This is a genomic window from Streptomyces sp. NPDC058619, assembly GCF_042717785.1.
In the GTDB taxonomy this organism is placed as follows: domain Bacteria; phylum Actinomycetota; class Actinomycetes; order Streptomycetales; family Streptomycetaceae; genus Streptomyces.
The window spans coordinates 1-56,613 of the sequence record NZ_JBHXQN010000040.1 but is presented as its reverse complement, the minus strand read 5'-3'; the positions used below and the strand labels follow the sequence as shown (position 1 = coordinate 56,613).

Below are 56,613 nucleotides of genomic sequence, written 5' to 3'. Positions count from 1 at the left end.
TCCACGGCCGAGTACTCACACCACCACGAACGGCCGAATCGTCACACCGGTCACGGCTGACCACAACATCTCATCAAGATCCTGTTACGAGCTCTTAGAGAACCACTCCGGCCGTGACCTGGCTCTGCTTTGCCTCGATGTAGTCCCTTCTCAGGATCACGCGACCGCACGAGGCTGGATCATCGGTGTGTGGCCGGAAGTTCCGGAGGTCCTGACATACGCCCGCCAGGCGCTGAACGGGCGCGAGCCTGAGGTCGTCGGAGTGCTATACGGCTACGGCCCACAGCGTGGACCGACGGCCGCCCAGATCGTCGCTGATGCTGCGGCCCTGTTGTCCCCCCTTGAACCAGCGCTGAGGGTAGTGGCAGCCCAGCAACTTGCACGTCGCGGTACCGACGCCGACGTGGTCATCGACCTCTTGGAGGACTGGAGGTCCGATGTCGATCCCGCGGTACGCCGAGCCGCCGTCACGACACTGGCTCGAACACTCGCATCGGCCAGGAGCGGCACGACTCAGAGGGTGGTCCAGCCAAGCCGTCGCCGGGATGCACTGGAGCGACTACGGCAGGAGTGCCGGGCGGACTTGCGTTCCTATGCAGTGGACCTGGATGCCGAACGCCGTACAGCCTGGGTGATCATGCTGCTTCTGGGCGATGTCACTCTCCTGGACGGCGTTCTCGAGAGGCACAACGGTAGTCCTGTCAGCGTCGATCTCGAGTACCTGAGCGATTCCTCTGACGCCCAGCTAGTCGAGCTCATCGTGGCAAATTGGGCCCCGCTCCAACAGCAGTGCGCCAACCAGCTCGTTGAGCGCCTTGCCGGCAGATTGGGCCAGCGAGACTCTAAACAGGCCCAGGTGTGGTCCGCTCTCGCCCCTGCCGCCCACCGCAAGCCGGAGGTTGGTCGTGCGCTGCAGGATGCCATCCTCCGTGACCCCGAACTGCTACGCGATCGGCAGGTCCTGACCTGGTACTGCGAGTCCAATCCATCGGATCCTCAGCTCATGGACCTTGCCGTCCAGGCTGCCGAGGCCGGGTACCCCGGCGGTGATCCACGCTCTGTCCTTGACCTGGTGGGATCTGCCCCGGTAAGCCCTGTATCCAGGCAGGCACTCCTCAATCGCCTGATCCAGCGGCCTGGTCGTGTGCAGGCGCCTGCCTTGATCACCGACGAGGTGATCGACATGTACGTCACCGGCTGGCGGCGCGTTGCTCTTGCGCGCCTGCTCCCCGAAGATCCACATGCTCAGAGCCTCTACCGCAATCTCGGCGCCATGCTGGGATCGAAAGGCCGTTCGGACTGGACCTGGGAACAGGCATGCGAGGTCACCATCGGCCTCGCGCCACCTACGCATGTGCCCATCCTCCTCCTCCGGCTCAGCGAGCGACTGCACCGGCTCGGCGAGGACTACGCGGCAGCTCACCTGGTTGATGCTGCCGTTCACAGGCTGCGTCGTGACCCGGAAGCGGAAGAAGCGGTCCTTGCCGCGGTCCTTCAACCGGACAGTATCGACATGAGCACGCCGCTGTGGCGGTCCTCCGATGTTCCCCGTGGCACCGATATCGCCCATCAGCAGGTTCTACTCGCCTCGGTCCTCGCAGCAGCGACTGGCCTCCCGCCTGCAGGCGCCAAGGCTCTCACTCCGCTCACCGGTATGCAGAGCGCCCTGGGCGACAACCCCCTAATGACACCGCGCCCGATCGCCCTCGTCGTCCTTGACCTCCTCGACGCAGCCAGTTGACGATCCTCGAAGACTGTCAGGGAACACCGGGGCCCCGTCTCATGCGCAAGCGGTTCTCGCGGATGAGTGCTCGCCGGATCAGCCTCCGGGGAACGGTACTGGTTTCCGAGTGCCGGTGGCCGGGCCGACTGGTCGCGAGGGGCGTAAGGTCGCCAGTTGCTGCTCGAACAGCACGACCTCTAAGCGCCGCCGCGTTCGCGAAGGCGATGGCCCCTGCGTAGTGCGCTCACGACTCTGGGCAGTGTGGCCGCACGTCGAAACTGACCCTGATCCTGTTCACTGCACTGACCCTGATCGTGTTTGCTGGACGGGCCGCAGCGGCTGCCGGCTACCTAGCTCGTCGAGACAGCGCGATGTACCCAGCTGCACTCGCCCGCTTGGCAACGGCCCTTGCTGCGGCTGTAATCGCAGGGGCATCTTGTGGTCGCAGCTGAATCCCTGGCGCGCCGATAGTCATCGTGGCCGTCTGGGCGCAGTTGGAGGTGCCATGTTCGCGATGGCCGGAGACCGTGTTCAGCGCATCGAGTACCGTCCGTGCTCTGGGCAGGGCAGGATGACCTACGCACGGTAGAGGCCCGGGGGAGGCTCATAGTGGTGACGGCGCATCCGCAACTCTTGTTCGTTCACGGAATTGGTGGCCTCCGCGACCCGGAGGCGGAACGACGTGAATGGCTAGCGGCGTTGGCCACCGGTGTGCGCGCGGCCGGAAAGCCGGAACTTGTCTCGGCACTCACCCAAGGCTGGCTGGCGGATGTCCGTTTCGCCGACTACAGCATTCTGTTCACTGCCAGAGGCGCCCAGGGAGGTTTGGCGGAAGCGGAGTTGGATCCGCTCGAGGAACAGATCGTTGCCGCCCTCTTGGAGGCGATGGTGGATGAGCTCGCCGAGCAGTTTCCACCGGACACCGGGACGCCCGATGCCCGGCTCATCGAGCAGGCGCGGCACCACCTCGACGGACTGTCATCCGGCAGTCAGGGACCGGGGGCATTCGCACGGCGGCTGGTCTGGGCGACCACGACGTTGGTACAGCTGCCCGGTCTTCGCCAGAGTGGGCAATGGGCGAACGGTCAGGCGTTCGCCCTGCATCTCTCCCAGGTCGCGCGGTACTTGAATCGGCGGGGCGACAAAGCCGCTCTTGGCGCGGCCGTTCGCTCCCGGGTATTGGAGGGGCTGGATCCCGCCCGTCCACTCGTCCTGGTCTCGCATTCCCTGGGTACGGTCGTAGCCTACGAGGCCCTGCACGAATACGAGGGCCCGGTCGCACTGTGGGTGACGCTCGGTTCCCCCCTTGCACTCGGCGGTGTCGTCCTGCAGCGTCTGGTACCCCGGCCGCCGTCCTGCCCGGAAGGCGTGGGGGCATGGCTCAATTTCTGGGACCGGAACGACATCGTGGTCGGGCGTCCCCGGCTGGCGGACTGGATCGCGCCGAGCAGCACAGGGGTAAAGGCGCAGACCGCGCCCGTGAAGTCCGCTGGACTATGGACCCATACGGCGACCAAGTACCTGGAGCACGCGGACGTGTCCAGGCCGATCGTCGAGGCTCTCGTGCCGTGACGGGCGCTGTCACTTCTCCGGTGGCTCGCCATGTGCTGGTGGTGGGAGCCCAGTGCCGGGGTGCGGAGAGACTGCCGGGTCTGGAAGACGCGGCGCGCCGCCTGCACCGGGCTCTGGTGGACCAGGATCTCGGTGCCTGCCTCGACCGCGGTGAGGGTGAAACGGGGTCCCTGCTCGTGGGCACCTCGCTCGGCAAATCAGCTGTCGAGAAGGCTCTCTCCGCCGCAGTTGAGCGGGCCAGAGAGGACCGCGGCGCGCTGATCCTGGCGCTGCTTGGCCACGGAACGGGGGGCTGCGGCGGCCCGTTGTACTTCGTGACATCGGGCAGCGCCCAGGACGGAGCGCTCCACCAGCTGCACGTTCCCTCCCTGATCGGCACGATGACGAACGAAACCGGACCCAATGGTCTGATCGCCGTCATCGACACCTGCCACGCGGCCGCCGCGCTTCTGGACCCGCAGTCCGCGACGGCCGGGCTGCAGCAGGGCGGCCTGCGTCTGGCGATGCTGTTCGCCGCCTCCGCCCATCTGCCGGCCTGGCACATGAACCTGAGTGTCCAGCTCGCCGAGCTGCTGGAGAGCGGGGTCCCCGGTGCCGGAGAGTTCCTGGCCGTCGACGAGCCGCTGCTCAAGGAACTTCGCGGCCGTATCCACACCCAGGAACCCGGCGGCTTCGTCTTCGACGGCGCCCCCGCGCCCGGTGAATCGCTGTGGCTGGCCCGCAACGTCAGATCAGCGAGCCGGCGCGCCGCCGGCGCTCTCGGTCTGCCAGCGTACGAGCGACTGCACAAGCTGCTGGGCCCACTGGAGGGCACGGGCGACATCAGCAGCCGGGAACAGCTGAAGGACTGGATCGCCGGGCTGGGGCCGGAGCGCCTTGCCCACCCTGCGGTCCGACGGGTGGTCGAGTTCGAGCGTGATCTGAGTGTGTGCACTGCGGCCGTTGCCGTCCTCCAGGAGACCTTCGGGGACGCTCTTACCGACAACTTGCTCCGCAAGGCGGCGGTACGCGCCGGGTTCCCGCTGGAGGTGGCGGTCCGGCTGCCCTGCCCCTCCCTGCGCGACACGGTGGAGTACGCAGTCCTGTGCCAGTCGACGGTGGCCCCTGCGGGACAGAGCCGGTCCCTGGTGCATTTCATCGCCGCCCTCGCCCATCTGATCGGTCCCTCGGATGCCCTCCCGCAGCCGCTCGTCGTCTGGGCAGCCGGATCGGGTGCGGGCACCGCGCTGAACAGCCGATTGAACGAACTACGCGGGGCCACACCCCGCCTGGTCCTGGTAGCCGCCGACGACGGCGGTGAGGACGTCGTCCGAGTGGAGGCCTCGCTGCTGTTCGGCTCGGCCGTGGTGCACTCCGAGGAGTTCCCGTGCGAGCCGGGGCCGGTGCCGGGTGCCCCGGTGGCCGCGCTGGACAAGGCCCGCCTGTGGGCCTTGTCCTGGCTGGCGGCCGCGGGCGAGCCACTGGTGGCGGTCGATGTGTCGGTCCCGACCTCTCTGCTTCTGGATTCCCCTCCGGAGGAGTGGAAGGTGGTGCGCGGCAGACGCATGCTGGGTGTCGACTACGACGTCACGACCCGCTGGTCGGGGCTGCTGACACCGCCGTCTGGTGTGCCCCTCGACGAGATGCTCCACACGGGCAGGCGCTTGGTGTCCTTCTTGGAGAGCAGCGCCAAATGCGGCCCCTCGTGGCTCGGCTCGGATGACCTCGACAGTGTCGAGGCGCTGCAGGAACTGCTCGGCCGCCGTCGTGAGGGCAGTTGTGTATGGGGCGTGGACGCCCTGCCGGAGAAGGACTTCGACATCATGCTGGAGGAACTCCTCATCCACACGCCCGCCTTGATCTGGCCTCGGGGTGAGAGTGTCCGCGGCAGGCCGTCGCTGCAGGACGCGGTCGCGGAGCATTGGGACACGCTGCCTGCGAAACTCATCAGTGCCTTCCAGGAGCAGCTGAACGGCATTCCCGATGATCTGGCCGACATCCGTACGACGTGGCACGACGCGCACTGGCAGGAGTTCTGTCAACGGCGTGCCGGCCGGGCGGTCGTCGCCCCGCAAGACGTGACGCCGAAGGAGCAGGCATGAACTGGACTCCGTACTACTCGGGTACGGGAAGCGCGACGGAGCAGCTTCGAAGGCTCCCTCCCCCTCCTCCGTGGCACGCGCCGACGGGCACGGCCGACCCCATGCAGGCGCTGTCTCCGGCGAGCACCTACCGCGCGGATCCCGAACTGGTCGACGCGGTCAACGCCGCGCTCCACCTGCGTCGGCCTCTGCTGCTGACCGGACCAGCCGGCTCCGGGAAGTCCTCCGTCATCGAGCAGATCGCCACCGAACTCGGGCTCGGGAGTGTGCTGCGCTGGCACATCACCTCCCGCAGCACACTCGCCGATGCGCTGTACCGATATGACGCCCTGGGCCGCATCCACGCCTACAACCTTCGTGCGATCGGCCGTCCCGCCACGTCCAAGCACGGACGGGCCCTGCGCCGCGCCAGCCGACTCGTGCGCGAGGACCTCGGAGAGTTCGTCCAACTCGGCCCGCTCGGCACCGCCTTGCTGCCGGGACCACTCCCTCGCGCGCTGCTGATCGACGAGATCGACAAGAGCGATCTGGATCTGCCCAGCGACCTCCTCGATGTCCTGGAACGGGGGCGCTACGAGATCCCCGAACTCGCCAGGCATTCGAGGAGTCACGTCACGGTCCGCACCACCGACCCGGGTGTCCGACAGGACATCAAGGACGGCCTGGTGGAGTGCTCGGAATTTCCCGTCATCATCCTCACCAGCAACGGCGAGCGTGACTTCCCCGCCCCCTTTCTACGGCGCTGCGTACGCTTCAGGATGCCCGCGCTCACGGCCAAGGCCCTCACCGGCATCGTCGAAGCCCACCTGGAGAAGATGGAGGAAGACACCACCGAGGACCTCGTGAACGCCTTCGTCGACCGGCTGAACCGCGGTGAGAACCTCGCCGTCGATCAGCTGCTGAGCGCCGTCCACCTCCTGCGCGGCGCACGCGTCCAGGACGACGAGCAGCGGAAGCGGCTGCAGGAGCTGCTCTTCCAAGGGCTCGGGCGTGGCTGAGAACAAGGCCGCTCGATTGCTGGCCGTCCTGGCCGGCGTCAACCTGGATGACATCGGCACCGACGCGGAGGGGGACATCCGGGAGGCTCTCGACGCTCTTGTTCTCGCAGCCGCCAGATCCGGCGCCGGCAGGGCGGACGGTATCCCCGCCGATCCGGCCTCGGCCCCTGACGAACCGGCCGCCGACGCGGCCGTGCCGCCCGACGCGGACACCGATGGTTCCGATGACGCGCCGGCCATCGGAACCACTTCGGACGCGGGCACTTCGGGGGCTGCCTCGGTCTGGCTGAAGGACGAAAGCAGCAGCCACTCGATCCCTGGCAGTCCCCTGAGCATCGGCCGGGCCCCGGCGCTGCCGAACGCGCTCGACATCGGCCGTGCCCTACGCCCGCTGCGGCGCTTCCGGCCGTCCAGGGTCCATCAGCGTCTCGATCTGGACGCCACCGTCGACCACTACACACGTACCGGTCTGCTTGTCCCCCAGCTCGCGCCCGCCGCAGAGCCCTGGCTGGAGGCCGTCGTGGCTGTGGACCGAGGCACCTCCATGGCCGTCTGGGACGAGACCTCACTCGCCCTCACCCGGATGCTGTGGGCCCTGTCCGCCTTCCGCAGAGTCCACGTGTGGCACCTCGAACACCCACCGCAGGGCGAACCGGTACTGCGCGACCACCATGGCCGGCTTCTGCCCATGGACCCGTCAGATCCCCGCCACACCCAGCCCGCCGACCGGCTCCTGCTCGTTGTCTCCGACTGCGCGACTCCCGCCTGGCGCCGAAGCGAGCTGTGGCAGACGCTCCACAAGTGGGGGCGGACGGCACCTGTGGCCCTGATCAACCCGCTTCCCAAACGCCTGTGGCAGCGCACCGGCCTCGACTTGCCCCGGACCGTCGCCACCGCCTCGGTGCCGGCATCCCCCGGAGGGCTCCTCGCCTACCGCCGTCCCCGCTTGTTCCGCGAAGACGCCCCTCGCACGCAGCCTTGGCAGGCGCTGCCCGTACTGCAGATGGATGCCCACCAGGTCCTCGCCTGGGCGCACGCCCTGATGCGCACCGACCCCAGTGGCTGCGAAGCGGTCCTCGTGCCGGCCTCGGGGCGAGTACCCTCCAGGACCCGCAGTCCACGAGCAAGCTCCGCACCACCTGATGTGCCGGCAACCGGCCCACACATCACGGCCGCGGCCCGGGCCTTCACGGACAACCGGCAATCACCCGCCGTCCGGCTGGCGATCGCCGCCTCGTCACTCGACGCATTCACCCTCGCCGTCCTCGACGTCCTCCGTGAGCGCATCGTGCCTGACGCGTCCCTGGCCGACACCGCGGAATTCCTTACCGCCGGACTCCTCGCAGCAACACGGCACGAGGGGGCCGACATGGTGTACCGGTTCCTCCCGGATGCGGCGACGCATCTGCGCGGGCTGCTGAGCCGCGACCAGGCGTGGGACGCCCACTTCGCCCTCACCGACCATCTCCGGGCTCACCCACAGGCCCCGCACGGCATCGGCGCCGCCGTTCACTCACCCACGAGCCAGGAGATGCTACCGACCGGGCTGCGGCCGGTGGCCCAAGCTGCTGCCGCAACGGCACGCCTTCTGGGCGTCGAACTCACCGAGTCCCCATCAGGCCTCGACGCCCTGGACCGGCCCGGCGCCGGCGAGGGGGATGGCGCCCTGGCAGTGCCGGACGATCTCCCCGAGCCTGCACCGGACGTGGGAGTCGCCGCCGACGACCCCAGGGGCGGCGGTGCGGTGATGTTGCGTGCCCATCAGCTCCAGATGCTTGACCGTCTGAACACCGAGCGCGACCTGCACGACCGGCACCGCAATCTCCTCATCGCTCCCCCCGGCACCGGCAGAACCGTGACCACCGCCTTCGACTATCAGCACCTTTGCCGGCAGCACGACCAGGACTTGCGTCTGCTCTTCGTCGCGGGCTCGGTGGAAGCGGTGCACCAGGCGCGCGAGACCTACGAATCGGTCCTCGGATCCCGGTGGTTCGGAGAGTCCCTGCCTGGCACGGGATCCCTCGAACGCGGCCATCACGTCTTTGCCACGTGGCAATCCCTCGACCGTGTTCTGGAAACGCTGGCACCTGATCACTTCGATGTCATCGTCATCGACGAATTCCACACCATGGGAATTCGGATGCTCACCAACATCATGGAGCACTTCGCACCGAGGGAGCTACTCGTCCTCTCGGTGGTCCCCGAACGGACGAACGGCGCCGCAATCCACGAGGAGTTCTTCGAGGGTCGTATCGCTGCGGAGATGCGCCTTCCCGACGCCTTGGCGATGGGCCTCCTGACGCCCCTCCACTATTTCGGCTTCGCGAACGGCGCCGACTACCAAGGGCTGGGTCGGCAGCAGGGAGAGCACGGCCGGTCTTCGCGGAACGAGCTGCAGACCGCAGCTGAGGCGCGGGCACGACTGGTCATCCGCGCCTTGCAGGACACGGTTCCCGATGTGAGGACCATGCGGGCCGTAGGCATGTGCGAGTCCGCTGCACAGGCCGAAATGATGACCCGATGCTTCCGCGACGCCGGCTTCCGAGCCGCCACTCTCATTGCGAGGGACCACCCTGAGATGCGCCAGGAGACGCTTTCCTCTCTCAGGAACGGCGACCTACAGGCCGTCTTCTCTGTCGACGCCCTTGGCGGAAACGTCCACCTTCCCGAAGTGGACACGCTTCTCCTGCTGCGGCCACTGTCCAGCGCCTTTCATTTCCTTCGGCAACTGAGTGTCGGCCTTGGGCTCTTCCCGGGCAAACTCGTGCTCAACGTGCTCGACTTCATCGGGTATCACCGCAGGGAAGTCCGTCTCGACTACCAGTTCAGGGTCCTGACCAACCTGTCGGGCAGGCAGCTCCTCGACCACATCGAGCACGATGCCCCGCCGCTCGGCAGCGGTTGCACGATCACCTTCGACGAGACAGCCAAGCGTCTGGTCACCGCCGGCCTCAGGGCACAGATTCAGGGCCGGGCCACCGGCCTGGCAGACGGCACGGGCGAGGAACTCCCTTCCGCAGAGCAGCAGGCGCCGCCGACCCTGGCCCCGACACGGGCGTTCCACCAGTCGCCGCGGGCCGTCAGGGTGAGAGGAGGACACGGAGCGGCTGTAACCGTCGCGGCCGGCATCTTGCTGACTCCCCGTCTCGTACTGACGTGTGCCCACACGGTGGACGCCACGGGGCTGCGCATCGTGCGCACCGACGGCACCGAGATCCCTTGCCGAACCGTGTGGAAGGGCACAGGGTCCGTGGACGCCGCCCTGGTAGAAACGGAGCAGAACGTTCTCGACAGCGGGGAATGGGAGCGGCTCCTGCCCTCCCGTCTGAGGTGGGGGCGCATGCCGGAAGGAGCCCCCTCACCGGTACTCATCACCGGATTCGGGTCGTCGGACGAAGCAACTGAGCTGCAGGGCACAGCTCGGACTGCCGCCGTGGAACAAGTGCTTACCATCGACGTCGTACAGCCCGCCTCGGCAGCCGCACTGAAGTTCTCGTCGGGTGCGCTGGTGACCTGGGACGGCTTCTTCGTGGGAATGGTGACCCGGCGGCACCTGCAGCGCCCTCTGCTTCGGGCGCTTCCCGCCGAACTCCTCCTTCAGGACGAGGGCTTCCGCCGGATGCTGACGTCGCACATGACCCTCCCGTATGAGCTGGAGGACGTGGGAAGCGAACCGTCCGACGGTTCCCCGGAGGTGGCACAAGCCGTGTGCCTTGCGGTCGAGGCCCGCAGAATCAGAGGCCTGAGCGGCACGGCCGCTTCTCGCCCGGAGAGAGCGGCGATCAATGCCATCAGGGATTCCCTGACCGCGATCCTGCGCCGTGCAGGTATCGACGGGGTGGTCGCCGAGGAGCCGTTGGCGGGTACTCGGCGAACGGACCTGCTGGTCATGATGGACGGTCCGACGGCCGTGCGGGACATGGGCCGGCTGCTGGCCGACCTGCCGACCGCGGTCGCGGTCGCGGTCCAGCATGATGTGACGATTTGCGTCGGGGCCTCCATGGGTGAGGTGGCGGACACCCGAAGGGGGCTTTCCGGGGCAGCCGTGTCGCAGGCCGGCCGAGTCGTAGCCAACGCGTTCGTCGGGGAGCACCTGCGCGAGGCGGAGTACCCCGTCAGCTTCGCCGCCTCCAAGACCTTGTACGTCTTGATGGCGGAGATGCTGAAACCGGCCCTGAAGGACCGGTTCGTGCCGATCGAGCCCGTCGTCGGAACGGACCCCGAAGTCGACTGGCTGTACGAGGGATCCCTCGAGGACCTGGGATGGGCGCTCGCAGCCGCTTCAGGCAAGAGCACCCTTACGCCGGCCGGATCGGACAGGAGTCGACCCGACACCGAGCGCCGGTCCTTCGGCGACGCCGAAGAGGAGGTCAGCGCACTCCGAACGGAGGCGGCCGAGCAGAGCCCAGAGGACTGGGCACCGATTCCGAACCCGTATTCCCCATCCAGGCCTGTGGTCGACCAGAGCATGTTCCTGGGCCGGGACGTACTGATCCGGCAGCTGACGCGCACGCTCCAGCAGGGCGGTCACGTAGTGCTCCATGGCCAACGAAGGGTCGGTAAGTCATCGATCCTATTCCAGCTGCAGCGCAGACTTCCGCCCGGTATGCTCACCGCGAGGTTCAGCCTGGCCGAACTCGCTTCCGATTTGACTCATGCCGTGATTCCGTACCGTATCGCCGTCGCATTCTTCAATGAGCTTGACGGCCTGGAGAGCGAGGGGTTTCCGGACCTGGGAATCCCTCGGCCGGTATTCGCCGATTTCCGCGACAGTGGTTCCCCACAAGCCCTCTTCGAGGGATACCTGGGCGAGATCATCCGGTGCATGAGGGCGAATGAGGTATACCGGGAATTTCGGCTGGTTCTACTGCTGGACGAGTTCACCGCATTGTATGCAGCCATCGAGGACGGAACTCTGCCCGGAAGCTACATGGAGTCCTGGCGTGCCATTACGGAGAGCGCGTTGTTTGGGAGTGTGATGGTGGGCGACGAAAGGATGGCGAGATTTCTCGCGGAGTTCCCCGAGGCGTTCCACTCGACCCGCCAGCAACGCCTCGCATACTTGGACGAAATGTCCGCGGAAAGGTTGATCGTCGACCCTATAGCGTTCGGCGACGGAACCAGCCGCTACCGGGGGGATTCCGTAGCGCGGATCCTTCACCTCACGGGGGGGAGCCCATACTACATTCAAATGTTTTGCCGTCTTCTTGTCGATCACGTGAATTCCCGGCGACAGTCGCTGATCGGTCCAGCAGACGTGGATGAAGTCGCGGCGCTGCTCGTCGAAGGACCCAACTCGCTTCGCTCGGAAGCCTTCGACAACCTTCTCCACACGGGCGACGCCACCGTCGGCGGTCTGCCGGCCGAGGTCGTCCGGGAGGTGCTGACCGCCGGACTGACCGGCGGCCCGGGGAACCTGCGCCTGGGCGGCCAGCTGGCCGGGCAATCGCCGATGGGCAGCCGCGTCATCGATGCGTTGTTGGAACAAGAGGTCATCGTCCAGACGGCCAGGGGTGACTATCAGATCGTGGTGGGGCTGTTCGCCGAATGGCTGTGGCACCACCGTTGACCGACTCTGCCTTCGGCACCGCCGTCACGGCAGTGCCGAAGTGGGCGGCCGGAGGGCGACGACGGGCAGTACAGGGGTGCGGATCCACGTCGATCCCCGAACTCTCCGGCCAGAGAGGGGCGGAGTACGGCATTCTGCGGCGATGAATACCACGCTGAACCTCTGGCAACTGGCCGGGGTAATTGTCGCCTTGATGACCTTGGCCAAGTCGGTCCTGGTGGGGTGGCGTCTCACCCTCGGACGCCGCCGGTATCTCATAATTCAGCTCCGCAAGATCGCCCCGGGCGTCCGGCAGGACTACGTAGAGGCTCTGCTCGGCGAACCGACGTGGCAGTCGACGATGGCCTGCACGCGAGTCGTCGACCCCGACTCGGAGGAGGCCAAGAGCGCCGAGAAGAAGGATCAGGAGGTCGAGATCACTGTACGGACCTGGCCCCTGTCACGGCTCGGTTACTTGGTCACCTGGTCCGAGAACGACGCTGTGGTCATGTACGGGATCACCACCACCAGCTGGTGGTTCCGCCCCCGGCTGTCAATCCCCTTGGGCCGTGGAGATGTCTCAAGCGGCCAGCTCCACGATGGGGTCGGCCTGATGGTCTCGTTCGTAGTCGGTCGGGCTCCGGTATCCGCACACGCTGTGTAGGCGACGGGTGTTGTAGAAGCCGGTGATCCAGGTGGCGATCTTCAGCCGGGCCTCGGTGCGGGTGGTGAAGGTGTGCCGGTGGACGTACTCGACCTTGAGCACGCTGTTGAACGCCTCGCTGACGGCGTTGTCGAAACACGACCCGACGCGGCCCATGGACTGGGTCACGCCCAGGCGGCGACAGGCCCGGCGAAAGCGCCGGGACCCGTATTCGCTGCCTCGGTCGCTGTGGAAGATCACGCCTTTCACATCACCGCCGCGGGTGGCCGCGGCCATGTGCGAGGACGCCACGACCAGCTCCGCGTCGTGACGGGCGCCCATCGAGTAGCCGAGCAGCCGGCGTGAGAACAGGTCGATGACGGTGGCCAGGTAGAGCTTGCCCTCGCCGGTGGTGATCTCGGTCATGTCGCCGCACCACACCTGGTCCGGAGCGTCCGCGGTGAAATCCCGCCGCACGAAGTCAGGGGCCGCCGGCCGCTTCCCGGGCCGGGTCAGCCCCCGCCGGTGGCGGACCTTCCGTCCGGCCAACCCGAGCTCGGCCATCAGGCGGGCCACGGTGTTCACCGAAACCCGCCAGCCCGCGCGGACGAGCAGGACCCAGACCTTCGGGGAACCGTAGGTGCCGCCGGAGGCCTCGAAGATCCCCGTGATCGCGTCGGCCAACCGTCCCCGCCGGACCTCACGCGCGGTGGCGGGCTTGTCACGCCACTTGTAGAACCAGGACTCCGACACCCCCAAAATACGGCAGGCCAGACGGTGCGGGACACGGTGCTCGGTCCTCTGGTTACCGATGAACACGGCCAGGACAGCCGGGTCCGTCCCGGTCACTTCACCCAAAGGACCATGCATCGCTTGAGGACATCACGCTCCATCTCCAGCTCGCGTATCCGCTTGTTCTTCTCCGACATCTCCCGCCGCAACCGCTCCAGCTCGGCACGCTCGGCCTCGCGCAGACGGCCGCCCTGCGCGGGCTCGGCCAGCCGGTCGGACGACGCCGACCCGTTGCGCCGCCACCGCGACACCCAGCTGTGCAGCGTGCCGGAATGCACACCGAGCTCCCCGGCGACCTCCGGGATCGGCCTGCCCGTCTCGATCACGATCCGTACAGCACCCTCACGAAACTCAGGCGTGTACGTCCGTTGCTTGGACCCCATGGATCCCAACCTCCCCTGCAATCACGGACTCCACGCTACGAGGGGAGGGACAGACCGCCACCGTCAATCCCGGCGACGTACGGTTCGTGCACCTGATGCACCACGTCTCCACTCACGCCGGGTCGCGACGGATCGCGTTCTTCTTCGAGGTCGACCGCTGGTACGGCCAGATCGGTAACCCGGAGCCGGACAAGTGCCAGGGCTGGGAGTGGCACAAGGCCATCAACCTCCCGGAGCCTATGCCCCCATACCTCGGCATCGCCCTGCAGCACATCGCCGACGGTGTCACGTACAGCGAGTACGCCTGGCCCCCCGGCGCCCAGGCCGGTGCGTCCGCGACTGCCTCCACAGGCACGACCCATGGGTGAGCATGTCACCCGCGGGCGCACCGTGCGGGTCGGCTGGTTCGGGACCAGCATCATGGAACACCTGCAGGCCCACGTGGCTGCGATGTCGGACCAGACCCGGCTCCCGCCGGTCGGCGCGACGGTGGCCGTGGAAGGGTGGCAACGGCGCGGCTACCCGTACCTCGTCGCGCTGGCGCTCCAGGCCGACCATCCAGGCACGCTCTTCGAGCACGACAACCGGGCTCAGGGCGGAGCAACCATCCGCGACGTGCGCCGAATCGTGCACGACACCGTGAAGGCCGGCGGGGCCCCGTACGACGTCGCGGTCATCGGCTGCGGCATCAACGACGTGTGGCGCGCCCATCAGGCCGGCAGGGAAGCGGAGGGCGTCGGGCCGGAGGAGTTTGCCGACCTGTATGCGCGGACGCTCGATGTGCTCGTCTCCGCCAGCAAGGAGGTGCTCTGCATCGGTGAGACGGCGGTGGGGGCCGGAGCCGTCGATCAGGGCGCAGTGGCCGAGATGAACAACACGCTGGCCGCGTACAACACGATCGCCGCGGCCGCGGCCGCAACCGCCGGGGCCCGCTACGTGGACGTGCAACAGGCGTTCCAGAACGCGGCCGAGAACCTCCTGCCCGGCCTCTCGCTGTGGACGGACGGCGTCCATCTCACCGAGCTCGGCGCCACCCTCCTCGCCCGACAAGTTCACCCCCAACTCGCGCGCCTCGTCGGACATTCACAGCCGACACAGCCAGTGCCGGCAAGGAGAATCGACGGATGACCGCGCGTCACTGGAATGACCTGCCCGCCTCCCTGAGGGACCGCCTTACGCACGACCTCGCGATTACCGGCGTGCCGGTCCCCGTGGCTGGCGGCTACACCTCCGGGGTCCGCGTCCGGATCGACACCGCCCGCGGCCCGGTGTTCGTCAAGGCGATCCCCGCCAATGACCCCGCCGCCGGGATGTACCGCACCGAGATGGCAGCCGCCCGGACCCTGCCCGCCGATATCGGCCCGGCGCTGCTCACAGCGCCCGAGTCGAACGGCTGGATCGCGCTCGCTTTCGACTACGTCACAGGCCGACACCCCGACCTCGCCCCCGGATCACCGGACCTGCACACCCTGACAGAGACCCTGAGTCACGCACACGCAGCACTCACCCCATGTCCCCTTCCCTCTGCCCCGCCGCTCGCGGACAGCCCGATCTTCAGCGGCCGCCCCCTCCCCGTGGAATACGGGCATGGCGACACCCTGCTGCACTGCGACCTCCGCGCCGACAACCTCCTCGTCACCCCTGACGACACCATCACCCTCCTCGACTGGGCATGGCCCTACCGCGGCCCCGCGTGGGCAGACATCGCACTCCTCGTCCCGCAGCTCATCCTCACCGGTCACACCGCCGCCGACGCCGAGCGATGGGCCGCTCAGGCCCCCGCCTACTGGAGCGCACCCCCTGCCGGGATCGACGCCATCGCCGAAGCCCTCACCGACTACTGGACCAGCCGCACCCAGCAGGGAACACCGGAGCTCCGCGCCTACAGGACCCGAGCCGCTGAGGCAGGCCGGGCATGGGTTCAGCACCGACAGGCGAACTCGACACCGTGTGACGGGGCGGCAGCGTGACGGGCGGAGCCCGCTGCAGTTGGTGCCCGCCTGGCGGACGTCCGGCAGCGGATCACTCTCGTCGTGCGCGTCGGGAGCCGACGCCCCGTCCTGGAGGTCGGATGCCGCCCGACCCGTGACCGCCGTCCCGGCCCGACCGAACGGGCCGGGACATTGCCCGTATATGCTCAGAGAATGCGCCACGCGACGGCGTAGGGCTGGGCGAACCGCGTGATCCGGTGAGCCCTGACGACGACCTCGGCCTCCCCGGCGGGGATGTCCAGCCAGTGGACCTGCTCGACGTTGTTGACGCGGTCGAAGCCGGAACCCGTGCCCATGTTGCCGTGGCGTTCCTGACCGCCCGCGCGGACGACCAGGTCGAGGTCGTTCTGCAGGGCCGACCCGGGGGGGTCCGTCCAGACGAGGGTCACCTTCAGAGTGCGGTCCGCTCCCTCCGGAACGCTGATGAGGAAGGCACGCTCCTCCCCCTGGTCCAGTTCCCCGGCGTCGGTGAAGCCCGCCCGGCCGGCGTCGGTCGGCAGGACGACGGCACGCTGGAGGTTGACGAGGCCGAAGCCGGAGCTGTTGTTCGGCGAGGCGCCCGCCTCGCTGGGGACGTACTGACCGGCCAGTTCGTCGGCGCCGTTGATCAGCATGGCCTTGATGAGCGCGGCGCTGGGCTTCGGGGTGCCGTTCTTCACGAGCGTCTCGCGCAGCACCGCCACACATCCGGCCACCAGTGGGGTGGCCATGCTGGTACCGCTGACGAACATGAACGCGGGGTCCGTGGAGACACCGAAGTCCGTGACCTCCGGCGCCAGCCGCGAGCGGGCGGACAGGATCGCCGTACCGGGGGCGACGACATCGGGCTTGAAGCGTCCCTCCTGGGACGGGCCCCGGCTGCTGAAGGCCGCCATCCCGGCGGGGTTGTCCGCCATCTTGTCATCGCGGATCGGCGGGACCGGCCACCGGACCGTTCCGCCCCTCAGCTGACCGTACGTCTTGGAGATCCCGGGCCGGTCGCCCTCGCTGGCTCCCACGGTGATGACGTTCTTGGCCGCGGTCTCACCGCTGACGGACCTCATGTTGATGCGTCCGTCCCCGTCCCGGTCCGTGCCGTCGTTGCCCGCGGCGAAGAGGATGACGAAGTCCTTGTTGTCCCAGACCATCTGATCGGCCTCATTCGCGGCCCGGTTGTAGGGCAGCCCCGGGGTGACCGGGCCCCACGAATTGGTGTGGATCCGCGCCCCGTCCTCCAGGAAGGGCGGTTCGAACAGCTTACGGAGGTTGCGCGGGATGCCGGAGAGAAAGCCGTCCTCGTCCATCACGGACTGCAGGACCAGTCTCGCCTCCGGAGCCGTTCCGGTGACGGGTTCGCCCATCGACGCCGACGTACCGTCGCCGAGGACCGAGCCCGCCACATGGGTGCCGTGCCCGTCGGGGTCGTCCATCCGCTCGGGGCTCGTACGACCCAGGGCGACCAGCCGCTTGACCCGGCCGGTGAATGCGGGGTGCACATTGGTGGTCGAGCCCTTGTCGAAGCCGGTGTCGGCGACGCACACGATCTGGCCCTCGCCCCGGAACTTCGTGCCGTTGAGCGACACGTGGGCGTTCAGCAGGGTGCCCGAGACGGTGTTGTACAGGACCCGCTCGGGGACCTCCTCGATCTCCTTCACCTCGTCGAGCGAGGCAAGGGCGGGCAGGTCCTCATCACGGACCGTGATGCGGACCTTGTCGCCGTCGGGCTGTACATCGCCGTGGCTGACTCCGGCCGCCGCCGCGATCCGGTCCCGCAGTCCGTCCTCGCTCATGTCGACGTCCTCGTGCAGGACGATGTCGACGAGGCGGGGTCGCGGACCCGCACCGTTGAGAGGCTCGGCCAGTTCGGCGACGCCCGTGCGCAGCCGGGCCGACCGGAGCGACTGGCCGATCTTGAAGCCGTTGAGGTACACGTCTGCCCAAGCCACGAAGGGCAGTGCGCGCACGGCGTCCAGATCGCTCGGCCGGTAGCCGCACAGATAGGTGTCGTCCGGAACGTATTCCTGGATCACCACGCCGAGTTCCGAGAGTTGTTCCTTCTCCTCGGCAGTGGGTGGGTGTGTGGTCTGCACGAGCAGATAGTTGGACGAGGAAGCGTCCTCGGACACCAGCGATGCGGCGACCAGCTCCTCGGACTGGAGCAGTGGGTCCACCGTCACGCCGTTGATGGTGATACGGGCCATGCCGAACTCCCGGAGGGTGTGGGGGATGCTGAAGGGCGCGCACCGGTCAGCCGTGGCGCGCCCGGCACTGCCCGCGCCGACGCCCACATGGCCGAAGCCCTTCTGGACCGGTGGCACGCCGGGCTGCGTGGTTCTTCCGTTCGGTGATCACGCTAGGCGGGCGACCGTCCCCCTGCACTCCGAGCCCGGCCGGAGGCCCCCATCCGGGCTCGGCATTGCTCCGGGAGGGCGCTCGACAGCAGCGTCGGCCTGGGCTCCACGCCTGCGCGGCACGCGTGGAGGCGTGGTCTGGGGTGTCTTAGGGCCGGCAGGCAGGACGCCCCTCGCCCACAAGCGGGCCGCACTCAATGCTCCGTAGTCAGCACCAAAGCGGCACGAGAACCGGCACCGCACATCCAAATCGGGCGTAATTCTGCAATTCCGGCAGGGCCCTGTCGCCGCTCCGCCAAGGGCGCTGGGAGGCTTCGCCTCCGGCGGTGTGGTCGCCCAGCACATGAGGGGTTGCCTGATTGTGATGGTCGGCCACATATGCCGCTGACCAGCGGACTTCTACGTTCTGCCAACACAGAACGTCCCCCGCGACCACCTGGAAGTGGTGCACATGGTTTCCCCCGCATCGGCTGCGCCGGCCCAGTCGGGCATCGCGCGAATCATCAGCGCGAGCCTGATCGCCACCACCATCGAGTGGTACGACAACTCATCCGATCAGGGCTAGGACCTGCGGTTTCCTCGTCATCGGAGGGTGAGGGTCAGCACCGAACCAGCACCGGAAACGGAAGCTGCGGATCCGAAGGGGAGGCGGCCGCTGGAGTGGCGCCGCCATGGGCGCCTGCGAGTCGGCAGCGCGGTCACCAAAGGTAGTCGACGCGCTCGTGAGCTCGACCCCACACCCGGACGCGATGCTGGCTAGACACCCCGAGAAGCGCCCAACTGCTCGCCCCACGCGGTGTCAGGTGCAAGGACCAGGAGCCAGTACACGGGACATTCCGGGGCATGACTGGCGAATCGCCTAGGCGGTTGCTCTGGGGAATCCCGTACAAGAGGCCGCTGGAGGGACATCAGGGGCCGGTGAACTGGGGGCGTGGGAGCGGGTCGACGGCCGGGCGGTGCTCGCGACCGGCGGTGCGGACGGGCGGGTGCTGCTGTGGGATGGGGCGGCGGGCGAGCCGTACCGGCCCCTTGGGGGCGGCGCACCCGCACGACATGCAGACTCTGTGACCTGGGGTGCCTGGGGGCGCTTCGGCAGCACTCCGGCTCTCGCCACCGGCGGCCGAGACGGCGCGGTGTGGCTGTGGACGGCGGGCGGGCCCGAGCCGAGGGAGCCGGTGCTGCAGGACGGCCGTGCTTCCGTGTGGGGAGGCTGGGTCCAGCTGGCCAGCCACCTGTCCTCCCTCGCCGTCATCGACGCTGGCACGAACCTTCACCTGTGGGACCTGGAAGCCGCCACGGACCCGGCAATGTCCTCAGGCGCCACGAGCGCCGCGCCGAAACCCCGTCTGATGCTCCGCGGCACCGGTGCCCGCGCCTGGGGTGCATGGGGACCGAACCCCCTGCAACAGATACTGATCACCGGAGCCAACGGCGGCGGTGCACTCCTCTGGTCTCTCACCGCGAACAGCGACGGCAGTCATGTGTCACAGCAGCTGTTCCAAGGTCAGGAGTCACCTGAGTCCGGTTCCGAAGTGCGGTGGGGTGTCTGGGGGGAGGCCGACGGCCGGCCTGTCCTCGCCACTGGCGGGACCGATGGCTCGGTACGGACTTGGGGCCCCTTCGGGAGTGCTGACGAAAGATACCCATCCGGCCATGAGGGTGGGGTGCGCTGGGGCTCCTGGGGGCAGGTGGGCGACCGGCCCCTCCTGGCCACCGGGGACCGCAGCGACGCGGTGCGGCTGTGGGACATGGAACGGGGCGAACCCTTCTCCGAGCCGCTGACCGGTCATGAAGGTGGGGCCTTGTGGGGCGCTTGGGCCAGGATCGGTGGCACGGCCGTACTGGCCGTGGGCGCCGGTGACGGGAGCGTACGGCTTTGGGATCCGGAACGGGGTGAGATGCTCGGGGAGCCGCTGGCCGGGCGCGGCGGCGCGCGCTGGGGCGCCTGGGCCGAGGTGGAAGGCCACCCGGTGCTGGCCACGGGGGGCGGGGCGGGCACCGTACACCTGTGGGAGGTCATCGAGGACCGGCCTGCACCCCGAGTGCCGGCGTACGGTTCGGACGTTACCAATTCGGCTGACGCCCTCGCCCGTACGGGGGACGCGCTCGCCGTGGCCGAGCTGATCACCGCGCCGAGCGCAAGACCGCCGTTGGCGGTCGGTTTGTTCGGCGACTGGGGCGAGGGTGAGGGCCACTTCCTGGACTTGCTGAACAAGCAGGTGGAGAACACAGTGCAGGCCGCGAACCTGCGGGGGCGCCACGCGGTGCGACAGGTCCGGTTCAATGCCTGGCACTACGCCGAGACCGATCTCTGGGCGAGCGTGGTGTCCGAACTCTTCACCCAGCTCGCCGCGTCCGCCGAGAACGACCCCGGCGCAGAACAACGGCGCCAATCCCGGCTGACGGCCGAGGTGGTCGCCAAGCGGGGGCTGCGGGCCCGGCTGGGGGCAGCCCGCGAGCGCCATGCGCAGCTGGAGCAGGCTCTGGTCAGGCCGGATGAACTGTGGCGCGCACTGTCAGCCGAACAGCGCCGGAGCCTCGAAGGTCTCAGTCCCGGAGCCGAGGGCCTGTACAAGGACGCGGTCTTCTCACTCATGACGCCCCGCGGCAAGGCCAGCGCACTGGGGCGGCTGATCCGAGCTCATCCCCTGTGGACCGCCCCCCCGTGGGGGCACTTCGGCCAGTAGGAGGACGCGTGCCCGCAGTCCTTGAAAATGGTGCCCATGCCGTGGGCGGTTGTCGTGGCTGCCACGTCCGCGCGACTCCTCGGATCACAATGCTGACGGTTTGCTGACCGGCAGCTATCCGAGACCCGTCTGACCTGGTCAGATGCCCCTGAGCATCGCGTTGTTCTGGAACTGGATCGGACGGAGCAACGAGGAGATCGCACAAGCCCGCAAGGACTGGATGGAAGGCACCCGCTACGGCGAAGTGAAGGGCTACGACGGCCCCTCGATCCCCGCTCCCGAGCTCCCGCCGGTGCCGCTGAAGGCGCGTGGACGGATGCGCTGACCTGCGTGTTTCCGGATCAGGCCGATCGGTCGAGATCAGCCAACGAGAGGCCGAAGGTCCGGCGGAGATCGTTCCGCCGGAGAGGGCGGCGAGGTCTCCCGGAGGCCCTCGTCGGCGTCCCGCCGTTTCCCATGTGTGACCAGCTGGGGTCAGCTTTGCCAAGACCAATGCTGACTTTGGTGATGGTTCGTCAGCTCGTGTCACGGCTTCCGGCGGTCGCGAAGGAGCGGGGGAAGGGGCCCTCGGGCTCGGCGTGACGGGTTGTACGGAACGTAACCGTCAGAGGTTTCGCCGCATGGCTTGGATACAGAGGTTGCGTGCGGCATTCGACCGGTCACGCGGGTAGGCCGCGCCGAGGTTCATGCCGCTGTCGGTGTCGATCGGGAGCTGCTGCCACGCCTCACTCATGTGGACGCCGGCCTCCGAGCGCGCGGCCGCGACGAGTGCGGCGTAGGGTTCGGCGACCGTCGAGGCTTCGATCTGGGTCATGTCCCCTGTGGTGGTGTAACTGATCTTTCGGTGGTGTCGGGCAGGCGGGTTCCGGTATCTGGATAGAGGCTGTCCATGCTTTCGATGGAGAGGTAGCGGCGGGGGAAAGCGATCCACTCGTCGTGGAGTTCGGTGAGGACGGCGGTGGCCAGGCGGCTGACGGCGGCGGTGTTCGGGAAGACCTGGACGACGTCGGAGCGTCGTTTGATCTCCCGGTTCAAACGCTCGAGCGGGTTGGTCGACTGGATCTTCTTCCAGTGCTGGTGGGGGAAGTCCGCGAAAGCGGTCAGGTCCTCCTTCGCCTCGAGGAGCATGGCCTTGACCTTGGGGAACTGCCCGCCAAGCATGTCCGCGACGGTGTCGAGGTGGGTCCGGACGGCTTCGGCGGTGGGCTGGGCGAAGAGGGTGCGGATGGTCGCGGCGACCATCTCCGCGGAGCCCTTGGGGATCACGGAGAACACGTTGCGGACGAAGTGGACGCGGCAGGTTGTCAGGCAGCGCCGATCATGACACCGAGAACCTCGCGGCCTCCGTCTTCGGTGACTCCGGTCGCGATGACCACGGCCTGGGAGACGATCCGGTGCTCGACGCGGGCCTTGACGTAGGTCGCGTCGAGGAACAGGTAGGGGAACCCAATGTGATCGAGAGGCCGCGTGCGGAACGCGTCGAGTTGTTCGTCGAGGCTGGCGCAGATCCTGGAGACCTCGCTTTTGGATATGCCGGTGTCCGAGCCGAGGGCTTTGACCAGGTCGTCGACGGAGCGGGTGGACACGCCGTGGACGAAGGCTTCCATGATCACGGCATAAAGGGCCTGGTCGATCCGGCGCCGGCGCTCGAGCAGGCTGGGGAAGGAGCTGCCGGCCCGCAGTTTGGGGATCGCGAGTTCCAGGTCGCCAGCTTGTGTGGTGAGGGTCTTCTCCCGGTGCCCGTTGCGATAGGCGGTGCGGGCCTCGGTGTGTTCGCCCCACTCGGCGCCGATCCTCGCTGCGGCCACGGTCTCGATGCGTTCCTTGCAGCAGACGCTCGGCGACTTCACGAACGAGTTCAAGACCGTCTGCTGAACGTAGTGACTCGAGCAGGCGAAGTAGGTCATGCTGGGATAAGGCCACCGTGGCTCCTTGGGTTGAACTGCCCGTTAACCAAGGACATTTGCACGGTGGCCTGCCCCGTTCTCAGGGAGCATTCACCAGCAGCCGATGCACGCGGGAGCACCACGACGGCGCACTTACCAGCCAAGATCAGTTACACCACTCAGCGGGACACCATCGACTCTGGTGCGATGGTCGTGACGAACGACAACTTTGCGGAGTTGCAAGGCCGCTATCCGTGGCTCCGGGAGAAGGGCGGGGTTCTGGGCGCCACATGCGCCACATGCGCCACATGCGCCAAGGGTGCCTGGTTCTTCACCGACCGTACCTGCGTGGCGCCGCGGGGGCGGGGGTGAGGGACACCCGGCCATGCTGATACTGGGTGACGGGCGCATAGCCCTCCGCTCTGCCGTTTCGTCGGCGGTTACTCGGTGTCCGGCGGCCAGGTGGCGCGGTCGCGGAGGTGGTGGAACTCAGTCACCTCGGAGGCGAGGACGTGGAAGTGCGGGAGCTGGGCCCACAGGCTGCGCTCGCCGATGACGTAGAGGCGGCGTTTGGCGCGGCTCGCGGCGACGTTGAGCAGGTGCGGAGTGCGGGCCGCCCACTCGCGGGCGCCGGGCCTACCGCCGCCGAGCACGAGGACGACGACGTCGGCTTCCTTGCCCTGGGCACGGTGGACGGTGGCGCAGCGCTCCTCGATCAGTTCGGACGTCCAGCCGTCACGGCCGCGGCAGACCTTCTGGCATTCGGCGACGAGGGCCCGGAAGGGGGCGATGACGCGCACGTGCTCGACGGCGACGCCGTGCCGGTGCAAGTGGTCGAGGACGAACTCGAAGGCGCGGCGGTCGCGTTCGCCCCACGGCGCATCGGACGGGCGGGTCGGGTCGTCGGTGTTGAGCCAGCGGCTGGGTAACAGGCCGTCCCGTTCCGCATCGGGGAACGCCTTGTGTTCGGTGCCGTGAACCATGAGGCCGCTGTACGCGACCTCGTTACTGACCGTAAACATCGGCTCTTCGCAACGGCGGTGCACGCGCAGCGGCGAGCCCACCCAGACGTGCTCGTCGCCGGCGTCCGGGGCCGGCAGGTAGGTGCCGTAGCGGTTGGTCCGGTCGGCGACGGCCTGGGCCGAGGTGGCCGACGGCAGCCACTGCTCGCCGACGCCGTAGGCGCGCAGCAGTCGGCGCTGCAGGGTCGTGGGCATGGTGACGACGGGTTCGAGCTGGAGCGGATCGCCGACCAGAACGGCACGTCGGGCGCGCCACAGCGCGCCGGCGGCGGCTTGCGGGGTGGCCTGCCCGGCCTCGTCGACGAGGACCCAGCCTATGGACTCACGGCCGAGGCGGGCGAACATGCTCCCGACGGAGGAGAAGGTGGTCGAGACGACGGGCACCAGGAGGAAAAGGGTCTGCCAGGCGTGCGCGACCTCCTCGTCGGGGAGGGGCCCGTTGGTCCCGGCCATCAGCTCCATGAGGACCTGGAGGTTGCCGCGGACCTTCTTCGCGGCCCCGGCGACGAAGGCGCGGTGCAGGTCGAGGGCGCGCAGGAACAGGTCGCTGCGCGCGGTGGACCACGCCTCGTCGGACCAGGGCGAGCCGAGTTCCTGGTCGGCTTCGTCGAGGTGAGCCCAGCCGAGCGGCAGGGACGGCAGCGTCCGGGCCGCCTCCCGCAGTTCGCGGTGGCGGCCGTCGAGTTCGGCCATGGTGCCCCGCAGGTCGCGGCGGGACGAATCGGCGGTCTGTCGGGCCTGCCGGAGGGAGGTGGCTGCCGCGGACTCCCGCGCGCACACGGCCCGTTCGTAGGCAAGGGCGGCGGCGAGGCCGGTGGCTGCCTCGTCGACGGCGCTGCCGGACCGGGCGTGCCGGCTGGCGGCCAGGGATTCGGTGCGCACGGCTGCGGCGACCTGCTCCAGGGAGTCCTCGAGCGCGGCGCGCTGTTGGATGAGCAGGTACGCGATCTCGGCCTGAGTGTGCTCCTGCTGCCGTTCGGCGGCCTGCCGGTCGGCCGTGCTCTGCAGCAGGCGGCGCAGCCCGCCGCGCAGGCCCCGCTCGACGGCCGGGGGCGTGTCGTGGCGGGCGGTGAGGGCCGTCACGTACTCGCGGTGGTACAGGGCCAGTTCACGGGCGGCCGACAGGTCCGCGCGGGCGGTGGCCAGCTCCTGGCGGGCCCGCGGTACGTGCTCGGAGGCCGCCCGGTGTCCGGCCTCGGCCGCCGCGGTGGCGGTCCGGGCGTCGGCAGTGGTGGCGGCGGCCCGGTCCAGGACCGCCGTGGCGGCGGCTACCTGCTGGTCGGCCCGGGACACGGCGGCTTCCAGGTCCGCGATCCGCTGCCCGGCCGACGGGGACTCCACGGCCGCCAGCGCCCCGGCCAGCCGGGCGCGCACGGAGCGCATCCGCTCGACCTCGGCCTGGGCGGTACGGAACGCGGCGACGGCGTCGGTCCACGACGGCACGGGCAGGGCGGGCCCGGCCGCCGCAGCCTGGTCCGCCGGGGTGACGGGACTGCGGCCACCGGGCTGTGGCTTGGGCGGGATCCAGTCGCTCAGGACCTCCCGCATGCCGCGTAGCGGCGGCAGTTCCGCGGCCTTGCGGGCGTCGGTCTCCTTCTCCGGCAGCCGGCCCCACCAGAACCGGTCCCCGAACTCCTTGCGGTTGGCCTTGTTGCCGAGCACCGCCGCGACCAGACCCCAGGCCGGCCCGCCGAGGAGCGCGGAGGCGAGGTCGGAGAAGTGGTCGGTGCCTGCTTGCCAGTGCTCGCCGAGCGCACCGATGCCGGGCAGCTCGGCGGTGATGTTCTCCACGGCGCCGTTGTTGGATGAGGTGACCACGATCTCGAACCCGGTCAGCCGCGGGTCGAGCCGCGACACGAAGCGGGCGTGCCTGCCCTGGCGGTCTTTGCCCCGCCACGCCGGACCGGTGAACGCCTGCGCGGGCCGGTCGAACGTGGCGAGCACCGCCGCCCGCTCGACGACCAGGGCGGCGACCAGGTCGCGCAGCATCGTGGTCTTGCCCGTGCCCGGCGGGCCGTTCACGGAGAACATCCCGCCCTCGGTTCCCGCTCGGTCGGCGAGCATGCGGTCGACCGCGAACTGCTGGCTCAGCGCGAGCGGGAACCGAGCCGGTGCGGGCCAGCGGCCGGCCGGAAACAGGTCCGGAGCCACCCCTTCCAGGACGACCCCGCGCTCCCGGCGCACGTCCGTCCGCGCCCCCACGTCGACGGCGTCGAGCTCGGTCAGGTACGCCTCCAGCGCCGGGCCGATCCCCTTGCCGACGGCCGTCGAGACCCGGGCCAGATCGGGCGGGAGCAGACTGTTCAGGAACGGCGCTGTGGCGGCGACCTTCGCCTGCGGGACCCGCGGCCGGTGGACCAGCCTGCTACGCACCCGGACCACCTGCGGCCGCAGGTGGTCCTGAACCCCGCACAGGTCGGCGATCTGCGCGGTCAGGGCGACCAGATCGGCGAACCCGAGAGCACGGGGACCAGCGCCGGCCCCGTACTCCGCCTCCGCCGACGTACCCGGAGCGTCGGCCGACGCCCCTTCCGGAGCGCCCCCGGTGCCGTCCGGCCATCCGGACTGCACCTGCTCCTCGGCGGGGCGGCGGGCCGCGACCCAGTCCGCGGCACGGCGAACCAGGGGGTCCGCCGCGCCTTGCAGCGCGGCGCCGGCAACCTCGCCGAACAGGGCCCCGACCGCGCCGACGGCAGCGCCGCCCAGGATCTCGGCGAGCAGCCGCTGCCAGCTTCCGCCGCCGGCCCCGTCCGGCGTTCCCAGCTCGCCCCTGGAGCCGGGCCACCGCTCGTACGCCGTTCCGGAGGCCGGGGCGGTGGGGCCGTATGGGATCGCGGTGGCCGTGAGCTCGTCGATCGCCCCGCCGAACGCGTCGTCGAGCTCCTCGAATCCGTCCAGCCACCCCGGTGCGGACGGGCCCGGATCGAAGAGGCGGCCGGCCGCCCAGCCGCACGCGGAAATCACGGACGTGTCCTCGACGGGTCTGCCCTCGTCGTCCAGGACCAGGGCGAACATGGCGCTCTGGCCCGACAACACCAGCTCGGACTGCGGCACACCGGGATCGGGATCGGTCCCCGCGGGCAGTACCGCGATCATCGCCTGGCGGAGCAGCTCCAGGTCGAAGACCCCGCAGTAGACCTCGTGCCGCCACATCCGACCGTATGGCGCTCGCCGTGCTCCGGTCTCCGGATGGTCCGGAGCCCACGGCAGGAGCGGTGGTACCCGGCCCGGCTCCGGCGTCAGGTCGATTACGTGCTCGTCCCTTGGCCCGGAGCGGGCGGCGGGGCGTCGGCGGGGTAGCGCCGGGATGGTCGGCGGGCTGAACAGCTCGATCGCGCGCCAGCACTCCAGCAGGGCCTGCCGTCGACGGTCCTGCGCGTGTCTGTTCCGCACCCACTGCCCCCGTGTCGCACGCGCGGCATTCTGCCGCTCCCCTGAAGATCAGCCCTGTCGCCGAATCTACCGGACCGTCAGCGGGCCGAGTCCCGATCAGCGGGGCCTGCGGCGCCGGAACGCTCAGGGACACAAAGCGGTTCGGCCGACGCGGGCCCGGGGCGGGAAGGCGCCAGGGGCGTGGTGGAACTCCTGTGGACCTCGACTGTCGTGAGCAGTCAGGGTCGGTGAGTGCTTGCCTGACGCGAGGGCTACCAGCGCCGACAGGACTGGGGGCTACGGCAGGACATGAGTCTCTTCGCGCACCCCACGCCGGAAAAACTGGGCTCACACATCGCCCGCCTGTCGGGCTGACACCCGAGACACGACAACGGGGGACGGCGGGTGGGCCGGGGCACCGGCCCACCGGCCCGCTGGCCGGTGCGGGCACGGTCCGCTCCGGCGACCTCGATGGGCCCGGCGCCTGCATGGGCTGTCAGCGGTAGCCGAGCCCCCGGAGGCGGGATCTGAGCCGTTCTGCCGCTGCCTGACTCTGCTGCTCCAGGTCCGCGAACGAGGTCTCGTACCGGTTGCCCCACGAACGATAGAGCGCGACCAACCCCTGCCGCTGCGCAGCTGCGCGTCCCGTGACGCGTGAGCAGAGATCGTCACCGAGGACCTCGAGTACTCGTTCACGCGCCGGGCCGCTGTGCCAGGAGAGCTCGCCGTCTGCCGCCGCCCATCGGTCGATCACTCCGGGGAAGCCGCGGTGTTCCAGGCTTCTGAAGTCGTCCTGCCGGTCGGACCACCATGCCGCGAAGACACCGGTCAACTGGTATCGGTCCAGGATCCCCAATGGCAGGAGCGCCTCACGGAAGGAAGCCATGAGGCGGGAGCGTGACATGAACAGCTGTTTCGTGCTCGCGAGTTCGGCGATCTGCGCTTCCGCGCCCTCCCACCACAAGCAGCACTGGTCGATGAGTCCGCGCTCCTGGGTGGTCGCGAGATCCGGGATGCGAGCGGCCGTCGCTTCGCAGCCTTCGGCCGGGAAGCTGAAATAGTCGAGATCCCTTGGCTGGAAGAGGTCCGCGGGGTCGATGCCGAAGGCGTGGAACCTCGGCTCCTCTGCCTGCACCTCGTGTCTGGGGACGCCGCCGAACAACGCCGCGCGGACGTCCAGCAACGGCTCTTCCGGCGGACCGGCGTCTACGTAGCGAGGGATGTTGAGGTTGAAATCGTTCTCCGCGATCTCCTGCAGCGTGACCACGCGGGAGAAGCCGTCGATATCGGCCCTCTCCCGGAAGGCACTCACGATCTTCTCGACGTTCTCCGGCTCCAAGCGGTTCAGCGACCTGCCAGTGACCACTTCGCGCTCGGCATTGATGAACAGCACGGTGCCGCGTTCTCCCACCGGCGTTCCGTCACTACCACGCAGCACGAGGATGCAGGCAGGGAGGGATGTGCCGTGGAAAACGTTCGGCCCGATACCGATCACTGCTTCGAGCCGGTCGTCTTCGACGATGCCCCGGCGGATCTCCGTTTCCGAGCCTCCCCGAAACAGCACACCGTGTGGGGTTACGACGGCTCCGGTCCCGTCCGGACGCAGCACGGCGAGGACGTGCTGGACGTTCATCAGATCAGCCTTCTTCCCCTGTGCGGGAGTCCAGCCGTATCGCATCCGTTCCGGGTGCTTGATCTCCTTCTCCGTGTAGTTCATCGAGAACGGAGCGTTGGTCAGCACCCGGTCGAAGCGTCTGAGCCGGCCGTCACCGTGCAGGTGGAGCGGATCGGCCAGGGTGTCACCACAGAGCACCGAGCCGTCCGTCACGTTGTGCAGCAATAGGTTCAGCCGGGCGGTGGAGCACGTTTCGACGTTCAGTTCCTGCCCGAAGAGGCCGAGACCGACGGCGTTCCGGCCGTACTCGGCGACGTACTCCTTGGCCTGGAGGAGCATGCCGCCGGAGCCAGCGAAGGGGTCGTAGACCGACTGCCCCGGTTCCGGACGCACCAGTTCCACCATCAGCTGCACCACGGAGCGGGGCGTATAGAACTCGCCCCCCTTCTTGCCTGCTGCGTCGGCGAGCCAGCCCAGCGTGCGGTCGTAGGCCCGGCCGACCACATCGCTGAACTCCAGATCGTCGTCACCCAGAGGAATACGGTCGAAGTGATCGATCAGCGCCTTGAGCCGCGCGTGCCCCAGCCCCCTGTTGAAGTCGAGGACTCCCAAGACTCCGTCGAGTCTGTCCGGGTTGTTCTGCCTCAGCGCCGACAGCGCTTTGTTGAGCACCTCTGGCGCCTTGGCCTCGGAATCGACGATGTGCCGCCAGCGCGACTCGTCGGGCACGGTCAGGATGCCGGGCTGGTCAGAAGCACGTTTGAGCAGCAGCATTCCGAAAAGGACGTCGCGGTACTCCGACGCGTCCATGCGACCGCGCAGGATGTCGGCTGCCCTGAAGAGTTCCTCCGTCAGTCGCCCGACGGTCATCAGCACCATGTGTCCCTCGTCCCTTGGAGCAGTTCCGTGAAGATGGCCGGCCGCAGGGCCTCCAGCCGCTCGGCCATCTGCCGCTGGATCCTGATTTGCTCGGCGACGTCTGCGAGGGCCTCGACGACGGCGTACTGCCGGTCCATGGGCGGCACGGTGACCGGCAGCTCTCTGAGCAACGCCGAGTTGAGCGCGGGCACGGTACCGGGGAGGGCCTGGCCCAGCATGGCCCTCTGCACCGGCGGATGCGACAGGTAGGCCGACAGGAAGGCGGGCAGGATGCTACCGGGCAAGGGCCTCAGGCGCAGGCAGGACGATCCGTAGAGCCATCCGGACTGAGCCTGCTCGATGAGCGCCAGCCTCCCGAGTGCCCCTTGCCGTACGACGAGCACGTCGCCCTCCCGCACGGCGAACCGCTCCAGCCTATCTGCGTCGCTCTGCGGCACCCGTCGCACTTTGCGGCTGTCCACCCTGTGGCCTCCGGCGAGGTCCGGTGGTGAGATCACGGGCACGCCGTCGGGGCCGTCGTGCAGGCGGTCCAGCAGCGACCCGGACGGGCCGGCCGTCACCTCGCAGAGGTCGCCCAGCAGAATCCGGACACCATGGGCCTTGGGTGTGTTGCCTTGCGGCACGACACCTCACCTCCTTTCCCTCGCTCCTGTGGTTCCGTGTTACGGGTGGTGCGTGGTGGGGCGCGGTACCGAGCACGGCGCCCCACACACGTCACATGGTCAGGCGACGCGCAGCCGGTGCCGCATCGCGGCCCGTACCAGCTCCTCCGTCGCAACGGTCAGCAAAACCGTAACCACTACGGCCAGCGCAGCGGCCGCGTGTCCGGTAATCGCGGAGCCGAAGACGCAGACCACGATGATCACAACGAGCGGCAGGACACTGCTCTTGGTCCGAGGCGGTAAGGACCAGGCATTATGGGTATCGACAATCCGCATGGGTTGTCCTTTCCGTTCCCGCGCATGGCGCGGGGATGGTCGAGCCGCACCGCCCTGCCGGGCGTCCAAACCACGCGGGGTGGTGCGGTATCTGATGAGTCGGATGGCCTTGCCGATGGCCGTGGACGGGAAACAGCGCCCTTCTCCCAGCCCGTGACCACTCACGAAGCCCCGTCGTTCTTGAGCTTCGATACACGGAAGCGTACACCCCGTCAGACTGCGAAGCTAGCTTCGCAGTTGGCGATCGATCCGCTCCCCGGCTGAATCCACGGCGGACGCGGCCGGGGCGCCGGGCGTGGCGTCGGGATTTGTGTGGGTTGTCGGGTGATGATGGCGCAGTGCGAATTGATCACGTGTCCTATGCGGTGGCCCGCGACAGCTTCGTCTCGACCGTCCAGTGGATCGGATCGGCCCTCGGCGCCGGGTTCGTCGACGGGGGCGTGCACCCGCGATTCGGCACCCGCAATTTCATTCTCCCGCTGAGCGGCGGCACCTACGTCGAGGTCGTCACCACACTCGACCACCCCGCCGCCGACCGCGCACCCTTCGGCCAGGCGGTCGCGCGCCGCGCCGCCGAGGGCGGCGGCTGGCTCGGTTGGGTGGTCTCCGTCGATGACATCGCCCCGGTCGAGGCCCGCCTCGGCCGCACCTCGGCCGAGGGCCACCGTGTCCGCCCCGACGGGTTTGACCTGAGGTGGAAGCAGATCGGCCTGCTGGAACTGCTGGAGGGCCCGCAACTGCCCTACTTCCTGCAGTGGTTGGTCCCCATTGAGGAGCGCCCGAGCGCCGACCCGCGCACCTCCACCGCCATCAGCGGGGTCTCCATCGCCGGCGACGCCGCCTCCATCGCCGAATTCCTCGGCGAACCGGCCGACCACCCCCTCGACCAGATCGACGTCACCTGGGTTGAGGATGAGGAACCGGGCCTGGTCTCGGTCGAGTTCGCCACCGCCCACGGCCCGGTCACGATCTGACCAGGGTCCGACTGCCCCGAGGGAGCAGCCGGCTGGGGTCTCCTGGCTAGCGCGTGTCTCTTTGCTGGGTTGGTCAGTTGATCGGATGTGTCTGCCCGATTAGTGATCACTGATTCGATGTGGGGCGGGATCGAGCCGCTGATGCCAGCCAATCCGGTCCGTGGACGGCGGTGGGCTGATCACGGCCGAACGCTCGAGGCCATCGCGTGGAAGTACCGCACCAACTCGCCCTGGTAGGGGCCTGTCCGACGAGCTCGGCCCGTTCCAGACCGCCCGAAAACTGCTGATCAGATGGGCCGTCGACGGAACCTGGCAGAACATCCTGACCGCCGTGCCGGCGGCCGCGGACGCGGTGACGACATCGGCTGGACCGTCTCGGTCGACTCCACCGTCGTCCGGGCCCACCAGCATTCCGCCGGAGCACGCAAAAAGGGGCCGAAGGCCGCAGCGAGCCCGCCGACCACGTCCTCGGACGCTCACGCGGCGGCCTGAGCACCAAGGTCCAGCTGGCCGCCGACGACCGTGCACGGCCCCTGGCCTGACCGTCACCGCGGGCCACGCCGGCGACGCACCCGCCTTCGAAGCGGTCATGGCCCGCATCCGCGTGCCACGAAGCGGGCCCGGCAGGCCCCGAACCCGGCCGCTGGCCGTGCTCGCGGACCGGGCCCACTCCTCCCGTGCCATCCGGTCCCACCTGCGACGACGCGGGATCCGCGCGGTCATCCCGCAGCCGTCCGACCAGATCGGCCACCGCCTGCGGCGAGGACGCCGAGGCGGCTGCCCGCCCGGCTTCGACGCCGAGATCTACAAGCAGCGGAACAGCGTCGAACGCTGCATCAACCGCCTCAAGCAGTGGCGCGGCCTGGCCACACGATGCGACCAACTCGCCATCGCCTACCAGGCAGCACTCCACCTCGCCGCCATCCTCGTCTGGGCACGACGCTGACCAAAGAGACAGAACCTAGTCCAGTTTGAAGGCTATGAATGCGGGCTGGGCCGGTGCGGGGCGTGCGCGGCGTCTGGCGAACAGTGCCGACAGGCCCAGGCGGCCGCTTATGAGGGTGAGTGGCGCGCCCAGCGCGATCGCCCCGGCCACCACCAGGAGCCAGTTGGGCTTGGGGCCGGCCCTGCCCCGGATGTCCGCGGCGTCGAACGCGCCGGGCCCGCCTTCCGGGAAGTCGCGCTCGTGCGGCTCGACCCGGTTGTCGCTCAGGGCCACGACCTGGCCCTCGGGGACCAGGATGTCGAAGGCCGCTGCCGAGGGCGGGGTCTCGGGTGGCAGGTACGGTTCGGCGAGCGGGTTCCCGTTGAGTATCAGCGTGCGGTCGCCGGCCCGGTACGGGAGCCGGTCCCCGCCGATCGTCATAACCCGCCCTCCCAGGCGTCCAGGGTCCTTACCAGGACTGGTGAGATGCTCGCTCCTGCAAGGTCGGGCAGTGCTTGTCCGGTCATGCGCCCAGATCTGCCCAGAACTTCTCCAGGACGCCGGCCGCGCCGGCGGGGTCCTGGAGCATCCACCAGTGGCCCAGGCCTTCGAGGGGCTCGAAGCGCGCGCCAAGAGTGGCGGCCACCACCGGTGAGGCAGGACCGTCGAACGGGTCGAGCGTCGGGTGGAGAACCAGGCCCGGGGCGCTGGTCGGTGACATCAGCCCCGTCCCCCAGTGTGCGAACGGGTTGGGGGTAGCGGAGCGGTACAGAGCCAGGACGGACGAGGCCATGGTCACGTCGAAGCTCTCGCCCATTACCCGGGCGTCGTCCTCGGGAGCGCCTGCGTCCCGCAGTTGGCCGCAGGCGCTGAGAGGGCTCGCGGGATCGGTGTGCTCCAGGGTGGTGGTCGCCCACGCCTCCCCCGATTCCGGTGTCTGCCAGAGCCGCGCGATGTCATGCCATACGTAGGCAGGGTGAAGGATGCCGGCGACATCCACGGACCAACTGCGCGGAGGGACCCGGGACCTGACGGCAATCCGTGCCACCAGGAGGCTTCCCCAGTCGTGTCCCACGAGGTCGATCGGGCCATTGAGGTCGTGCAGTTCCGCCTCCACCCACTCCACGTACTCGTCCATGGACGAGCCGAATCCGTCCGGGAGGGGCGCACCGAATCCGGGAAGCCGCAGGGCGACCGAGGCGGTGCTCAGGCGGGCCCGCAGCCGGTCCCACAGATCACCGGTCTCGGGTACGCCGTGCACGAAGACTGCCGTCATGAACATTCCTTCTTGTCGGGAGGCAACCGAGGCCCGTGTAGGAGTGGTTCACCCGTGACAACGGCGGTATCGCGGAACAGGTTCACCAGACCTCACACGCTGACCGAGACTCCGAAACAGGCCGGTTCACGGGCTCGCAGGGGCGACCTGCCGCCGTCACGCGTACCGGCACGGATACCCCCATGCCGCGGTAGCGCTGAACCGGATCGGCTCAGCGGGCGGAGGTACGGGCCAGGGCCCTGGGCCGTGTACCTGGTGTGGGCTTGGCCGGGGAACGGGGTACTGAACCGACGGCTGTTCCGTGCCGTAGGAACGCTGAGGCCTGCGACCGTGCAGGCCGTCGGCAATGAGAGGGAGCACCCATGACACAGCCCAGGTCGCCGGCATTGACCGACGAGTGCGGCGTATCGCTCCGGGACGATCTCTCCTTCGCCCTGTACGTGGCGGCACGGGCATGGGCCGGGCACTACCGCCCGTTCCTGGCCGAGCTCGGACTCACCTATCCCCAGTTCCTGGTGATGCAGGTGCTCTGGTCGCGCGGGCAGGTCACCGTCAAGGACCTGGGCGGGGAACTCGGCCTGGACTCCGGCACGCTGTCCCCCCTTCTGAAGCGCCTGGAGGGCGCAGAACTGGTCGACCGACACCGCAGTGCCAGCGACGGACGCCAGGTGCAGGTGTCCAGTACGGAGTCGGGCCGCGCCGTGCGCGATCGGGCAAGCCGCGTCGTGGAATCGGCTCAGCAGGCCCGGCGTTACCCACCGGAGCAGTACGACGCCCTCATTCCTGCCCTGCACGCGCTGACCGGCCGCCTGCGCGCGGGAACGCCGCCGGGGTAGCCCCGTCGCCCCGCCCGCGCCGGGGCTCTGGGAACGACTCCCGCCCTCCCGCCCACGAAGGTCACCACCGATCGAGTCGAGGCGGCGTACCGCAACGATTCCGTTGCCGCACGGCAGCCCGTAGGGTGGGACGGACTCCGGCGTCGCGTCACCGCGGACAACCGACGTACCGGCCAGGACGACGGCTGGATCGAAAATCTCGGAGAGTCCTTTGGAATGCGAACGCGCCCGTACCGTCTTTGCCCCTCAGATGCTCGGCGGTCTCGACGGGCCGCAGCACGAGTGTGTGGCCGAGCACCTGGACCGGTGCCCGTCGTGCCGTGCCGAGCGGGACGAGCTGTTGGCCCTTCTGCCGTTGCTCGACGCGGTGCGGCCGTACGAACTGGAGGGAGTGCCGGCTCCCGACCCCGAGCGGGCCGTGCGGGCCGCTCGCGAAATGGTGGCTGACCGGGACTGACCCCACACGGGACCGGCCCGGCAGGGCGCGGCAGCCGATCCGCTCCGGGCCGGCGTCACTCCGTTCACCCTCTACCGCCGCTGGAGCGACCTGCAGGAACCGCTGTCGGACGTCGCCGTCGAGCAGCTCCGTCCGGACCCTCCGCCAAAGGACCAGGGCCACGCGTCGGCGGACCTGGGGAGCTGGGCCGAGCAGCTCCTGGAGGGGATCTTCCACGGGCCCGTGCCCACGTCCGTGACGCCCTTCTCGGAGACCCCAACGGCGACAACGCGGCGCAGTGGCGGGCCTACGCCGCGGAGCAGATCGGCATCGTGCCCGCCCGGGCGGCGGAGCGCGGCGAAGAAGCCCGGACGTCGAGACGGTCAGCGACCGGGGCGTGGCGCCCGCGACGTATCGCATCCTCCTGCGCCCCGGCGACCTCACCGACGCCGACGCCCACCGGCTCGTACGGCAACCTGCACGGATTCGGCGTGTCACCTCCGACCCGCACCGCGGTCGAGGTGAACCATCGTCTGCCTGTGCCGTGCTGATGCTCGCCGGGACAGCGATCACGGCGACCATGGGCATCACCCTCGTGTCCCTGCTCTTCCTGCGGATGAGCACACGCGCCGGCGAACTGCGCAGGGCCTGACCTCCGGGAAACACGCCGGTCGGTCTTTCATTCCGGGGGTTTGAACCGAGACCCGGCTTTCCGCGTAGCAAGCGATGCCACCGGTGCCACGCGCACCCCGGTCCACATCCCTCCGGCAAAGGAACGCAGACGTGCCCCACCAGTCCATCTCCGGATCCCCTCTCAAGCGCTTCGGCTACCTGACCGCAGTCGGCGTCGTCGGAGCCTCCCTCGCCTTCTCGATAGCCGGTACGGCCGGTGCGTCGGGTACGAACTCCGCCGTCTCCACGCCGAGGCCGAAGCCGACGATCGTGCTCGAGCACGGCGCGTTCGCCGATTCCTCCAGCTGGAACAGCGTTGCCGAACGGCTGAAGAAGTCCGGCTACCCCGTGGTCGCCGCAGCCAATCCCCTGCGCGGACCCGAGCACGACGCCGCCTACCTGCGCAGCGTCATGAACAGCATCGACGGCCCGCTCGTCCTGGTCGGGCACTCCTACGGCGGCACGGTGATCAGCAGCGCCGCCGTCGGCCACGAGGACAAGGTCAAGGCGCTGGTCTACATAGCCGCCTTCCTCCCCGACACCGACGAAAGCTCTCTCGGCCTGTCGAACAAGTTTCCCGGCAGCACTCTCGGTGATGTCGTCGAAGCCGTGCCCTACAGCCTCCCGGGCGGTGTGACCGGCAACGACATCTCCATCAAGCCGGAAATGTTCCGCCGACAGTTCGCCGCCGACGTCCCGCGTGGCCAGGCTGCCCTGATGGCCACGACGCAGCGCCCCATCGCCGATGCGGCGCTCGCTGAGAAGGCCACGAAGGCAGCCTGGAAGACCATTCCCTCTTGGTCGCTGATCGCCACCGAGGACCTCAACATCCCGCCCGCCGCACAGCGGTTCATGTCCGAACGCGCGAACGCGCACACCGTCGAAGTCAAGGCCTCCCACGCCGTCCCCGTATCGCGCCCCGACGCAGTCACCCGCATCATCCAGCAGGCGGCTGCCTCGACCTCCCGCTGAACCCGCGCACCCGTAGGTGGCAGGAGGGGACACGTTCCCCCTGCCTGCTCCTCGGCAATCCGGCCAATCCACGCACCGAGTCAGGAGAACCGCATGCCCTTCATCACCGTCGGCCAGGAAAACAGCACCACCATCGACCTCTACTACGAGGACCACGGCACCGGACAGCCCGTCGTCCTCATCCACGGATACCCGCTGGACGGCCACTCCTGGGAGAAGCAGCTCCCCGCCCTCCTCGACGCCGGCCACCGCGTCATCACCTACGACCGCCGCGGCTTCGGGCAGTCCAGTCAGCCCACCACCGGCTACGACTACGACACCTTCGCCGCAGACCTCCACACCCTGATGGAAACCCTGGACCTCACCGACACCGTCCTGGTCGGATTCTCCATGGGCACCGGTGAAGTCGGACGCTACCTCGGTACCTACGGCTCGGCCCGCGTCGCCAAGGCGGCCTTCCTCGCCGGACTCGAGCCCTACCTCCTCAAGACCGACGACAACCCCACCGGCGTCGACGCAACGGTTTTCGAAGGCATCCTCAGCGCCGTCACCCACGACCGCTACGCCTACTTCACCGACTTCTACCAAGCCTTCTACAATCTCGACCAGAACCTCGGCACCCGCATCAGCGAGGACGTCGTGCGCGCCAACTGGGCCACCGCTGCCGCCGCCTCCTCCTATGCCTCACGTGCCGCCGTCCCCACCTGGACCACCGACTTCCGTGCCGACATCCCCAAGATCGACGTCCCCGCCCTCATCCTGCACGGCACCGAAGACCGCATCCTCCCCATAGAAGCCACCGCCGAGCCCTTCCATGCCGCGCTCCCCGATGCCGACTACGTCGTCATCGAAGGAGCCCCCCACGGCCTCCTCTGGACCCACGCCGACGACGTCAACACCGCCCTCCTCGCCTTCGTCGGGAAGTAGCGCCACCAGATCGGCGAACGCCTCGGCGCCGCCCTCCCGCGCGGGGGCGGCGCCGAGGGAGGGCCGCCGCCCCGTACCGTTGGCCGAGTCGCCCCGGAGCCAGGTCCGGCGCCATGAGGGCACTTCGCGCCCTGGTCGCAATTCACACTCGGGAGAGAGGGCCATTGAATCGATGAGCGGGAACGAAGGCGTCATAGACGACAGCCTGACCATCGGCCGCGATCGCGCTTTCGTCGGGCGCCAGGTAGAACTCGCCCTTTTCAAGGCGGCGTTGGCGGGCGACGCACGCGCCTGCCCGATCCACTACCTGCACGGGCCGGGCGGTATCGGCAAGTCGATGTTGCTGCGCCGTTTCGCCAGGGAGGCACACCGGGCGGGCCGGACGGTCGTCGAGGTGGACGGCCGGACCGTCGACCCGACGCCGGAGGGCTTCGCCGCGGCAGCCGGGCCGGAGGTGAGAACCCCGGGAGTGGTACTGCTCGTGGACACCTTCGAGAAGTGCCAGGGACTCGAGGGCTGGCTGTGGGAACGCTTCCTGCCGCGACTGCCCGCCGGCGCACTCGTCGTGGTGGCGGGGCGCAATGCCCTCGACCCTCGCTGGACGGCCGATCCGGGGTGGATCGGCCTGCTGCACGTCTCTTCCCTGCGTAACCTCGCGCCCTCGGACGCCACCGCGTTCCTCACCACGCGCGGCGTGTCGTCCCGCGTCCACACGACACTCCTGTCGTTCACCGGGGGCAACCCGCTCGCGCTCGCGCTGGCGGCCGCCCTCGCGGTCAAGGACGAGACGTCCACCGCCGGTTGGCGCCCCGACCAGGACGCCGTCGCCCTGCTCCTGCCCCTGCTGATCGGCGACACGCCGAGCCCTCTGCACCGCCAGGCGCTCGAGATCTGTGCCCACGCCTACGTCACGTCCGAGTCCCTGCTCCGCGCTCTCATGGGCGACCGCGCGCCGGAGTTGTTCTCCTGGCTGCGCGTCCAGCCGTACATCGAGACCTCGGCCGCCGGGCTCTTCCCGCACGACGCCGTCCGGGAGTCACTGGAGGCGGACCTGCGGTGGCGCGACCCGGACGGATTCGCCGCGATGCACGGACAGATGCGCCGTTACTTCCTCTCACAGGTCCGCTCCGTACCCGAGTCCCGGGTGCTCCAGGCCACCGGAGCGCTGACCTACCTCTACCGCGGTGACGGCCACATGTCGGAGTTCAACGACTGGCGTGACGCCGGCCTGTTCCAGGACCAGTCGTACCGCCCGGGCCATCGCGACCGCGTCCTGGAGCTGGTGGGCAGGGCCGAGGGCGAGGAATCCGCGGCAGTTGCCGCCTTCTGGCTGGACCGTCGGCCCGAGGCGTTCCGCGTGTACCGGTCGACCCAAACAGGTGAGGTCCTCGCGTTCTCCGCCTGGCTGCGCATCGGGGAGCCGGAAGGCCTGGACGTCGATCCGGTGGTCGCTGCGGCCTGGCGGCACGCGCGGACGAACGGGCCGCTCAGGCCGGGCGAGCACCTGGCTCTGGCCCGCTTCTCGGTGTACCCCGACGAGTACCAACTCCCTTCCGCACCGATGACTTTCATGCAATGGCGCGCCACATCGGAGTACATCCGCGCCGACGGGCTCACCTGGTCGTACGCGGTGATGCGGGACAACGGGTCCTGGAACGACTACCTACGGGACCTCAACCTGCTGCCCGCCGACGAACGGCCCGCGGTCGGCGACCACCGCTATGCACTGTTCGGCCACGACTGGCGCGCGCAACCGGCCGATGCCTGGTTGCAGGAGAAGAGCACAGCGATGCTCTCGGGCGCGCCCATGCCCCCTTCGCCGTCATCCGCGCGCGGCGGCCTGGTGGTGCTGTCACGGCCCGAGTTCGACGCGGCGGTCCGGGAAGCGCTGCGCACGTTGCGCAAACCGGCGGTGCTCGCCGGCAATCCACTCAACCGCAGCAGACTGGTCGTCGATGGCCGACTCAGTCTGTCCGAGGTTCTCGCCGCCTCGGCCGAGGCCCTGTTGGACGAGCGCAGTGGCGAGAAGCGTCATCGGGCGGTGGCCGCAACGTATTTCAGAGGAGCCCCCACGCAGGAGGCAGCCGCGGAGCGTCTCGGACTGCCGTTCAGCACCTATCGCCGACACCTCACATCGGGCGTCGACAGAATGAGCGATCTGCTGTGGCATCACGAGCTCCAGGGCACCGACCTGTCGAGCACCGGCGAAGCGGGCCCGCCTGCCTGACCCTGCCACCACGGAGATGACTGCGATGCCCGCTGCACCGCGGTGGCGGGACGCTGGTGATCCCGCTCGCCGGTCCTGTCGGACGTGCCGAGAGGCAAGGTGAGCAGGAAACCGGTCTGTGAAGTGAGCAGCGGATGCCGACATGCTCATCCCCTTGAGTACGGAGAGGGGCTGTGGGATGCATGTTGTGGTGTGCGGTGCAGGTCCTGTGGGCGCAGTGGTCGCCCTGCTGCTCGCGGCAGAGGGACATCGAGTGACGGTTCTCGATCCGCGTCCCGTCCTTTCCCCTACGCCGGGGCCGGATGTCCGCGGGCCTGGCGAGGGCGTGTCGTACCGGCTGTGGGCGGTGGGGGAGGGGCCTCTTGTAGTGCTCGCCGAGGCCATGCGCATGATGTCGGGCGAGCTCCCCGCCGTGGCGCGAACCCTGGCCTCACTGAACGCCGTTGACCACAACGAGTCGACTCCTGTCGTGCACCGCATGCTCATCGCCCGCGTTCTGGAGGACGAGATGTCCCGGACCGACGGCATCAGGGTCGACCGCGGAGTCGGTGTCGCCTCCCTCCTGACGGGCAAGGAGCGTCTGCCCGGCAGGCCGCACATCCAGGGCGTCCTGACGGACGGAGGTGAGGCCGTGCTCGCTGATCTGATCGTCGACGCGACAGGCCGAGGCTCGAATATGGTCAGACAACTGAGCGAGATCGGCGCTCCCCGGCCTCTGGAAGAGCGCCAGGACAGCGGTATGCGCCTCTACACACGGCGCTTCGACTCGCCCGAGACGTGCCCAGGCCCCGCACGACGGTCCCTGCGCCACTTCGACGGCGTCACTGTGGCGTCGGTGTCGGCGGGCGGGGGGACCTGCTCGATGACCTTGGGCATCAGCGACGAAGACCTCCAGCTCTACCCGCTCGCCGGACCGTCCGCGTGGAGCCGGGCTGCAAGGCTCTACGAGCCGCTGCTCCCTCCCCTCACCGGGAAGCCTTCGCCCGGTGTATGGGTCACCCCGCGGGTGGAGAGCAGCTACCGGCGGTTCGTTCTCGGCGGGCGACCGGTGGCAACCGGAACGGTGAGCGTCGGCAATGCATGGGCGGCGGTCAATCCCCTGCTCGGTCTGGGGCCGTCCATGGGACTGCTGCACACCGTCCTGCTGAGGGACGCGTTGCGCCAGGTCGGTGTCGAGGACACCGTGGTGCGCTTCGACCGTCTCACGGAGGACCTGCTGTCACCGCTCCACCGTCGGATCACCGACTGGGAGGAACGACTCCGGGCGCGAGACGGAGGCGCTTCGGGGAATCCCTCTCCCTCCACCGCGGCCCCGGACGAGACGATCGCCCGGCAGGACGCCTCCCCGGTCACTCCTGTCACTCCTGTCACCCCGGTGACGCTGGCCCGGGACCTGCGGGTCCGGTTCTCATTGATCTCGGCCGACGCGGAGTCCTCCATCCGGACGGGCCCGTCCCGTGCGCAGCTGGTCGAGGCCCTCGCCCGCCGCAGCGTCACGTAGGTGCGGATGGCACCGGCGAAGCGCAGCACTGGTGCGCCGGTGCGAAGCCCGGTGTACCCCGGCCCCACACAGGAATGCGCCATGTCACGCAACCGGTCCATTGATCAAGCAAAGGGTGTCAGTACATGAGGCGGACTCCGGAAGCCGGAACACCGATACCCGGTGCCATTGCCACCTTCCCGCAGTCCGACCCCTGTGAGGACTTCGTACACGCCGTTTACCACCACCACGCCACCCCCCTTCTGCGCTACGCGGCCCGTCTCCTCAACGGCGACTGGCACAAGGCCGAAGACTTTCTCCAAGAAGCCGCTGCCCGCGCCTGGAGGAACTTCACCACCACCACCGACCCCGTCTCCATCCGTCCGTGGCTGTTCACCGTCGTCCGCAACCTCGCCATCGACCACCACCGCGCCCGTGCCGTCAGGCCGCCCGAATCCCCACCCGCCGACGACCTCGACCTCCCTGTCGACGACGCCATCGATGCGATCCTCACCACGCAGGTCGTCCTCGACGCGCTCGGCCGGCTCACAGCTCCCCATCGCGACGTCATCGCTCTCGTCTACTACCGCGGCTACAGTGTCGCCCAAGCCGCCCAAGCCCTCGGCGTACCCCCGGGAACCGTCAAATCACGCAGCTACTACGCCCTGCGGGCCCTGCGCGAGGCCCTTCGCGCAAAGGGCATCACCCACCCCTGACGCCGTTCTGTCCGGCGGTGTCACCGGGCTCCTGCCGTGGGAGTCACGTCGGGTCTCCTCCGACGACCGCGGTTCCGTTGAGTTCGCTGCGCCACAGCAAATCGATGAGATGCTCGATTCCGCTGGTGAGGTGCCTGCGGTAGGTGCTGAACGGCGTCCGAGGCGCTCTGCTGCGGCCTCTTGGGTCGGGGTGCCCGCGATGTACGTCGTGGTGAGGGCACGGTGGTGCTTGTCGCCCGAGCGCCCTTCCCGAAGGGCATCGATGCCGTTGGTGAGCAGCGCGGGCAGAGTCGTGGCGCTCTGGGTCACCACTCGGCTGTGATTGAGGGGGTTGCGGGCGAGCACGTCCGGGCGCCGGATCGCACGGAGGGCGTCGCGCACCGCAGTGTCGAACTCCGGCCTGGAAAGCACCACGAGTTCCGCGTGTTCCCCGGACGGGGACGATGCGCCGCGCCTGAGCTTGTGGGCCAGGATCGTGTTCGACCTCTCCTCCAGCCATGGTCCGACAGGCTGCGCCCGCCAGTCGTGGCCGAACAGGGCGTACGGGTGCGGACCGACGCGGGGCCGGTGGCCGATGGACGGCATCGCGAAATGGTGCATGTACGCGTCCCAGTGCCCGTCGTCGCGCTTGACGACGAACGTCCAGGCCTGCCGGTCGGCCCGGAAGATCTCGCCCAGCCCGCGCCAGTGCATCAGATCCATGGGTGGCGAGGTGCGCTGGTACACCGGTGGGTGGACGTGGAATCGGGCCAGAGCGATGTGCTCGCCGGGCCGGAGCGGTGCGGCCGACCGGGCATGTGCCCAGGCCGCGTCGACGATCGGGTCGATGTCGGTGCCCAGCGGCTCTCGCAGGCGCAGCCACGCGAAGAACGCGACGATCTCACCCGTCTGAGTGGAGCGGTAGACGCGGAACGCTTCGGGCTGATGGTCGAGCCAGAACCGGCAGATCTCCGCGGACTCCCCGCCTTCCGCGGTTTCGGCCAGCTCCAGCACACGTCCGCGGTCCTCCTCCGCGTACGGCTCGTCCTTGACGTGGTCCCCGTCACGCCACTTGTGGAAGTTGGCCGAGGCTTCCTTGCGGTAGAGGTAGATAAGGGGGCTGGTGGCCTGGAGCAACTGCGCATCGGAAACCGTGCGTACCCGCTCGACGAGGTACTGGTGAACGGCTCTGTGCATGTCGGCGAAGCCGTCGGGGTCCCGCCAGCGCAGATCGGCTTCGAGTGCCTCACGGACCACGTCGTGCGGGAAGATGCCCGTGTCCGTCGCTTCGATGAAGGGCTGCTGGCGCAGCCAGGCGAACAACTCGGGAGCCTGTTCGCCTTCGAGGGTCCGGAGCAGTGATTCCGAGGTGACGTAGGAGTGCGCACAGATCTCCAGGGCCCTGCGGTGCGCCGGGGTGGGAATGTCACCGAGTAGCTTGGCCAGCAAGGTGGCGATGACGTCCTGACTGGGCTTCCAGCCGGACTTGACGCCTCCCTCTTCCCTGACGGCCACGGCCGCCGCCAGCGAGAGGGCCAGGGGGTTGCCGCCGGTGAAGGACAGGACTGCCTGATGAGCCGCCGTCGGCAGGCCGCGTGCATGCAGCAACCGGGCGGCGTCGTCGAGGGGGAGGTTTCGCAGGGACGTCACGCGCAACAGTTGCGACCACCCGGGATCCGAGGTCCAGCGGGCGTCCGGCGCCCGCCGCCCGGCGAGCACCACCACGGTGCCCATGGGAAGGCCAAGGAGGAATTCGTTGCGCAGCCAGCCCTCCAGACCCTGGCAGCGTTCGAAGGTATCCACCAGGAGCACCATTCCGGGCTCCGCGGGGATGTCCCCGACAGCCGCAGTGAATCCCTGGGGAGTGGGAGCGACCGTCCGGCCGTCCACCTCGATCACGGCGCGCCCTGCCCGGAGTCCCTCACGAGCCAGCCGGCGTACGAGGGTCGACTTGCCGATTCCCCCCGGCCCGTGCAGGAAGTGAACGGGGCAGGCGCCGGGTTCGCCCGCCAATGCGGACCGGAACAACGCCAGCTCCATGCTCCGGCCGACGAACGCCCGGTCGCGCGCAGCCTCGAGCGCACCATGCTGATGCACACATTTCCCTTCGATCAACTCGCAGCGCAACCGTATGGCAGGACTCTGCAGGCCGCCCAAGGTTCATAGATTACCGGTCAGTAGACCGCTGTTCCCGGCCCCGGACGCCGCTGTGGAGCGGGGCGTCCCTCCCGCGACCGAGGTGTGGAGAGCAGGTGGCTGAGGGCAGCCCGGCCCGGTTCGGCGGTCGGCTCGGCCTCGCAGCGATCGCTGAACCAGGGAAGCCGCGCGGACGTAGATATCAAGAGACATGCCGGGGCGGCTCCGCGCGGACGTCCGCGGTGTCCTGCCCCGGGACGCCCGGCACCACCAGGGGAGTTGCACAGTGAACCCGTTCCTTACCCCTCGCTCCTCCACCGGGGCGGGCAAGAGGCGTTCCCGCCGCGGCCCGGGCAGAGCAGGAGGTCTTCTCGCCCTCGCGGTGCTTCTCCCGGCCTGTGGGATACACACGGCAGACACGGCAGGGGAGTCCCAGGACGGCCGAGGAAGCTGGAGCGTCGGCAAGTGGGCCCGCGAGGCATCGCAGTTCAGCAACCCTGTCATCGAGGGGTTGTGGAAGCCCGAGCGCATGCGCAGAGCAGGCGATCCCCGCAAGAACGTGGCCGGGGATCTCACGGACACGCGGGGTGTGAGCGATCCCGAGCCGGCCCCTGTGGAGGCCAGGCCCGTGGCGGCGCCGTACCGCCGCAATGCGGCGCCGGTGGGCAAGGTCTTCTTCGACGGCCCGGACGGACCACAGACCTGCTCCGGCACCGTCGTGCAGGACCCCGCCCGTCCGGGCCGCTCCAACCTCGTGTGGACCGCGGGCCACTGCGTCCACGCCGGGCGTGAGGGCGGCTGGTTCCGCAACATCGTTTTCGTGCCCTCGTTCAACGACAAGGCGCTTCCGGCGGATGCGCTCGAGCGTGCTTCCGCGGGACAGATGGCACCGTTCGGGACCTGGTGGGCCGACTGGGCCGCCACCTCCGACCAGTGGATCGCCGAGGGCACGTCCGAGGGCGGTAACGGAGCGGCGTTCGACTTCGCCGTACTGCACGTCGTACCCGCTCCCGGGTCTGGCGCCCGGTCACTGGAGGAGGCCGTGGGCGCGGCGCTCCCGGTGGCTTTCAACGGCCCCGCGGTGCAGGACGTGAACCTCATCGGCGCCTGGGGGTACCCGGCGGCACCGCCTTTCGACGGTGCCACGATGCACTTCTGTGCGGGCAAACCGGGCCGCCTGTCGCTCAAGGACCGCGAACCGACGCTGTACCGGGTGGGCTGCACCATGACGGGCGGTTCCTCCGGCGGCGGCTGGTTCGCGGTCGGCACGGACGGGCAGACCGCTCTCGTGTCGAACACCTCAGTCGGACCCGACCCGTCGGTTTGGCTGGCCGGCCCCTACCTCGGCGATACGGCCAAGGCCGTACTCGACGAGGTCAGTCTCCGGTTCGGGTCCCGCGGGAGTGCTGTGGGACGGAACGCTGACGAATGATCTTGAGGTGAACGGTTTCCTTCGTCGCTGCTGGAGGCAGTGGCGTACGCCAAGAACGTGTCGGCTGCGCTGCGATGAGGAGCGCGGTTCATCCGCTGGCGGGTGCTGCGGGCCAGCGCCCGCGGTGGCTGTTGGCGCAGGACCGGAGGCCGGGCCGACTCCGCTGACCGCCGCGTACGAGGCTACAGGGGCACCTGCTCGGTGTGATCGCCGCCGGCCAGGGCGTTCTCGCCGCTGGCGAGGCGGAGACCCAACCCGGGCCGGGCAGTTGGAAGCGGCCGGCCCGGCGCTCCAGAACGCGATGGACAGCTCCGGCCTGCTGCTGGGGACGTTCAGGGTTTTGGCGGGAGAGGGCGCGAGCCGGAAGCGGGCGGTTGCCGAGCGGGGGTTCAGCGGGGCGGGCCAACGATGGTGTTGCCGCGCAGTGCGGCGGCTTCGGCGAGCTTGTCCTTGGTGATCTCGAAGCCATCCGGGCGGGGGGTGGCGATGTCGCGACCGGCGTGCCGGAACATCTCTTCCATGCCGCCCGGGGTGGCGATGACCAGCAGGTCGGCGCGCTCGGAGGTGATGCGGTAGCCGTGGGGGATGTTGCGGGGCAGGTAGATGACGCCGCCTTCGGACAATTCGTGGCGTTCGTCGCCGACCCAGACCAGCGCTTCGCCTTCGAGGAGGAGGAAGACTTCGTCCTCGCGGGTATGGAGATGGAACGGCGGGGCTTCGTCCTTGAGGACGTCGAATCGGCCGACGGTCAGCTGTCCTTCGGTGGCCTGGCTGTCGAGGAGGATCGTGAACAGTCCGCCGCCGATCCATTCGAGTGTCTGCTGCTCGTCCCGTTGGGCGAGGTAGGGGATCGTCATGGCGGTCTCCTGGGGGTCGGGTCGCAGGCCGCCGCACCGGTGGGGCGGCCTGCGGCGTTGATGCCGGCGGGCTTGGACCCGGCCGGGCATGATCAGGCCGGAAAGAGGTCGAGAGGGGCAGGACGGCCCTGCCTGGCGGGGGCTTCCACCCCGCCCTGTCGGCGGATGTGGGCCGCGTACTCGGGCGGGGCGATGTCGGCGATGTGGCAGCGGGGGCTTGGGCCTGGGCGTCCAGCGAGGACGTCAGGAGCAGCGGTGTGTCCCGTGCCCTGGCCATGCGGGTCGGGGCCGGCGCCCGGGTCTCCAGCTCACAGGGAGCCGAGCGCGCGGACGCGGTCGGCCACGACGCGCCTGGCGGCGTCGGAGTTGAAGGCGATGCTTTCGAACTCGTGTGGCACGCCGGGGTGGAGGTGGAACTCGACGGGGACGCCGGCCTGGCTCAGGCGCAGGGCGTAGGTGAGGTCTTCGTCACGGAAGATGTCGAGCTGGCCGACCTCGATGTAGGCGGGAGGGAGACCGGCGGGGTCGGTGATCCGGGCGGGGGCGGCATGCGCGGGGACGTCCGCCCCGCCCGCCCGGCTGCCCAGGAGTGCCTCCCAGCCGGTGCGGTTGTCATCCCAGGACCACAGTACGAACGGCGCGAGCTGCGGGTCGGGGGTCAGGTTGCGGTCGTCGAGCATCGGCATGACCAGGATCTGCTTGGCGATCGCCGGGCCCTGCCGGTCGCGGGCGAGGATGGAAACCGCGGCGGCGATGCCGCCGCCGGCGCTGTCGCCGAACACCGCGATGCGGGCGGGGTCGACGCCCAGTTCGGTGGCGTGGTCGTGCAGCCAGATCACGGCGGCGTAGGCGTCCTCGACGGGGACGGGGTGCGGGTGTTCGGGGGCGAGCCGGTAGTCGACGGCGAGGATCGGGGTGCCGCTGGCGGAGACGTAGCGGGAGATCGATCCGTCGAACAGGCCGATGTGGCCCAGGATCATGCCGCCGCCGTGGAAGTAGACCGCGGCCGGGCCCGGCTCGCCGGCGGCGGCCTTGTCCTTGCGGGTGTACCAGCGCAGATCGATCTGGGCGCCATCGGAGGTGGTCAGGCGGTAGCCGGTGGAGGCGACGTCGTCGGGGGTGGGCTGGGCGGTGTCGGTGTGGCCGATGAGCCCTTCCAGCACGGCGCGGCGCGCGGCGACGTCGCCGACCGGCGGGGGCGTGGCGTCGGCCATCGCGTCGGCCATCGGGGCGAGAGCTTCGGCGACCTGGGGGTCGAAGGTGAAAGACAAGGCGACATCTCCTGGGAAGGATCGGAAGTACACGGCGTGGAAGGTGGGTCGGCGAGCCGTCCCGGCCCATGGCCGGGCGCCCGCGATCAGACGGTGATGACGGTCCTACCGGGCATCCGGCCCTCGGCGGCCGCGGCGTGGACCGCGGGCAGGTCGGCCAGCGGGCGCCGGTCGGCGATGTGGATGTGCAGGTCGCCGGAGTCGACGAGGGCGACCAGCCCGGCGAGCAGGCCCGCGTCGCTGCGGGCGAACACCCGCGCCGTGCGCACCGCACGTGCGGGGTCGGGGTCGGGGTCGGCGGTCGTGGACACCAGCACGCCACCGTCGGCCACCAGGCCGACCAGCTCTGCGGTCTCGGCCGGTGAACTCGTCACCAGATCGAGCACTACGTCGAAGGTCCCCACCCCGGCCTCGGCGAGGGTGGTGGCGGTGTGGTCGACGATCCGGCCGGCGACGTAGCCGCGCATCCGTTCGGCGTGGGACGGGCTCGCGGTCGCGGTCACCACGGCCCCGGCCCACGCGGCGAGCTGGACCGCGTACCCGCCGACGGCTCCGCTCGCCCCGTTCACCAGCAAGGACTGGCCCGCGGCGAGTCCGGCGTACTCGAACAACGCCTCCCACGCGGTCAGACCGACGGACGGCAGCGCGGCCGCGTCGGCCAGGGGGACCGCTTTCGGCGCCGCGGCCAGCACATTCGCGGGGGCGACCACATACTCGGCGGCCGCGCCGGGCGCGTTCATCGGCAGGAAGCCGACCACCGCGTCGCCCACGCAAAACCCCTCGACGCCGTCGCCGAGCCCCGCGACCGTCCCGGCGACGTCGATCCCCGGCACGTGGGGAAGGTCCAGCGGGAAGACCTCCTGCAGGTATCCCGCCCGGATCGCCGCGTCCACCGGATTGAACGTGGTTCCGACCACCTTCACCAACACCTGCCCCGCTCCCGGCGCCGGACGGGCGACTCCTTGGACCCGCAGTACCTCGCTGCTGCCGTAGCGCTCATAGCGCACTGCCTTCATGACTGCCTCCACGACTGCCTCCCAAAATTGCTTCGATATCGAAGCGACTGCTGCCACTGTAAGCATGCTTCGACATCGAAGCAATATCTTTGAGTGGTGTGACCTGCGCCACGCGATTCAGGGATACGCTTCGATGTCGAAGTACTTAGGATGGGCGGGTGACTCCCGACGACAACCCGGCCGCCGACGCGCTCCGACCCGAGCAGCTCGGGACGTACTTCGCGCTGATGGAGGCCGTGAGCCTGCTCCAGCGTGCCGTCGAGCAGCAGCTGCAAACGGAAGGCGACCTCAGCTACGTCCAGTTCCAGCTGCTCGCGCGCCTCGCCGACGCCGGCAGGCCGCTGACCATGACCGATCTCGCGGACGGTGTCGTCTACAGCCGCTCCGGGCTCACCCACCAGGCCGGACTCCTGGAGAAGGCCGGCCTGATCACCCGCAACCCCTCTCCCCGTGATCAGCGCGCCACGATGGTCACCCTCACGGAGGAGGGCCTCGCCCGGGTCGGCCGAGTCCTGCCCGGCCACATCGACGTCACCCGGCGCCTGCTCTTCGCCTCGCTCAGCAACGACGATGTCGACGCGCTCGGCGGCATCATGACCCGGGTCCGCGACCACATGCGCCAACAACCGGACAGCACTGCCCGCGGCCGACGCACCGCGCCGAAACACGTCCGGGGCGCGGTCCCGTCCGAGTAGTCCGCCCTCGCGCCCGGGACGCCGCCTGCCGGGAAGGGGGCGGCACCGGACCGACCGCTCAGCCGCGCAAGACCGAAGAGACGGAGCCGCCTCGCTGGTCGTCGTGCACCGTGGCGAGGATCTCCTCCCGGTCCGGACCCGGCGCGCTGTAGCGGGGGGCCGTTGCCGAGAGAGTGATGACCCGCTCCACGAGGCCACTCTTCATGAAGGCCTCGTCCGCGGATGCCAGCATCGAACCGACGTCACCCATGGCGCGCAGGATCTCAGGGTCCTTCAAGAGGACGGAGTCCACGGCTGTGCGCAGCGCCCAGCCCGGATCGTCCGTCTCGTAGAGCTCGCCGCGCATCTCGGCATCGATCTCCGCGATGCGGTGCCGACTCCAATGGGCGTCCTCCTCCCACATGGCCCCGCACTCGTCGTCGATCTCACGGCCGACGCGCAGGGCGAGCTCGACGGCATCGGACGTGCCGAGCAGGCGCAGCACGTCACGCAGCAGCGCCGCGTGGCGCAGCCCGGTCGTCATGCCCATACCGAACTGCGGGTTGGTCGTCATCCGCGCGTCCCCGATCGCCACGATGCCCGTGGCGATCGGCTGCCCGTCGACGACCAGGCCACGCCGGGTGTTGTGGGTCCCGCCCATGACGTGGACGTCGGTCAGCGGGATGCCGTGGTTCCAATGGGCGGCCTGGGGGTAGAGCGCAAGCACACAATTCCACACCTCCACGCGACTCAACGGACGAAGCTCTTGGTCCCGGTCCGAAGTGACCAGCGTCGTCGACCAGGTGTCGCCGTCTCCCGGCGCGGTGACGACGGAAATGCTGTTGTGGTGGGAGAGGGGCCAGGGCCGGGGGGCAGGTACCCCCCGCTCGTCGGCGCGGAAGTAGCGCGTGTAGTAGCGGAAGCCCGCTTCCTCGCGGACGACTTCGGCCTCGACACCCACCTGCGCGAGCAGGTCGGGCACCTCCGTCCGCCGTCCGGAGGCATCGACCACGAGGTCTGCCTCGATGCGCACGCCGGATTCGGTCATGACGCCGACGATGTGCGCGCGGCCCGAAGTCCGGGACTCTCCGACGAGCAGGGACACCACCCTGGTCCCGCCGAGGATGCGCACTCCAGGTGTATCGGTGGCGGTGGCGAGGAGCGCGGCCTCAAGGACCGGGCGCCGGGCGGTGACGGTCTCGAAGCGCTCGTCGCCCGCCTGCTGCGGGCCGGCACCCGCCACGCTCCAGGCACCGGAGATCATGTTGTACGTGTTGCCGCCCGCCTCGCGGATGCGGTCGACGGTGGCCGGCAGTTCCTTTTCCAGGAGGAGGAGGCCGGCCGGCATGAGGATGTGCGTGTGCCCGTACTGCTTGACGCCGGGCCGCTGCCAGTCGCCGCCCACCGTTGCCTCGACCGTTCGCGCGGCCGTGGGGTCGCGGTCGAGCACGGTGACGACGTGTCCGTCTGCGGCGAGAAGCATCGAGGCGGTGAGGCCGACGGGGCCTGAGCCGATGATGACGACGTTGGCCACTGGAACTCCTTGCGTTGGGGAAGATGCCCCACCATCCGCCGGAGAACTGCTCACCTACCAGCCCGCTTTGCTGCTCAGTTGGCGCGGCGGGCCCGACGCAGGTCATCTCGTCTCCCGGAGGCCCCGTCGGCTATGGCGCAGGTCGTACGCCGACAGCCGGCGGGCGATCGGGAGGTTGTCGGTGAATTCGGCTTCCGGGCCTTGAACCGATCTGCGCGGTGCCCGTTGTCCATGAACGGAGGCAGGCAAGCGAGTTCTTGCCGTCCAGGTAGATCAAGTACGAGCACAGGAGAGTTCATGACTGATGTGCAGGCGGACCGGACGGGGCCTCAGCCGCCCCGACGCGCGAAGCGGTGGGCAATTCTCGGCACGGCGGCGGCAGTGATCGCGGGGGTGGCGGTCGCCGTTCCCGCTCTCGCTGACTCCAAGCCCGGTAGCGAGAAGGAGGAGACGCTGCTGCGGACCACGGCCCAGAAGGTGGGGGTCACGAGGAGTTACGCGAACCCGAAGTCCAACCTTTCGCTCACCGCGGGAGGAGTGGGTCCCAGCGGCAAGGGCGAGGTCTTCGCGAGAATCGGAGGCGTGAACGAGGACGTCCAGTCGTGGAACTTCCTCCGCGACAAGATCATCTCCCGGGGGGCGAGTTCCGGAGACAACCTGCGCTGCCTCGAGAGCGACAGCGGCGGGAATGTCTTCATCGCGAAGTGTGTCACCGGAAAGGAATCGCAGAAGTGGGCGCACAAGCTCGCCCAGAAGGCCCCCGGTGCCTTCCGCGACCAGGTCCGGATTCAGAACTTCCAGAGCAAGAAATGCCTGACCATCGGCAGTGCCACAGGCCGAGGGACCGCTGAGGTCGCGGCCAAGGACTGCAAGGACGAGGCGACGTCGCAGCGTTGGGTGGTCGCGTCGTTCACGAACGGGTAGTCGGCACCTGAAGGGGGTCTGGCAGCCGGTCGGCTGTCAGACCCCGCACCGCCGCCCTCTCCCGAGCGCAGGGGCCGCGAGAGGGCGACTGCATGGCTCTGAGGAGGAGAGGGAATGAAAGGACCTGAGGGCAACCGTCCGGCATACGGCCGACGTGATGTGCTGCGCGGAGGGATAGCGCTGAGCGCAGTGGCGGTCGCGGGCGGCGCCGCTACCGCACTCGCGCCCCCCGCGCGGGCTGCCGGCCCGGCGGGTATGCCGACGTACCGATATCTGCGCGACGCACTGGCCATGCCCCTGAACTACAACCGTACCGGCGAGTTCATCTTCCCGACCATCCGGGGAGTGTTCGACAAGATCAGTGATCCACGCTCCAAGTACTACCTCTACTACGCCCCCCACGAGAATCCCGGCGGGATTTGCGTAGCCTTCAGCGACTCACTGGAGGGGCCATTCAGCGACTATCGCGAGAACCCCGTGATCGACAGACACCTGAACGGCACGACGGTCAGTCACGTGTCGTCCCCGCACGTCGTTTGGGATGCAGCCACCAAGCAGTTCTTCTGCTACTTCCACGGCGAGAACACCGTCACCCGGGTTGCCCGCTCGCGCGACGGCGTCAACTTCGTCGACGAGACGCCGGTCCTGAGCACGCGCCTGGTGCCGGGCACATCGGAAACCTCCTACGCCCGGGTCTTCGAGCACGCCTTGCCCGGACGCAACAACAAGTACGTCATGGTCTTCATGGGAGTAAAGGGCGGGCGGCGGATCTTTTACGGCTGGTCGCCCAACGGATGGGACAACTGGCAGTTCAGCGCGACCCCTTTGGTGAACCCCGAAGGGGACGGTCTCACCGACATCTCCGGTCCGACCGTGGTCAAGCGCAACGGGACCACGTACATCGCCTATCACGGCAACGACGGCCGGATGCGACTCACCGAAGTCGGCAACGACTTCCGGCAGGAGCGCCACTTGGGCGTCTTCCACTCGCCCATCGCTTCCGACCGGGGGCGCGTCGCGGCCCCGTCCTTCGGCTCCGAGAACGGCACGGAATACATGTTCTACGAAGCGGGAGCGCGACTCAGCGCCCGTATCTGCATTGCGCGTGCCGTCCCGGGCCGTGCGCTCGCGCCCAGCACGCCCCTACCGCTTCGGGAGGGTGGGGCTAACACGCCGCCGCGCCCCGTCGAGTAGCACTTCATGCGCGCTTCACCCCACGAAAGACACCTGGAGGTTTCATGATCATGCCCCGAAGGAACACAGCCACCCGCGCCACGCTCGTTGGACTCGGTGCCACCCTGGCGGCGTTCTCCCAGGTCGCTCTCGCCTCGACCGCCCACGCGACGGGGACCTGGGACGAGAGCCGGGTCCGCATTCAGTCCGCCCGAGGGGACTGTCTCACCGCTGTTCCGCGTTCCACCAACCAACTGGACACGGAGAGGTGCGACACGGACAACCTCCGCGGGAACTGGCGGATGGTCGACCACCTCGACGCGAACTTCCTGCTCAAGAACTGGTCCACCGGCGAGTGTCTGGATTCCGAGCGAAACGTCCTGGGCGGAAAGGTCTACATGTCGGCCTGCGACCAGAACGACGGCGGCCAGGTGTGGAGGTACGACTGCTTCGAGGGAAGGCTGATGAACCTGGCCTCCACGACCTTCCTGACCCGGTTCAGCTCGGGCGTGGTCGGCCATCAGCAACGATTGACCACGGACCTCGGCAAGCAGGTCTGGAACATCGTCCCCCGGCCGCACGCCTGCTGAAGGAGCGGCTGGACCCCGTCTCTTTCCGGCGGGGCGGACAGTTGACCGGAGGTGCCGGCCCGGTCGGTGATCACTGACGTGATGCGGGACCGGATCGAGCCCGTGACGCCGGCCGATCCGGTCCGTGGAAGACGGATCCGACGGGTACGCAGTCGTGCCCGTCCGGCCGCCCTCCAGCCCCTGTTTGACAGCCCGGTCCCCGCTCTACCCGGAGCGGGGACCGGGCCTGCTGCGTTTCTGCACGCATCGCGCAGCGCCTTCCGCGAGGCCACGGCGCTGCCTGACGAGTTGTGCCTGACACCGACCAGCGCGTCGTGGGCCAACCCCATCGAGGCCCAGTTCGGGACCCTACGGAACTTCGTCATGGGCGGTTCCAACCACCCGGCACTGGCCCGGAAGCTGCAGGACTACCTGCGGTGGCGCAACGCGAATGCCCGACACCCCGACTCCTGGCCGCCCAACGCCGCGAACGTGCCGAGGTCCGCAGCGAACGACACCAACGCTGGGGCCGACCACGGCCTCAAGCTGCCTCAAGCCGCCTGATCAACCCCGGCGAACGTTCGTGGACAGCGCCCTAGCTGCCGATTTCGATCTTGCCGTTCGGCGTGGTCGTCTCAGGGATGGCGGACGTCTTGACGGCGGTGAGGCCTCCCAGGAGCTGGGCAAGGTCGACGCCGGTGGTGGAGGAGAGGAGTTCCATGCCCTGGGCGACGTTGTCGGTGACGGTGCGGGAGAGCTTGCTCGCGCCGTCGGTGGAGATGACGGTCATCTTGTCGATGGCTGACAACGGTTCTGCGGCCTTGGCCACCACTTGGGGGAGTACCTCGATCATCATCTGGATCATCGCGGCGTCGCCGTAGTTCGCGAACGCGTCCGCCTTCTTCTGCATGGCCTCCGCCTCGGCAGCGCCCTTGGCCGCAATGGCCGCAGCCTCCGCGTCGCCCTCCAGACGTACCGCCTCGGCAATGGCGGCACGCCGGGCCCGTTCGGCCTCGCCTCGCTTGGCGCCCTCGACGGCCTCGGCCTCGGCGAGTGCGGAGCGGCGCTGCTTCTCGCCCTCGCCGGTCAGGCGGGCCCGTTCGGCTTCGCCCTGGGCGGCGGCGATGGCCGCGAGGCGTTCGGCTTCGGCCTGCTTGACGCGGGCGACCCGGAGCGCTTCGGCTTCCTGTTCCGCCTGGTAGCGGCGGGCGTCGGCGGGCTTGCGGACCTGGGTGTCGAGCTGGCGGTCGGTCAGGGCCGCCTGGCGTTCGGCGACCTTCTCCTGCTCGGCGAGGATCTGCTGCTGCCGGTCTGCGTCGGCCAGTGGTCCGGCGGCGTTGGCCTGGGCGGTCGCCGCGTCGGTCTCCGCCTTGATCTCGGCCTGGCGCAGGTACAGGGTGCGCTGGGCGACGGCGATTTCTTCCTCGGCCTTCAGGCGGGCCTGCTCGGCGGCCTGGCGGGAGTTCGCCTCGGCGATGTCGGCTTCCTGCTTGGCCCGGGCCGCCTCGGGGCGTCCGAGGTCCTCGAGGTAGGAGCCCTCGGTGGTGATGTCCTGGATCTGGAAGGCGTCCAGGACCAGGCCCTGCCCTGACAGGCTGGCCTCGGCCTCCTCCGCGACCTGCCCGGCGAACGCGGCGCGGTCACGGATGATGTCCTCCACCGACATCCGGCCGACGATCGCGCGCAGGGCGCCGGAGAGGACTTCCTGGGTGAAGCCCACGATCCCGTCCTGCTGCTGCAGGAAGCGCTGGGCGGCGGCACGGATGGCGTCCTCGGTCCCGCCGACCTTGACGATCGCAACGCCCTCCAGGTTGGCCTTGATACCGCGCAGGGTGACCGCGCCCCGTACGGCGATGGGGATGTGCCGGCTGGACAGATCGAGGGTGTAGCGCTGCTGGACGAACGGGACGACGAACACCCCGCCGCCGACCACGACCTTCTGGCCGGTGTTGTCGGTCGATATCCGCCCCGTCTCGGGATCGGTGGACCTCTTGCCGCGGCGTCCGGTGATGATGAACGCCTCGCTGGGGCCCGCGACCTTGTATCGGGTGACCACCACGAGGGCTAGCAGAAGGAGGAGTACGACCACTCCGACAACCGCTATGACGACTGGACTCATGAGGGATCCCCTCCTGCCCCCGAAGCGGCAGATCGATGATGGTTGAGCCTGGTTGCACCTGGTCGTGCTGAAGGCGCGGATCTGATCAGCGCTCTACGGCGCGGACCGTGACCGAGGTGGAGGACGGTGCTGCCGTCACCCAAACTTCTGCCCCCCGGGTCAGCGGGGCGTCGGACCGCGCGGCGTACTTCACGGGCTGGCCGGCCAGCCGGAGCAGGACCTCGCCGTACCCGCCGGCGGGGATGGCGGTGACGACCGTTCCGGCGGATCCGAGGAGGTCGTCCTGGTGCGGGGCGACTGCGCTGCGATCTTCCAGCAGGGTCCGGCTCAGCCGCCAGGTCAGCCAGCCCGCTCCGGCCCCGGTCACAGCTCCTGCGGCGGCTGCCGCTCCCGGCCCTAGTCCTGTGGACCCGAGCACGATCGCCCCCGTGAAACCGAGCATCGAAACGAAGCCAGCGATCACCGGAAGCGACAGCCAGCCGTCGAACAGGCCGTCGAGAGCGCCGTCGAAAGCGCCCTCGACGAACCCGTCGAACACCAGCGAGGCAGCCAACAGCACGATCCCCCCGATGCCGAGACTCAGAAACAAGCCCATGAGCGCCTCCGCTGTCGCACCGTTGTCCTCGCTGGACAACGGCATCGTTTCAGCGGGAAGGGCCTGCATACATTGCCAGTCTCCGGCAATCTTTACGGCGCTTTGACGCACCCCCCCGGCATCGGTCGCCGCCTCATCGATGAAGGCGACGGCCCCTTCGCCGCGTGACGCAAACCGTGGTCTGAGCGGCCTGGCGGTCGAAACCGAGGCGTACCGGACAGCCGCGTTCGCTCAGCGGAACCTCAAATCCGGATAACGATCGCATAACCGGCCCTTAGGTTCCCGGGTGCAGCCGCAGCCGTGTGATGCCGGTCACTAAAGATCGCGTAAAGGGCGTGCTAAGAGCTCGTAACACGATCATGAGTCGGACTTGTTGAGGCGTCGCCAGCAGATGAGGCTGCAGGCGAGGGAGACGAACGCGTCGTGGAGCTCG

40 protein-coding genes and 4 pseudogenes are annotated in these 56,613 nt (G+C 69.0%); 26 read left to right on the top strand and 18 right to left on the bottom strand.

All coding sequences use genetic code 11. The annotated features are described in order from the left end of the window. The 6 genes from ACFWTC_RS28865 to ACFWTC_RS28840 all read left to right on the top strand — a co-directional run. Positions 1 to 1,741 (top strand): hypothetical protein (locus ACFWTC_RS28865; protein ID WP_384074775.1); only part of this gene is annotated, 1,741 nt, incomplete at its 5' end. Between the two features lie 594 nt (positions 1,742 to 2,335). Then, positions 2,336 to 3,295: a hypothetical protein gene (locus ACFWTC_RS28860; RefSeq protein WP_384030103.1), complete on the top strand. Its 960-nt coding sequence runs from the start codon at positions 2,336 to 2,338 to the stop codon at positions 3,293 to 3,295. 20 nt (positions 3,296 to 3,315) lie between these two features. Beyond that, positions 3,316 to 5,376: a hypothetical protein gene (locus ACFWTC_RS28855; RefSeq protein WP_384030101.1), complete on the top strand. Its 2,061-nt coding sequence runs from the start codon at positions 3,316 to 3,318 to the stop codon at positions 5,374 to 5,376. After that, positions 5,373 to 6,374 carry an AAA family ATPase gene (locus tag ACFWTC_RS28850; RefSeq protein ID WP_384030099.1) on the top strand — a complete coding sequence of 334 codons (1,002 nt, stop codon included), beginning with the start codon at positions 5,373 to 5,375 and terminating at the stop codon, positions 6,372 to 6,374. Before ACFWTC_RS28855 ends, ACFWTC_RS28850 begins: the two co-directional genes overlap by 4 nt. After that, the gene (locus ACFWTC_RS28845; protein ID WP_384030097.1) at positions 6,367 to 11,943 is read left to right on the top strand and encodes an SAV_2336 N-terminal domain-related protein; all 5,577 of its coding nucleotides are present in this window, start codon (positions 6,367 to 6,369) and stop codon (positions 11,941 to 11,943) included. The genes ACFWTC_RS28850 and ACFWTC_RS28845 overlap by 8 nt, the downstream gene beginning before the upstream one ends. A gap of 142 nt (positions 11,944 to 12,085) precedes the next feature. Then, on the top strand, positions 12,086 to 12,586 hold the full coding sequence (locus ACFWTC_RS28840; RefSeq protein ID WP_384030095.1) for an ETEC_3214 domain-containing protein: 501 nt from the start codon (positions 12,086 to 12,088) through the stop codon (positions 12,584 to 12,586). Here ACFWTC_RS28840 and ACFWTC_RS28835 read toward each other — a convergent pair. Then, positions 12,503 to 13,318: an IS3 family transposase gene (locus ACFWTC_RS28835; protein WP_384030093.1), complete on the bottom strand. Its 816-nt coding sequence runs from the start codon at positions 13,316 to 13,318 to the stop codon at positions 12,503 to 12,505. The two genes, ACFWTC_RS28840 and ACFWTC_RS28835, sit on opposite strands and share 84 nt — an antisense overlap. Positions 13,319 to 13,410: 92 nt before the next feature. Beyond that, positions 13,411 to 13,740, bottom strand: a complete 330-nt coding sequence (locus ACFWTC_RS28830) for a transposase (protein ID WP_384030091.1) — start codon at positions 13,738 to 13,740, stop codon at positions 13,411 to 13,413. An 86-nt stretch (positions 13,741 to 13,826) separates the two neighbouring features. Here ACFWTC_RS28830 and ACFWTC_RS28825 point away from each other — a divergent pair, with 86 nt between their 5' ends. From ACFWTC_RS28825 to ACFWTC_RS28815, 3 genes are read left to right on the top strand one after another with little or no spacing between them, the layout of a single operon-like run. Then, positions 13,827 to 14,108, top strand: a complete 282-nt coding sequence (locus tag ACFWTC_RS28825; protein ID WP_384030089.1) for a hypothetical protein — start codon at positions 13,827 to 13,829, stop codon at positions 14,106 to 14,108. Continuing rightward, positions 14,101 to 14,868 (top strand): GDSL-type esterase/lipase family protein, encoded by a 768-nt coding sequence (locus ACFWTC_RS28820; RefSeq protein ID WP_384030087.1) that lies wholly within the window; start codon positions 14,101 to 14,103, stop codon positions 14,866 to 14,868. Before ACFWTC_RS28825 ends, ACFWTC_RS28820 begins: the two co-directional genes overlap by 8 nt. Beyond that, positions 14,865 to 15,710 (top strand): hypothetical protein, encoded by an 846-nt coding sequence (locus ACFWTC_RS28815; RefSeq protein ID WP_384030085.1) that lies wholly within the window; start codon positions 14,865 to 14,867, stop codon positions 15,708 to 15,710. Before ACFWTC_RS28820 ends, ACFWTC_RS28815 begins: the two co-directional genes overlap by 4 nt. Positions 15,711 to 15,877: 167 nt before the next feature. Here the strand turns inward: ACFWTC_RS28815 and ACFWTC_RS28810 are convergent, their stop codons facing one another. Continuing rightward, positions 15,878 to 17,911, bottom strand: a complete 2,034-nt coding sequence (locus tag ACFWTC_RS28810) for a S8 family serine peptidase (RefSeq protein ID WP_384030083.1) — start codon at positions 17,909 to 17,911, stop codon at positions 15,878 to 15,880. Positions 17,912 to 19,236: 1,325 nt separating this feature from the next. On the opposite strand from ACFWTC_RS28810, the gene ACFWTC_RS28805 reads away from it, so the two are divergent. Both ACFWTC_RS28805 and ACFWTC_RS28800 read left to right on the top strand, forming a co-directional pair. Continuing rightward, on the top strand, positions 19,237 to 20,748 hold the full coding sequence (locus ACFWTC_RS28805; protein WP_384030081.1) for a P-loop NTPase fold protein: 1,512 nt from the start codon (positions 19,237 to 19,239) through the stop codon (positions 20,746 to 20,748). 154 nt (positions 20,749 to 20,902) lie between these two features. Continuing rightward, positions 20,903 to 21,073, top strand: a pseudogene (locus ACFWTC_RS28800) (pirin); the annotation flags it as partial. 279 nt (positions 21,074 to 21,352) lie between these two features. On the opposite strand, the gene ACFWTC_RS28795 reads toward ACFWTC_RS28800, so the two are convergent. From ACFWTC_RS28795 to ACFWTC_RS28770, 6 genes and pseudogenes are all read right to left on the bottom strand, one after another. Next, positions 21,353 to 21,562, bottom strand: a complete 210-nt coding sequence (locus ACFWTC_RS28795; RefSeq protein ID WP_383921526.1) for a hypothetical protein — start codon at positions 21,560 to 21,562, stop codon at positions 21,353 to 21,355. Then, positions 21,559 to 22,671: pseudogene (locus tag ACFWTC_RS28790) on the bottom strand (transposase). Before ACFWTC_RS28790 ends, ACFWTC_RS28795 begins: the two are co-directional and overlap by 4 nt. A gap of 403 nt (positions 22,672 to 23,074) precedes the next feature. Continuing rightward, positions 23,075 to 26,809, bottom strand: coding sequence for an AAA domain-containing protein (locus tag ACFWTC_RS28785; protein WP_384029790.1), 3,735 nt, complete (start codon positions 26,807 to 26,809; stop codon positions 23,075 to 23,077). A gap of 715 nt (positions 26,810 to 27,524) precedes the next feature. After that, positions 27,525 to 29,522: an N-6 DNA methylase gene (locus ACFWTC_RS28780; protein ID WP_384029792.1), complete on the bottom strand. Its 1,998-nt coding sequence runs from the start codon at positions 29,520 to 29,522 to the stop codon at positions 27,525 to 27,527. Beyond that, positions 29,513 to 30,145: a restriction endonuclease subunit S gene (locus ACFWTC_RS28775; RefSeq protein ID WP_383921519.1), complete on the bottom strand. Its 633-nt coding sequence runs from the start codon at positions 30,143 to 30,145 to the stop codon at positions 29,513 to 29,515. The genes ACFWTC_RS28780 and ACFWTC_RS28775 overlap by 10 nt, the downstream gene beginning before the upstream one ends. A 99-nt stretch (positions 30,146 to 30,244) precedes the next feature. Further along, positions 30,245 to 30,460, bottom strand: a complete 216-nt coding sequence (locus ACFWTC_RS28770; protein ID WP_383921517.1) for a hypothetical protein — start codon at positions 30,458 to 30,460, stop codon at positions 30,245 to 30,247. A 338-nt stretch (positions 30,461 to 30,798) separates the two neighbouring features. Here ACFWTC_RS28770 and ACFWTC_RS28765 point away from each other — a divergent pair, with 338 nt between their 5' ends. Further along, on the top strand, positions 30,799 to 31,434 hold the full coding sequence (locus ACFWTC_RS28765) for a VOC family protein (protein ID WP_383921514.1): 636 nt from the start codon (positions 30,799 to 30,801) through the stop codon (positions 31,432 to 31,434). A gap of 87 nt (positions 31,435 to 31,521) precedes the next feature. Further along, positions 31,522 to 32,380: pseudogene (locus tag ACFWTC_RS28760) on the top strand (IS5 family transposase). Positions 32,381 to 32,395: 15 nt separating this feature from the next. Here ACFWTC_RS28760 and ACFWTC_RS28755 read toward each other — a convergent pair. Together ACFWTC_RS28755 and ACFWTC_RS28750 are read right to left on the bottom strand one after the other, a co-directional pair. Then, positions 32,396 to 32,800: a hypothetical protein gene (locus tag ACFWTC_RS28755; protein WP_384029794.1), complete on the bottom strand. Its 405-nt coding sequence runs from the start codon at positions 32,798 to 32,800 to the stop codon at positions 32,396 to 32,398. A gap of 82 nt (positions 32,801 to 32,882) precedes the next feature. Beyond that, the gene (locus tag ACFWTC_RS28750) at positions 32,883 to 33,635 is read right to left on the bottom strand and encodes an alpha/beta fold hydrolase (protein WP_384029796.1); all 753 of its coding nucleotides are present in this window, start codon (positions 33,633 to 33,635) and stop codon (positions 32,883 to 32,885) included. A 362-nt stretch (positions 33,636 to 33,997) separates the two neighbouring features. On the opposite strand from ACFWTC_RS28750, the gene ACFWTC_RS28745 reads away from it, so the two are divergent. The 7 genes from ACFWTC_RS28745 to ACFWTC_RS28715 all read left to right on the top strand — a co-directional run bounded on the left by ACFWTC_RS28745 (position 33,998) and on the right by ACFWTC_RS28715 (position 41,901). Continuing rightward, on the top strand, positions 33,998 to 34,471 hold the full coding sequence (locus ACFWTC_RS28745) for a MarR family winged helix-turn-helix transcriptional regulator (protein WP_383921505.1): 474 nt from the start codon (positions 33,998 to 34,000) through the stop codon (positions 34,469 to 34,471). A gap of 250 nt (positions 34,472 to 34,721) precedes the next feature. Further along, on the top strand, positions 34,722 to 34,928 hold the full coding sequence (locus ACFWTC_RS28740; RefSeq protein WP_384029798.1) for a hypothetical protein: 207 nt from the start codon (positions 34,722 to 34,724) through the stop codon (positions 34,926 to 34,928). A gap of 762 nt (positions 34,929 to 35,690) precedes the next feature. After that, positions 35,691 to 36,551: an alpha/beta fold hydrolase gene (locus tag ACFWTC_RS28735; RefSeq protein WP_383921499.1), complete on the top strand. Its 861-nt coding sequence runs from the start codon at positions 35,691 to 35,693 to the stop codon at positions 36,549 to 36,551. A gap of 93 nt (positions 36,552 to 36,644) precedes the next feature. Then, the gene (locus ACFWTC_RS28730) at positions 36,645 to 37,478 is read left to right on the top strand and encodes an alpha/beta fold hydrolase (protein ID WP_383921496.1); all 834 of its coding nucleotides are present in this window, start codon (positions 36,645 to 36,647) and stop codon (positions 37,476 to 37,478) included. A 172-nt stretch (positions 37,479 to 37,650) separates the two neighbouring features. After that, positions 37,651 to 39,705 (top strand): ATP-binding protein, encoded by a 2,055-nt coding sequence (locus ACFWTC_RS28725; protein ID WP_384029800.1) that lies wholly within the window; start codon positions 37,651 to 37,653, stop codon positions 39,703 to 39,705. A gap of 325 nt (positions 39,706 to 40,030) precedes the next feature. Next, the gene (locus tag ACFWTC_RS28720) at positions 40,031 to 41,206 is read left to right on the top strand and encodes a hypothetical protein (protein WP_383921490.1); all 1,176 of its coding nucleotides are present in this window, start codon (positions 40,031 to 40,033) and stop codon (positions 41,204 to 41,206) included. Between the two features lie 125 nt (positions 41,207 to 41,331). After that, positions 41,332 to 41,901 carry a sigma-70 family RNA polymerase sigma factor gene (locus tag ACFWTC_RS28715; protein WP_383921487.1) on the top strand — a complete coding sequence of 190 codons (570 nt, stop codon included), beginning with the start codon at positions 41,332 to 41,334 and terminating at the stop codon, positions 41,899 to 41,901. On the opposite strand, the gene ACFWTC_RS28710 is transcribed toward ACFWTC_RS28715, so the two are convergent. After that, the gene (locus tag ACFWTC_RS28710; protein WP_384029801.1) at positions 41,833 to 44,037 is read right to left on the bottom strand and encodes an ATP-binding protein; all 2,205 of its coding nucleotides are present in this window, start codon (positions 44,035 to 44,037) and stop codon (positions 41,833 to 41,835) included. The two genes, ACFWTC_RS28715 and ACFWTC_RS28710, sit on opposite strands and share 69 nt — an antisense overlap. A gap of 568 nt (positions 44,038 to 44,605) precedes the next feature. On the opposite strand from ACFWTC_RS28710, the gene ACFWTC_RS28705 reads away from it, so the two are divergent. Next, positions 44,606 to 45,448: a trypsin-like serine peptidase gene (locus ACFWTC_RS28705; RefSeq protein ID WP_384029803.1), complete on the top strand. Its 843-nt coding sequence runs from the start codon at positions 44,606 to 44,608 to the stop codon at positions 45,446 to 45,448. 389 nt (positions 45,449 to 45,837) lie between these two features. Here the strand turns inward: ACFWTC_RS28705 and ACFWTC_RS28700 are convergent, their stop codons facing one another. From ACFWTC_RS28700 to ACFWTC_RS28690, 3 genes are all read right to left on the bottom strand, one after another. Further along, entirely contained in the window at positions 45,838 to 46,305 is a 468-nt protein-coding gene (locus tag ACFWTC_RS28700) for a cupin domain-containing protein (protein WP_383921479.1), read from the bottom strand. A 308-nt stretch (positions 46,306 to 46,613) separates the two neighbouring features. Next, positions 46,614 to 47,576, bottom strand: coding sequence for an alpha/beta hydrolase (locus ACFWTC_RS28695; RefSeq protein ID WP_383921476.1), 963 nt, complete (start codon positions 47,574 to 47,576; stop codon positions 46,614 to 46,616). Positions 47,577 to 47,662: 86 nt separating this feature from the next. Continuing rightward, on the bottom strand, positions 47,663 to 48,592 hold the full coding sequence (locus ACFWTC_RS28690) for an NADP-dependent oxidoreductase (RefSeq protein WP_383921473.1): 930 nt from the start codon (positions 48,590 to 48,592) through the stop codon (positions 47,663 to 47,665). A gap of 158 nt (positions 48,593 to 48,750) precedes the next feature. Here ACFWTC_RS28690 and ACFWTC_RS28685 point away from each other — a divergent pair, with 158 nt between their 5' ends. Further along, positions 48,751 to 49,287, top strand: coding sequence for a MarR family winged helix-turn-helix transcriptional regulator (locus ACFWTC_RS28685; RefSeq protein ID WP_383921470.1), 537 nt, complete (start codon positions 48,751 to 48,753; stop codon positions 49,285 to 49,287). Positions 49,288 to 49,345: 58 nt separating this feature from the next. Here the strand turns inward: ACFWTC_RS28685 and ACFWTC_RS28680 are convergent, their stop codons facing one another. Then, positions 49,346 to 50,854: an FAD-dependent oxidoreductase gene (locus tag ACFWTC_RS28680; protein ID WP_383921467.1), complete on the bottom strand. Its 1,509-nt coding sequence runs from the start codon at positions 50,852 to 50,854 to the stop codon at positions 49,346 to 49,348. A gap of 243 nt (positions 50,855 to 51,097) precedes the next feature. On the opposite strand from ACFWTC_RS28680, the gene ACFWTC_RS28675 reads away from it, so the two are divergent. From ACFWTC_RS28675 to ACFWTC_RS28660, 4 genes and pseudogenes are all read left to right on the top strand, one after another. Beyond that, positions 51,098 to 51,724, top strand: a complete 627-nt coding sequence (locus tag ACFWTC_RS28675; RefSeq protein ID WP_383921465.1) for a ricin-type beta-trefoil lectin domain protein — start codon at positions 51,098 to 51,100, stop codon at positions 51,722 to 51,724. Between the two features lie 291 nt (positions 51,725 to 52,015). Next, on the top strand, positions 52,016 to 52,918 hold the full coding sequence (locus ACFWTC_RS28670) for a hypothetical protein (RefSeq protein WP_383921462.1): 903 nt from the start codon (positions 52,016 to 52,018) through the stop codon (positions 52,916 to 52,918). Positions 52,919 to 52,968: 50 nt separating this feature from the next. Further along, positions 52,969 to 53,487, top strand: coding sequence for a ricin-type beta-trefoil lectin domain protein (locus tag ACFWTC_RS28665; protein WP_384029807.1), 519 nt, complete (start codon positions 52,969 to 52,971; stop codon positions 53,485 to 53,487). A 285-nt stretch (positions 53,488 to 53,772) separates the two neighbouring features. Continuing rightward, positions 53,773 to 54,065 (top strand): annotated as a pseudogene (locus ACFWTC_RS28660) (hypothetical protein); the annotation flags it as partial. Here the strand turns inward: ACFWTC_RS28660 and ACFWTC_RS28655 are convergent. Further along, a complete protein-coding gene (locus tag ACFWTC_RS28655) occupies positions 54,062 to 55,585 on the bottom strand; it encodes a flotillin family protein (RefSeq protein WP_383921457.1) in 1,524 nt (507 codons plus the stop codon). The pseudogene ACFWTC_RS28660 and the gene ACFWTC_RS28655 sit on opposite strands and share 4 nt — an antisense overlap. Before the next feature lie 85 nt (positions 55,586 to 55,670). Further along, positions 55,671 to 56,180, bottom strand: coding sequence for a hypothetical protein (locus tag ACFWTC_RS28650; protein WP_383921536.1), 510 nt, complete (start codon positions 56,178 to 56,180; stop codon positions 55,671 to 55,673). Between the last annotated feature and the right edge of the window lie 433 nt (positions 56,181 to 56,613).

Bases quoted from the DNA above. Each gene is read 5' to 3' on its own strand.
- ACFWTC_RS28850 (WP_384030099.1), top strand. From the start codon at position 5,373: ATGAACTGGACTCCGTACTACTCGGGTACGGGAAGCGCGACGGAGCAG.
- ACFWTC_RS28840 (WP_384030095.1), top strand. From the start codon at position 12,086: ATGAATACCACGCTGAACCTCTGGCAACTGGCCGGGGTAATTGTCGCC.
- ACFWTC_RS28830 (WP_384030091.1), bottom strand. From the start codon at position 13,740: ATGGGGTCCAAGCAACGGACGTACACGCCTGAGTTTCGTGAGGGTGCT.
- ACFWTC_RS28820 (WP_384030087.1), top strand. From the start codon at position 14,101: ATGGGTGAGCATGTCACCCGCGGGCGCACCGTGCGGGTCGGCTGGTTC.
- ACFWTC_RS28815 (WP_384030085.1), top strand. From the start codon at position 14,865: ATGACCGCGCGTCACTGGAATGACCTGCCCGCCTCCCTGAGGGACCGC.
- ACFWTC_RS28810 (WP_384030083.1), bottom strand. From the start codon at position 17,911: ATGGCCCGTATCACCATCAACGGCGTGACGGTGGACCCACTGCTCCAG.
- ACFWTC_RS28795 (WP_383921526.1), bottom strand. From the start codon at position 21,562: ATGACCCAGATCGAAGCCTCGACGGTCGCCGAACCCTACGCCGCACTC.
- ACFWTC_RS28785 (WP_384029790.1), bottom strand. From the start codon at position 26,809: ATGTGGCGGCACGAGGTCTACTGCGGGGTCTTCGACCTGGAGCTGCTC.
- ACFWTC_RS28780 (WP_384029792.1), bottom strand. From the start codon at position 29,522: ATGGTGCTGATGACCGTCGGGCGACTGACGGAGGAACTCTTCAGGGCA.
- ACFWTC_RS28770 (WP_383921517.1), bottom strand. From the start codon at position 30,460: ATGCGGATTGTCGATACCCATAATGCCTGGTCCTTACCGCCTCGGACC.
- ACFWTC_RS28755 (WP_384029794.1), bottom strand. From the start codon at position 32,800: ATGACGATCGGCGGGGACCGGCTCCCGTACCGGGCCGGCGACCGCACG.
- ACFWTC_RS28750 (WP_384029796.1), bottom strand. From the start codon at position 33,635: ATGACGGCAGTCTTCGTGCACGGCGTACCCGAGACCGGTGATCTGTGG.
- ACFWTC_RS28745 (WP_383921505.1), top strand. From the start codon at position 33,998: ATGACACAGCCCAGGTCGCCGGCATTGACCGACGAGTGCGGCGTATCG.
- ACFWTC_RS28740 (WP_384029798.1), top strand. From the start codon at position 34,722: ATGCTCGGCGGTCTCGACGGGCCGCAGCACGAGTGTGTGGCCGAGCAC.
- ACFWTC_RS28730 (WP_383921496.1), top strand. From the start codon at position 36,645: ATGCCCTTCATCACCGTCGGCCAGGAAAACAGCACCACCATCGACCTC.
- ACFWTC_RS28725 (WP_384029800.1), top strand. From the start codon at position 37,651: ATGAGCGGGAACGAAGGCGTCATAGACGACAGCCTGACCATCGGCCGC.
- ACFWTC_RS28715 (WP_383921487.1), top strand. From the start codon at position 41,332: ATGAGGCGGACTCCGGAAGCCGGAACACCGATACCCGGTGCCATTGCC.
- ACFWTC_RS28700 (WP_383921479.1), bottom strand. From the start codon at position 46,305: ATGACGATCCCCTACCTCGCCCAACGGGACGAGCAGCAGACACTCGAA.
- ACFWTC_RS28690 (WP_383921473.1), bottom strand. From the start codon at position 48,592: ATGAAGGCAGTGCGCTATGAGCGCTACGGCAGCAGCGAGGTACTGCGG.
- ACFWTC_RS28675 (WP_383921465.1), top strand. From the start codon at position 51,098: ATGACTGATGTGCAGGCGGACCGGACGGGGCCTCAGCCGCCCCGACGC.
- ACFWTC_RS28670 (WP_383921462.1), top strand. From the start codon at position 52,016: ATGCCCCTGAACTACAACCGTACCGGCGAGTTCATCTTCCCGACCATC.
- ACFWTC_RS28665 (WP_384029807.1), top strand. From the start codon at position 52,969: ATGCCCCGAAGGAACACAGCCACCCGCGCCACGCTCGTTGGACTCGGT.
- ACFWTC_RS28655 (WP_383921457.1), bottom strand. From the start codon at position 55,585: ATGAGTCCAGTCGTCATAGCGGTTGTCGGAGTGGTCGTACTCCTCCTT.
- ACFWTC_RS28650 (WP_383921536.1), bottom strand. From the start codon at position 56,180: ATGGGCTTGTTTCTGAGTCTCGGCATCGGGGGGATCGTGCTGTTGGCT.